A 57,338-nucleotide genomic window follows, 5' to 3' on the forward strand; every position below is an offset into this window, starting at 1 on the left:
GATGAAACCGCCACCGATCACGACGGCGGACGCGGGGGAGCCGGTTGCGGCGAGCGTGCCCGTGATGTGGTCGACGTCGTCGATGGTGCGCAGCGTGTGGGTTGGGATGGAGGACGACGCCCGCTCGTGGGATGTCGTGGCCCCACCCGCGAGGATGAGGCGGTCGTAGCGTTCGACCGTGAGCGCGCCGGTGCGGACGTTGCGCACCTCCACCGTGTGTGCCGCCCGATCGATCGACACGACCTCGTGATCGACGCGCACGTCGAGTCGGAATCGGCTCGCGAGCGATTCGGGAGTCTGCAGCAGCAGCGCCGCGCGGTCGGTGATGACGCCGCCCACGTAGTAGGGGAGCCCGCAATTGGCGAAGGAGACGTAGTGGCCGCGCTCGAAGACGACGATGTCCGCTGTTTCGTCCAGCCGTCGCAGCCTCGTCGCCGCCGACATTCCGCCGGCGACCCCACCCACAATGACGATCCTGCGTGCAATTTCCATGGGACCATGATATCCCCGGGGGTATGAGAGTTTGCCGTGCGTATCAGTGGCCGATCGTGCGCTGTCCGTCCACACTCGAAGAGTCCATACTCGAAGGGGTAGGCGCGCAGATCGCCGGAACGGGAGGGCCCGATGACGAACCGACAGGTGACCGTCACACGAATCTATGATCCGCCGGCGGAGACGGCGGCCGCTCGCGTGCTCGTGGACCGGATCTGGCCCCGGGGGATGAGCAAGCAGCGGGCGGCCCTGACCGAGTGGTGCAAGGCCGTGGCTCCCTCGACCGAGCTTCGGCAGTGGTATTCGCACGATCCCGAGCTGTTCGACGAATTCTCCCGGCGCTACGAGGCCGAGCTTGCCGCACCGGAGCGCGCGGAGGCGCTCGACCACCTGCGGGGGCTGGCAACCGAGGGCAAGCTGGTGCTTCTCACCGCCACTCGGCGGCCCGAGATCAGCGAGGCCGCGGTGCTGGCTCGGCTGCTCAACTCCTGAGACGAGGCGGGGGACCAAAGCCACTACGGCACCGGGCCCGCGCCCCCATACTCGACGGATGAACGCGTCGCCCGAGCCCATCGTGGCGATCCGTGCGCTCACCAAGCGCTACGGGGCGGTCACGGCGGTGGACGGGCTCGACCTCGAGGTGCGACGGGGCGAGGTGTTCGGCCTGCTCGGCCCCAACGGCGCCGGCAAGACCACGACTCTCGAGTGTCTCGAGGGGCTGCGCACCGCGGATTCCGGCACGGTCCTGGTGGCGGGCCTCGACCCGCGACGGGACGAGCGCGAGCTGCGCCGGCACCTCGGTGTTCAGCTGCAGTCGACGTCGCTGCCGGACAGCATCCGGGTGGGGGAGGCGATCAGGCTCGTCTCGGCGTGGCATCGCGTTCCCTACAAGGTCGGACTCGTGGAGCGGTTCACCATCGGCGCCCTGATGCGGCGGGAATACCGGCAGTTGTCCGGCGGACAGAAGAGGCTCGTGCACCTGGTGCTCGCCCTGGTTGGGGACCCGGAGCTCCTCGTGCTCGACGAGCCCACCGCGGGGCTCGACGTTCAGGGCAGGGCCAGGCTGCACGACGAGATCCGCTCGATCAGCGAGCAGGGGGTCACCGTGCTGCTCGCCACCCACGACATGGCGGAGGCGGAGCAGCTCTGCGACCGCATCGCCATCATCGTGCGCGGACGGGTGGTGGTCTGCGGCACCCCGCAGGAGGTCACGGCGGCCGGGCATTCGGAGACGCGCATCCTGCTCCGCACGGCGAACGGCTCGCTTCTTCCCGGCTCGGACGTCGGCGCGGCCCACTTCGTGGGTGCGGAGAACGGCTATCTGGAGTGGACCAGCCGGGAGGTCGCCGAGGCGGTGACGGAGATCCTCGCCAGGGTGCAGCGGGCGGGCGACGTCGTCGACGACCTGCGGGTCGCGCGGCCCTCGCTCGAGCAGCGCTTTCTCGAGGTCGTCACGGAGGCCCAGCAATGACGGCCTTCTGGACCTCGCTGGCTATCCAGCTGAGAGTCGACCTGCGGGACCGGGGCACGCTCCTCGTGTTCTACCTCGTGCCTCTCGTGTTCTTCTTCGTCTTCGGGGGAGTGCTCGCGTCGCTGAACCCGCTGATGAAGGACACCCTCGCGGCCACGATGACGATCTTCGCCGTCACCATGGGCGCACTCCTGGGGGTGCCGGAGCCCATCGTGAAGATGCGCGAGTCAGGAACGCTGCGGGCGTATCGGGCCAACGGCATCCCGGGCTCGGCGGTGATCGGCGTGCAGGCGACGAGCGCCTTCCTTCACCTGCTGCTGGTCTCGGCGATCATCTATCTCGCTGCGCCGATCGTCTTCCAGGCCAGGCTGCCCCAGGTGCCTCTCGCGTACCTGCTCGTGCTCGTCACGTTCATCGTCGCGAGCATCGCCGTGGGGTTGCTGATCGGCGCCGTCGCTCCCAGCCAGTCCTGGGCGACGATGCTGTCGATGTTCGTCTTCCTGCCATCCCTGTTGCTGAGCGGCATCATGTTCCCCGCGACCATGCTGCCCGACGTGTTCCTCTGGATCGGCCGCGTCTTCCCGGCCACCCACGCCCTGCAGGCGTTCTACGGTTTCGCCTACCGCAGCACGACCGAGATCGACAGGACGCTGGCCCTCGGCGTCCTCGCCGGGATCGCGGTAATCGCGTTCGCGGGTGCGGTGTGGCGCTTCGGCGCGATCCGGCGAAACGAGAAGGACTGAGCCGTTCGATTCGGCCTTCAGCGCGCCGGGTCGTGACGGGGCTTGCGAGCCGGCCGATCGTCCCTGTCGTCCTGGCGGGGTGCGCCGCCCCGGTCGGGACGGATCTCGATGAGCTTGCCGCTGATCCGCGTGCCCTTCAGCCTGTCGAGCACGTCGTCCGGCAGGGATGCCGGAAGGTCGACGAGCGAGAACTCGGGGAGGATCTTGATGTGGCCGAAGTCTTCCCGGCTCAGGCCCCCCTCGTTGGCGATCGCGCCGACGATCTGGCGCGGCTCCACCTTGTGGCGCTTGCCGACCTCGATGCGATAGGTCGACATCGGTCCCGCATTGGGGCGCGCGCGGCGCTCGGTGCGGTCCGCCCGCTCCGGTCGGTCTGTGCGCTCCGGCCGGTCGCCCCACTCGGCACGCTCGGTGCGGCGCTGAGGCTTCTCCGGGGCGAGCAGCAGCGGCGTCTCGCCCTGCGCGACGACCGCGAGGGCGGCCGCCACGTCGGACTCCGGCACATCGTGGTGCTCGACGTAGTGGCCGATGATGTCACGGAACGCCGCGATGCGGTCGGCCTGGCCGAGGGCCTCGGTGATCGCATCGTCGAAGCGCGCCAGCCGAGTCACGTTCACGTCGGCGAAGGTCGGCAACTGCATCTCGGTGAGCGGCTGCCTGGTGGCGCGCTCGATGGCGGTGAGCAGCCGTCGCTCGCGCGGCGTCACGAAGCTGATGGCGGCGCCGCTGCGCCCGGCGCGCCCGGTGCGCCCGATGCGGTGCACGTACGACTCCGTGTCGATCGGGATGTCGTAGTTGACCACGTGGCTGATGCGCTCCACGTCGAGGCCGCGGGCCGCGACATCCGTGGCCACCAGGATGTCGAGCTTGCCCGACTTGAGTTGGTTGACGGTGCGCTCGCGCTGGGCCTGGGCCACGTCGCCGCTGATCGCCGCGGCCGAGTAGCCCCGGGCGCGCAGCTTCTCGGCCAGGGTCTCCGTCTCGTTCTTCGTGCGGACGAAGACGATCATCCCCTCGAAGTTCTCCACCTCGAGGATTCGGGTGAGGGCATCCACCTTCTGCGGGTAGGAGACCACCAGGTAGCGCTGGGTCGTGTTCGCGGATGTCGTGGTCTTGTTCTTGACCGTGATCTCTTCCGGGTCGTGCAGGTACTTCTTCGAGATGCGCCGGATCTGCGGCGGCATGGTGGCCGAGAAGAGCGCGACCTGCTTGTCGTCCGGGGTGTCGGCGAGAATCGTCTCGACATCCTCGGCGAAGCCCATCTTGAGCATCTCGTCGGCCTCGTCGAGCACGAGGTACTTGAGCTCGGAGAGGTCGAGGGTGCCCTTCTCGAGGTGATCCATGATGCGGCCGGGCGTGCCGACCACGATGTGCACCCCGCGTCGCAGCGCGGAGAGCTGCACTCCGTAGGCCTGGCCGCCGTACACCGGCAGCACGTGCACGCCGTGCAGGTGGGCGGCGTACTTCTCGAACGCCTCGCAGACCTGAAGGGCCAGTTCGCGGGTCGGGGCGAGCACGAGCGCCTGCGGGTTCTTCTGCGACAGGTCGAGGCGGGAGAGGATCGGCAGCGCGAAGGCGGCCGTCTTACCGGTTCCGGTCTGGGCGAGGCCAACGACGTCGCGTCCGGCGAGCAGCGGCGGGATCGTCGCGGCCTGGATGGCGGACGGGGTCTCGTACCCCACATCCTTGAGCGCCTTGAGCATCGCGTCACCCAGCCCCAGTTCGGCGAAGGTCTTCGCGTCGGGGGCGGTGTCTGCCTCGGTGGGCGTTGGGGTGTCAGCAGGCGTCATGGTTCAACGGTAACGGTTCGGGCGGGTCGGTCCGGCCTTTCCCGCCGGTCGAAGCGTGGTGACAAATTTTCACGACTATTGACAAGCCCGTCGAGGCAAAAGTAGGGTTACTCTCGTTGCGTACATGAAACGATTCAACGAATCGATCTGTAAAACTCCCGAGCAATTCGTCTTACTACCCATTCAAGGATGATTGGAACAGCGATGGCTCGCTCCCTCGGCTCGACGTCTCGAGCGCGGCACCACTTCAAAACCTCGACAGCCGCGATGTCGACGATCGCCCTCACGCTCGGCCTGCTGATGTCCAGCGCGCCGACCACGGCCGCTCACGCGGTCGAGCGGCCGGCAGTGCCCGTCACGCGGGTCGACGGGCTCCGGACCAATGGGCTGCAGGATCCCCTCGGCATCGGCGGTGCCGGCCCGACGTTGAGTTGGCTGAACGAGTCCTCCGGTCGCGGCGTCACCCAGATCGCGTACGAAGTCCGCGTCTCCGGTTCCGAATCCGCCCTCGCGAAGGCGGACGTCTGGTCCTCGGGAAAGGTCGTCTCGGGCGAGCAACTCAACGTCGCGTACGCCGGCCCCGCCCTCGCCTCGCAAACCCGATACTGGTGGCAGGTGCGCATCTGGGACAACAGCGGCAAGGCCACGGGATGGGCGAAACCCGCGTGGTTCGAGACCGGCATCCTCACGCCCACCGAGTGGAGCGGGAAGTGGATCGGCGGAACCGACACCGCCGCGGCGACCCGAGCGAAGTGGCATAACTACACCGTCAGCGTCGACTTCCACATGGACAACCTGGTGCTGGGTGTCTATGCGCGCGCCGCGGACCTCAACAACGCCTACCTGTGGCAGCTCTCCGTGGCTGACGGCACCCCGCGGTTTCGTCCGCACGTGAAGCAGAACGGCGGCTTCACCCTGTTGGACAACAAGGACATCTCGTCGGTGATCTCCAAGGACGCGCTCCTCACCGGGCGGCATACCTTCAGCATTACCTTCGACGGCTCCACCATCATCTCCTCGATCGACGGAACCGAAATCGACCGTCGCACCGACACCACCTTCACTGAGGGCTATGTCGGATTCCGCCAGAGCGCCGCCGCGGAGGGTCCGGAGCAGTCCACCATCTATGCCGTCACTGTTGTTTCTCCGACCAGTGGCACCCTGCTCGACACCACCTTCGCCGACGGCAAGAATCCGTTCAGCGACGGCAAGATCGTCAACGGCGCCTACCAGGCGTTCTCGCCGCTCGAGTCGATCTTCACGGTGGAGGCCAGCCAGCCTCTGCTGCGTAAGGACTTCACCGTGGCGAAGCACGTCACCGCGGCCCGCGTGTACGCCTCCGCCCTCGGTGTCTACGAACTGAGCATCAACGGCGCCAGGGTCGGTGACGAGAGCCTTGCTCCCGGCTGGACCGACTACTCCAAACGGATCGATTACCAGACCTACGACGTGACCGCGCTCGTTCAGAAGGGCGCGAACACCATCGCGGCGATGATCGCCAATGGCTGGTATTCCGGGAACATCGCGAGCTTCGGCCCCCACCACTACGGAACGACGCCCGCCCTGATCGCCCAGCTGCGCATCGACTTCTCCGATGGAACGCACCAGTGGGTCGCCACGGACGACAGTTGGAAGAGCACGAAGGGCCCGCTGGTCTCCTCGGACATCATCGACGGTGAGAACTACGACGCCCGGCAGTTGCCGGTCAATTGGAGCTCGCCGAAGGGATCGACGGCGTCCTGGACCCCCGTCGACGTCGGCAGCGACGCTGCGACGGCGCTCCTCGAGCCGCAGAGCGACGAGCCGGTCCGCGTCACGGCGAAGCGCCCGGCGACCCTGCTGGCGAAGCAGCCCACGAACGGCGCCTGGTTGTACGACATGAAGCAGAACATGGTGGGAGTGATGTCGCTGAAGCTCACCGGCGTCGCCGGGCAGAAGGTGCGCATCCGGTACGGCGAAATGCTGAACCCGGACGGCACGCTGTACACGGCGAACCTGCGTTCCGCGAAGGCCACGGACTACTACACGTTCGCCACCACCGGCACCGAGGACTACGTGCCCAAATTCACCTATCACGGCTTCCGGTTCGTGGAGGTCACCGGGCTGGCGACGGCACCGGCAGCCTCGAACCTCACCGGTCTTGTGCTCGGGACCGACCTGCAAAAGACGGGCACGCTGACCACCTCGAACGCGATGCTCAACCAGCTTCAGAGCAACATCACCTGGGGGCAGCGAGGCAACTTCCTCTCCATCCCCACCGACACGCCCGCCCGCGATGAGCGGCTCGGATGGATGGGTGACATCAACGTCTTCGCCCCGACCGCGAGCTACAACTCGGGCACCCTGTCCTTCCTGTCGAAATGGCTGCAGGACGTGCGTGACTCGCAGCATGCCGACGGGGACTACCCGGGGGTCGCGCCCGACCCCATCGGAATCGGAGGAGGCAGCGGTTGGGCGGATGCCGGAATCACCGTTCCGAACACCCTCTGGACCGCCTACGGCGACACCGGTGTCATCCGGGAAGGCTGGGCCTCCATGAAGAAATTCATGGACTACGTCCAGGGCCAATCGGGCGCGAGCCTGATCCGCACCCAGGGTGGCTATGGCGACTGGCTCAACCTCGATGATCCCACCGACCAGAGCCTCATCGGCACCGCGTACTTCGCCTCCGACGCCCGCATGATGAGCCAGATGGCATCGGCGATCGGTGAGACCGCGGACGCCGCGCGCTACGCGCAGCTGGAGAAGGACGTAACCGCGTCCTTCCTCTCGCACTACCTCTCAGCGGACGGCACGATGGCCGGTAACAGTCAGACCGCCTATGCGCTCTCCATCGGGCTCGGACTCGTTCCGGCCGACCGTCTCGCTCAGGTCGGTGACAGGTTCGTGGCCAGAGTGGCCGCGAAGAACTATCACCTGTCGACCGGTTTCATCGGCACTCCCTGGCTGCTGCCGGCACTCACGGCCACGGGCCACAGCGACGTCGCCTACCGACTTCTTCTCAACAAGGACTACCCGTCCTGGGGCTACGAGGTCGCCTCCGGCGCAACGACGATGTGGGAGCGGTGGGATTCGCTCAAACCGGACGGGACATTCGGCGACGTCGGGATGAACTCGTTCAACCACTACGCCTATGGTGCCGTCGGAAACTGGATGTACCAGAACATCGGCGGGATCTCGTCGGCCAGCGCCGGATACAAGACCAGCGTGATCGCTCCGAACGTCGGCGGTGGGCTCACCACGGGTGCGGGAAGCTTCGACTCCGTCTACGGCACAGTCGCCTCGAACTGGGCGGTGACCTCCGAGGGTATGACCCTCGACGCGACGGTTCCGATGAACACCACCTCCACCATCCGGATCCCCGCCATCAGCCGGTGGGCGGTAACCGAAGGAGGTCGCCCGCTTGATTCCGTCGCGGGAGTGACGAAGGTCAGCGAGGCGAATGGAATCGTCGAAATCAGCGTGGGGTCGGGGGAGTATCACTTCACGTCGTCACCGGCCAACGTCGGTCTGACCGTGCAGGTGACCGGGGTGAAGTCGGCTCTTCCCGGATCGACCGTGGCCGGCGTCGTGCAGCTGACCAACACGGGTCGGTCGATCGTCGCGCCGGCACGGGTCGACCTCGCGTTGAACGCGGGCCTGACGGCCGCGCCGGCGGTGTTCGACGTCGCATCGCTGCGGCCGGGCGAGAGCCGAAGCATCCCGTTCACTGTGAAGATCCCGCTCACTGTGGCGGCGGGTCCCCTCACTGCGACCGCCACGGTGACGTTCACGCCGTCGAGGGGTGAGCCGCGCTCGTTCACCGTGTCGAGTACCCTGGCCACCATCGAGCCGGCGATCACGGTGACGTCTGCCACCCGCGCCACCGGCGCCGGGGACCCCGCAGCGAGCGCGGTCGTCACCACCGCGATCGCCAACACCGCGGCGGCGCCGATTACCGGACGACTCGTCGTGGAGTCACCGACCGACTGGCAACAGCCGGCCACCGGACCCGATATTACGATCGCGCCCGGGGCCACCGCCACGGTGCTGACGACCGTGCCGATTCCTCTCAGCATCACGGCCGGTGATTTCACGTTGGCGGTGCGGTTCGTGTCGGAGGGTTCTGTGCTGGCCACCACATCGGCGCCACTGACGGTCTCGCTCGCGACTCCGCCTGCGACGTTCACCGATCACGTCGACTTCGGTGAGGCGTCTTCGGAGGCTGTTCACGCGGTCACGGGCTCGCCCTCCAGCGGCACGTCGGTCGAGGCGGGGCTCACTCGCCGGTACTCGGGGGTGACCAGTCCCGGTTCCTACTTCGAGTTCACCGGCGCCGTCATTCCCGGTAAGCCCTTCATCCTCCGTGCGATCGAGACCTACGACCGAGCGCAGACCAAGGACTACGAGATCAGCGTCAATGGCACGAGAGTGGCGACCCGGGTCTACGAACGCACGGCGGGGGGACCGGGCACGGAGACGTACCAGATCCTGATCCCCGACGACGGTACTCTCACGAGCACCGGCGCGGTCACGATCCGGCTGACGTACACGGGTGTCGCGGGACACTATGACCCATCCATCGCCGACGCCTGGCTCATCCAGGCGCCGTAGGCGGCACCCCAGAGTCCCGTGGCCCGGGTGTTTCACGCACCGACCCGGCGCCGCGGTTCGCGGGCGCCTCCGCGCAGTCGGGGAACACCCGGGGCAGCCGCACGAGGGACCTACGGGGATATGACATCCAGAGTGAGCGTCACCTCGACCCGATCGCCCACGTCGAGACCCTCCGCCTCCTGCACGACCTTCTTCACCGGCACGATGTATCCGCCGTCCTTCGGCCACACGTGGTCGTCTCGGTGCTGCCGATGCGCACGGTGACGGGAATCATGCCCCAGCCGTAGGTCACGAGCGGCGCGACCTCGGCGATCGCGGCGCTCGCGTCGACCGGCACGGTGACGAAGTGGAACGGCGCGGGTCCACGCCAATACCAGAGTTCGCCGCTGAAGTGCAGGTCCACGCGCTCAGGATAGTGGGGCGCCGTCGGCCGTCATCCGCCGACCTGGCGCACCTCGATCGGCGCGAATCGGCTCTCGTAGAGCCGTGCTGCGATCGCGCAGGCCCGATCGATGTCTGCACAGTCGAGGAGGTAATACCCGGAGGCGAAGTCGTCACCGTCGTGGAGCGGCCCGTCCACGGCCGAGGGGATGCCGCGGTCGGTGCGGACGATGCGGGCGCCCTGCGGGGTCACGTTGAGCTCGTCGCACTCGAGGAATTCGCCGGTCTTCCTCAGCTCGGCGATGAGCTCTCCATGGGTCCTCTCGTTGTCGGACCAGTCCTCCGGCGTGAGTGCGGCCCACGCGTCGCGGTTACCACCGATGAGCAACAGGAACTTCATACCGGAATCTCCTCATTCGTGCGTGGTGCCCAGTCTGGTCGCCGCGGAGGGCTACGGCTATGGGGGTCTCGACTCAGTTCTCGGCTTTGCTGGATGTGCGGCCCACTGTGCGTCGGACTCTGAGTCGGGGCGCGGTCGGTGCTACACCAGCTTTCGACCCAGTTTTCGGCGCTGCTTTCACCCCGGCTTTCACCCCGGTTTGCACCCCGGTTTGCACCCCGCTTTGCACCCGTCTTTGCACCCGGCTTTCACCCGTCGAAGCGGGCTCGGAATGTCGGTGGCATGGTGTTGAGTGGGGTCATGGAAACCACCGCGACGGCAGCCTCCGGGCTCGATCACGGGCCACGGGCCAGCGTTCTCACTCCGTCGCTCGCCGCGAGTTTTCTCGACACCATGGGCGAGCTTATCGACGACGTCGTCGAGGCCGATCGCGCAGCCGCGCGGGCCGCCGCCAACCGGGCCGCCCTCATCGACCAGGCACGAAGCTGGAGCGAGGCCACTGCCTCCCTGATGCCGTCCGACACGTCCCAGGTGCGCCCCTGGAGCGACGCCCACGTCGCCCGGCGCTCCCTCGTGAGCGAGCTGGCGGCCGCCCTGCGCCTGCCGGAGCGCACTATCGAGACTCTCATCGAAGAGAGCCGCTCCCTTCTCCGTGAGCTGCCTGCCACGATGGCCGCTCTCTCGGACGGTGACATCAGCTACCGCCACGCCCAGGTGATGATCGAGCACGCGACCTCCCTGCCGGCGGACGCGCGCCGCGCATTCGAGAAGGCCGCGCTGCCGTTCGCCCTCACCCTCACCGCGAGCCGCTTCGACCACCGGGCCCGGGTGTTGCGCGAGCGGGAACATCCGGAATCCGTCGAGGTGCGCCACGACAGCTGCCGCGACAAGCGCGAGATCTCGCTCGATCCGGCCCGGGATGGCATGGCCTGGCTCACCGCGTACCTCCCGGCGGCAAGCGCTGAGGCCATCTACCACCGGGTGACGGATGTCGCGGCCGCCCTTCAGTCTCCCGACGAGCCGCGAACCCTCACCCAGTTGAGGGCGGATGTCTTCTGCGACCTGCTCATCGACGGCCAGACCGACGCCGGGCACCCGACCCAGCCGAACCTCGGCTCCGGCATCCGCGCTCGAGTGCTCGTCACGGTGCCGGTGCTCACCCTCCTCGGCCGCGGCACCGAGCCGGCCGTGCTCGAGGGCTACGGTCCGATCGACATCGACGCCGCCCGCGAGCTCGCCGCAGGCGCCCCCGGTTTCGTCCGAATCCTCACCCACCCCGAGACCGGCGCGGTGCTCTCGCTCGGTCGCGATCGCTACGCGATTCCCCCGGACCTTCGCGCCTGGCTTCGCATGCGGGATGAAACCTGCCGTGCTCCAGGATGCGGCGCCGCCGCCCGACGTTGCGATCTCGACCATACGAAGGACCGGCAATTCGCCGGTCCGACGAACCACGACAATCTCGCGCACCTCTGCCCGAAGCATCACGACCAGAAGCATCACACCGCGTGGACTGTCGAGCACATCGGCGATGGCGACCTCGAGTGGACCTCGCCCACCGGGCACCACTACGTGACGGAGCCGGCAACCCGCGTGGCGGCGCGCTGACCGAACGGCGTCGCCGGGTGGACTCCGACTAGTGGTCTCCGACTAGTGGACGAAGCCAAGTCTCCAACTGCCAAGTCTCCAACTGCCAACTCTCCAACTGCCAACTCTCCAACTGGTTTAGGGGCGGCGGGCTACTTGTACCAGACCGCTACGCCGCCGTGATGCGAACAGGCGCCCTGATGGTGTGCGGCGAAGGAGAGGCTTCCGTCATTGCAGAGGGCGGTCGCGCCACCTCCCGGCACAACGGGTGCTGGGGCCGGCACGGCAGGTGCAGGAGCTGGGGCCGGTGCAGCAGGTGCTGGAGCGGGGGCCGCCGCTACTGGTGCCGGCGGCGGCGCGGGCTGGGCGACAGTCAGAGTCACGGTGGATCCGACATCGGTAGTTGCACCTGCGGCCACCGACTGGCTCGTCACTGTCCAGCCGGTGGAGTCCGAAACGGCCGTGCCTGCTGCGTCCTGTGTGACGACTACGAATCCGGCCGCGGCGAGCGTGGAGGCAGCGACCTCGCCCGCCTGGTTCAAGACACTCGGGACGGTGGCAGTTGGCACAGCTGGGACTGGCGACGTTGGCGCTGAAGCCACCGAATCTGAGCGGCTGGACGACGAATCCGACCCTGTGTGGTGCGTCGGTTGGGCCGAGCATCCGCTGAGCCCGGTGAACAGGACGGCGGCGAAGATAATGGCAACGGCGCGCTTCATTGCGGTTCCTCGGGTTGTCCGGTTGCCGGGATGCATTCACCGGCGATTCGAAGCCTGCCGGGCGCGAGCAGGGTCCACAACCCCGCGTTGGGGTTACATGATTTATCGTCGGCATCCGCCCTGAGGCGGTGCTGGTCGAGAGCCTGTTACGTGGAGGGGATGACGGGAATCGAACCCGCGCCATCAGTTTGGAAAACTGAGGCTCTACCATTGAGCTACATCCCCGTGGCAGCCGGCCGTGGGCCGATCGCGCGGTAGCCAGCCTAATACATGGCGCGGGCGCCTCGCGCAATCGAGCGCACGGCGCACGCGGCAGACAGTGCGCTAGGCTTGCCGAGGCTTATTTTCGGAAAACGTCTCGCGACATCCGCCGATCTGTCCTCGGGGTGAACGTACCTCACAACACTGAAGTCCGGGGCGTAGCTCAGCTTGGTAGAGCGCTCGGTTTGGGACCGAGAGGCCGCAGGTTCGAATCCTGTCGCCCCGACAACACCCACGTACACCACGAAGCACAGAAATTCAGGAGATCCCATCGTGAAGACCACGGTTGACAAGCTGAGCCCCACGCGCGTGAAGCTGAGCATTTCGGTTACCCCCGACGAGCTGAAGCCCAGCATCGATCACGCGTACAGCCACATCGCGGAGTCCGTCAACATCCCGGGCTTCCGCAAGGGCAAGGTTCCGCCGCCCATCATCGACCAGCGCGTCGGCCGCGACGAGGTGCTCAACCACGCCGTGAGCGACGGGCTCGACAAGTTCTACCGCCAGGCGATCGAAGAGCAGAAGATCCGCCCGCTCGGCCGTCCGGAGGCCGACATCACCGAGCTCCCCGACGTGAAGGACTTCAGCGGAGAGCTCAAGGTCGTCGTCGAGGTTGACGTGCGTCCGGACTTCGACCTGCCGAACCTCGAGGGCCTCGTGCTCACCGTCGACCCGATCGAGGTGACGGATGAGGAGGTCGAGACCGAACTGCAGAGCCTTCTCGCCCGCTTCGGCACGCTCATCACCGTGGACCGCCCGGCGGCCACCGGGGACTTCGCCCAGATCGACCTCGTCGCCACCATCGGCGGCAACGAGGTGGACACGGCCAACGCGATCTCCTACGAGGTCGGCTCCGGCGACCTCATCGACGGCATCGACGAGGCTCTCGACGGCCTGAGCGCCGGCGAGACCACGGTCTTCGAGTCCAAGCTTCTCGGCGGCGACAACGAGGGGGAGTCGGCCGAGATCACGGTCAAGCTCCTCGCCGTGAAGGAGCGCGAGCTTCCCACCGCCGACGATGACTTCGCCCAGATCGCCAGCCAGTTCGACACCATCGACGAGCTCAAGGCGGACATCCGCGAGCAGGTCAAGAAGTCGAAGGTGTTCGGGCAGGGCACGCAGGCCCGCGATCAGGTCGTGGACACGCTGCTCGAGTCCCTCGAGATCCCGGTTCCGCCGCAGCTCGTGCTCGACGAGGTGCACCGCCACCTCGAGAACGAGAGCCGCCTCGAAGACGACGTGCACCGCGCCGAGGTCACCGAGTCGAGCGAGAAGACGTTCCGCACCCAGATTCTGCTCGACTCCATCGCCGAGGCCGAAGGGGTGAAGGTGAGCCAGGACGAGCTCACCCAGTACCTCGTGCAGGGCGCAGCCCAGTACAACATGGAGCCCGGCGAGTTCATCAAGGTGCTCGACTCGAACGGCCAGATCCCCGGCATGATCGGCGAGGTCGCCCGGGGCAAGGCGCTCGCCATCGTGCTCTCCAAGGCGAAGGTCGTCGACTCGAACGGCGCCGAGGTCGACATGTCCGGCTTCACCGCCGCGGTTCTCGACGACTCGGATGATGAGGACTTCGTCGAGGCGAGCGCCGGCACGGACGCCGGCCACGAGGGTCACGACCACGGCGGCGCCAAGGACAGCCACGGCCGTTCCGCCAACAACGAGCACTACGGGCACGACCACAAGTAGCTGGCAGCACGCACGCACCATCCAGGCGTTCGACGGCGATCGCATCTATCGCCGTCGAACTCCCGGAGGTTATCCATGCTCGATCTCGGTCTGCTCTTCGACGTGGACGGCCCGCTCGCGAGCCCGGTGAGCCGCAGCATCCGCATCCCGAGCATCCTCGACGACCTCGTCGCGCTCACTGCGGCCGGCGTGCCGATCGCCTTCATCACCGGCAGGTCGGACAGCTTCATCCGGGACAGCGTGATCGCGCCCCTGATGGATGTCGGCCTCGCCGCCGCGCTGGACACCCCGGGCGCGCGGATGTTCGGAGTGTTCGAGAAGGGCGGCTCCTGGGCGCCCATCACGACCGCGGGCCTGGGCGAGGTCACAGTGGACGAGAGCGTCGCGCTGCCGGCATCCATCGTCGACGGCGTGCGCGCCCTGGTGGCCGACGGTTTCGCCGACACGATGTTCTTCGACGAGTCGAAGCTCGCGATGATCTCGGTTGAGCAGCGAACCGACGTGTCGACCGAGGCCTACCTGCGCGCCCAGTCGGCGTTCAACGACTCCGCCTTCGACCTCGTGGCTGCGGCGGGACTCGGGGTGAGGCTCGGTGAGCGGTCCGCTCCGGATGCCGCGGGCAATGTCCCCTTCCGCCTCGACTCCACGATCATCTCCACCGACATCGAGTCGGTGCTGCTCGACAAGGATCGCGGCGCCTCCCGGGCCCTCGACTACTTCGCGGGGCTCGGCGCCCTGCCCACCGTCTGGCGGTCGATCGGGGACTCCCGCAGCGACTACCTCATGGCCGACCATCTGCACGGGGCGGGCTTCGACGTGGCGCACGTGGACGTGCGCCCGGCCGACGGAATCCTCGAGCGTCCGTACCGCGTGATCGTGGAGGGTGACTTAATCCACGACGAGGCGGGCGCGGCATTCCTCGGCTATTGGGTGCGCAGGCTCGACGCGAGCGGCGACCGCGGCGCCAGGGTCGACGTCGCGGCGTTGTAGCGCAGTCGCGGTTGCTGCTCGGCGAGGGCACGCAGGAACGAGTCGGGCGCCGCGGACAGCGGGAAGGCCGTGACCGCGCGCATCCGTCCGCCCTCCGCGATTCCGTAGAGCAGCGCGGCGGCGTGAGCGCCGCCCACGACGACGGTACGCACCGTGGCCCGCCCGTCCATGCTCTGCTGGTCGAGCACGGCCAGGGCGTCGACCGGCGGCTCGGCGAGGCGGGGGAGCACCGCGGCGGTCACCCGGGAGAGCAGGGTGCCGATGCCTGGACCGTCCGGCAGGAACGCGTCGGCCGGGAGCCCGAGCGTGCGGGCGAGAGTTCCGTCGAGCCAGCGCGCGCCCTTGGAACCGTACGGCGTGTCCACTGTCGACAGCAGGTAGCCGTAGACGTGCAGCAGGCCCGCGTTGCCGATCGGCCAGGCGGCGTCCAAGCCGGCCAGGTCGTGCAGGCGCTCGAACTGGTCCCGGGGGATCACCGGGGCGTCGAGATTCTCGTCGATCACCGTCGACAGGCCCCAGTCGTCGAAGGCCCCGGCCGCGGCATCCGTCCTCACCTGCTGGTCCATCGTCCGCTGCGGCATCCGTCCATCGTAGGGACGAGCCGCCCCCCGTGCGCGGCCCAACGGACGCGCGGTCCCACTCCGCGCTCTGCCCACGGCGAACAGAGCGATTCTGGCGCGTTGGCTCCGATAGATTCGTCAACAAGCGATAACTGAAACGGAGCGCAACAATGGCCCAACCGGCATTGGTCTCGAGCATTTTCGACCAACTCCTCAAGGACCGCATCATCTGGCTTGGCTCAGAGGTGCGTGACGACAACGCCAACGAGATCTGCGCGAAGATCCTCCTGCTCGCCGCAGAGGACCCGAAGCGTGACATCTTCCTGTACATCAACTCCCCGGGTGGCTCGATCACCGCGGGAATGGCCATCTACGACACGATGAAGTTCGTGCCGAACGACATCGTCACCGTCGGCATCGGCATGGCGGCATCGATGGGGCAGTTCCTGCTCTCGTCCGGCACGAAGGGCAAGCGCTACATCACCCCGAACGCCCGCGTCCTTCTCCACCAGCCGTCCGGCGGATTCGGTGGAACGGCGGCCGACATCCAGACGCAGGCCAACCTCATCCTCGACATGAAGAAGCGGATGGCGGAGCTCACGGCGGAGCAGACCGGCAAGACGGTCGAGCAGGTAATCATCGACGGCGACCGTGACAACTGGTTCACGGCGAAGCAGGCACTCGAGTACGGGTTCGTGGATCACCTCCGGGAGTTCGCTTCCGAGGTCATCGGCGGCGGCGGCACCGACGACTCCGTGACAACGAAGTAGGGATGGACAGAACAGACATGGAATTCACCAACTTTGGTCAACAGGCCGGCGGCATCGCGCCGACGGCGGAGGCTCGCTACATCCTCCCGACCTTCGAGGAGCGCACGGCCTACGGCTACAAGCGCCAGGACCCGTACGCGAAGCTGTTCGAGGACCGCATCATCTTCCTCGGCGTGCAGATCGACGACGCCTCGGCGGATGACGTGATGGCCCAGCTGCTCGTGCTCGAGAGCCAGGACCCGGACCGCGACATCGTGATGTACATCAACTCGCCCGGTGGCTCGTTCACCGCGATGACGGCGATCTACGACACGATGCAGTACGTGCGCCCGCAGATCCAGACCGTGGTGCTCGGCCAGGCGGCCTCCGCCGCCGCGGTGATCCTCGCGGCCGGCACGCCCGGCAAGCGGCTCGCCCTGCCGAACGCCCGCATCCTGATCCACCAGCCGTCCACGGGCGACTCGGGCCGCGGACAGGCGTCGGACATCGAGATCCAGGCCCGCGAGATCCAGCGCATGCGCGAATGGCTCGAGGAGACGCTCTCGCGCCACTCCAACCGCACGATGGAGCAGGTGAACAAGGACATCGACCGCGACAACATCCTGAGCGGCGAGGAGGCCCTCGCCTACGGTCTCGTCGACCAGGTGCTCACCTCGCGCAAGAACATCCCGGCGATCACCAAGTAGTTCGCTTCACGAAGGGCCCCCGGTTCGCGCCGGGGGCCCTTTTTGTGTGCGCGCCGAGGGTGGCGAGCCCGCGCAAGGTCCCTTCCTGCGCCGAGCTTTTCGCGGCGGGGGAAATTCGGTCCTTTCAGCGTTCGCCGGCGCGGAGACGGTGCGCCCTGGATCTCGCGGCGGGGGAAACAGCGTGGCGGCAGGGGAAACGGGCGGGCGGATTCTGCCGCGGCGGGGAAAAGTCCTCGTGGCGGGGGTTGCGCCTCCCTCCGCGAGGTCGTTTCCCCGCCGCGAGGCGGCGCAACTCCCGCCGCGACGCAGAGCCGCGACGCAGAGCCGCGAGGCGGCGCAACTCCCGCCGCGACGCAGAGCCGCGACGCAGAGTCGCGAGGCGGCGCAACTCCCGCCGCGACGCAGAGCCGCGACGCAGAGTCGCCCGGCCGCGCGCCCGACCCGCCACGCCGAGCCGCGCAGCTCGAGCCGCCCGCCGTTGGACGCTCAGGCCTTGGGCCCCGGCTTCCGGCGACTCGTGGCCAGCACGGTCACGATCACCGCCGCGCCCACCGCGAGCACGGCCCCACCGATCCAGAGCACCGCCTGGAGGGTGCCCTCGTCGACCGAGGCCGCCCGGCTGGCGCCGATCGGAGCACCCGTGCCATTGGGCTTGAGCTTTCCGTGGCAGTCCGGCACCTTCGCGCTGCCCGGGCTCGGGGTGAATCCGGCCGGCGGCTGCCAGGTGAACTCGAACGAGTCGGACACCGTGTGCGCGTCGGTGGAGATGGCCTGCCAGGTGATCGTGTACCTGCCGGCCGCCCCGAGCGCGGCATCGGTGGCGAGCGTTGGCCCGTCCACCGAGACGCAACCGTCGCCGTAGTAGCGGCCGGCGGAATCCCGAACCTGCAGCGCGAACCCGGCATCGTTGCCCTCGATGTCGAGCAGCGTGCCGTTCGTCGTCACCGAGAACTTCGGCGGCAGTTCGGTGAGCGTCTCATTCGCCGTGGGCGTCGTCGCGATCGGGTAGTTGTGCGCCTGAGCGGGAGCGGCGATGCCGAGAACCGCGCCAACGGCGACGAGCGTTCCGAACCCGGCCATCGCAATCCGCAAGATCGGGGCGCGCACGCTCAGTTCGCCGCCCTGCGTCGAGAGAACACCACGGCGAGCACGATGCCGACCGCCCCGACGACCAGGCCGGAGACGCCCAGACCGCGCGCGATCGGGTCACTCGCGGCCGCCGTGGTTCCGGCGCCGCCGTGCTCCGCCGTGGTGGCCGCCGTCACCTCGGCGTCCGCGTCGTGGCTCGCGACCGGTGTGTCCGTCACATAGAGCACCGGGGCCGGCTTCTCCGCATCCGCGCCCTTCTCGCTCCATTTCACGACCGTGCCGTCGCTGTAGGTCTGGGTCGCGGGCAGCAGGATCCGGCCGGTGTCGGGCACCGGGCCCACGGAGAGCGAGAGCAACTGCAGCTGGCCGTCCTCGATGGCGTTCCCGGCCTGCGCGGTCCAGACCACCTTCGTCACCGCCTTGGTCACCTCGCCGCCGTCCACCTTCACGGGCTTCGGCAGCGTCTCGGTGACGAGCTCGACATCCCAGCCGGCCACCGGCACGTAGCTCACGCTCGCGAACGGCGTCGCCGTGGGGAGGTCGACCTCCACCGTGTCGGTGCTGGCCGTGGCGGACTCGTTGGGGATCTTGAAGGTGATGAGGGCGTAGCTGCCGGGCTCGGCGGTGTACGGAGTGACGCTCACGTGGGCGTTCGCCGCGAGGGGGGCGGCGATGGCGAAAATGGCGCCGGCGCCGACGGCGACGGCGCTGGTGAGAACGGATCTAGACAGGATGGTGCGCTTCTTCATTTTCTTCCTCAGCAATGAATGAGATCGGCGGAACGATGGTCGCCCAGCGGCGTCGTCATCGGATGTTCGGAGCCGATCTCGAGAATGATTGTTACGGGGATGTTCAGATCGCCGCGAGCGCGGGCGGTCCCCGATGCGAGAGTGAGGAGAAGACGAGGTCGACCGGTCTCGGAACGATGGCTCGCTCGGTGGCGACCGTGCTGGCGAGGGGATCCGGCGAACGCACGGCGACGGGGCGGGCGACGAGGCTCCAGACGGCGCTCACGCACAGCCGCGCGAGGTCGAAGAGTCCCCAGAAGGCGCGCTCGCCCCGGCGGATGGCCACGATCGTCAGCACGGCGGCGATGGCGTGTCCGAGCCACATCGTGGCATCCGGGCCGACGACCGCCTGGCCGGCGGGCAGGTCGGCGATTTGGGCGGCCATCTGTGCGGCCGAGTGCTGCATTCCGGCCGATCCGACGCCGGGCGGGAGGGTCGCCTCACCCAGCAGGCTGAAGGCGCCGTGGAAGGCGAACTGGCTCACCGCGACGGCGGCCGTGAGCCTCACGCGGGAGAGTGTCTTGCCGGCGAGCGCGACGCAGACGAGACCCGAGAAGGCGAGGGAGAGGGCGATCGCCACGGCGCTCGGCATGCCGCCTCCCGCGATCGCGTGGGAGCAGAGGGCGGTGAAGGTGGCCACGAGCGCGGCCAGCCAGCCTCGGGCGAACCGTGCCCATCTGGTGGTCATCGTCTCTCCCGTTCTGGTCTGTGCGCCGCGGGAAAAGTCTAGGGCGGATGCCTCCCGGTTTCCGCCGCGGGCGAACGGGGGGCAGGTTTGCCGTGTCGTATTCGCACATGATGCGGTGAGTGTCGCTGAGTCGGGTTAGGCTCGGTGTCAGGACCCCGGTAGCACCATACGAACGATCCGTAGAAGAAGACGGCCGCCGCTTCCGCAAGAGCAGCGGCACTGGGGCCGAGAATCTGGAGGAGGCCGAGCATGGCACGAATAGGCGAGAGCGCCGATCTGCTCAAGTGTTCCTTCTGTGGCAAGAGCCAGAAGCAAGTGCAGCAGCTCATTGCCGGCCCCGGCGTGTACATCTGCGACGAGTGCGTCGAGCTGTGCAACGAGATCATCGAGGAACGCCTGGCCGAGGCCGGCGAGGAGACCGCGAGCGAGTTCGAACTTCCCAAGCCGCGCGAGATCTACAGCTTCCTCGAGGAGTACGTGATCGGCCAGGAGGCCGCCAAGAAGGCCCTCTCCGTCGCCGTCTACAACCACTACAAGCGCATCCGTTCGCGCAGCACCCTCACCTCGGCCGACGCTCTCATCGACGACGTCGAGATCGCCAAGTCCAACATCCTGCTCATCGGCCCCACCGGGTGCGGCAAGACCTACCTCGCGCAGACCCTCGCCAAACGCCTCAACGTGCCGTTCGCTGTCGCGGATGCCACGGCCCTCACCGAGGCCGGATACGTGGGGGAGGATGTGGAGAACATCCTGCTCAAGCTCATCCAGGCCGCCGACTACGACGTGAAGCGCGCCGAGACCGGCATCATCTACATCGATGAGATCGACAAGATCGCCCGCAAAGCCGAGAACCCGTCGATCACCCGCGACGTGTCTGGCGAGGGCGTGCAGCAGGCGCTGCTCAAGATTCTCGAGGGCACGATCGCCTCCGTTCCCCCGCAGGGCGGCCGCAAGCATCCGCACCAGGAGTTCATCCAGGTCGACACGACCAACGTGCTCTTCATCGTGGCCGGCGCCTTCGCCGGTCTCGAGGAGATCATCTCCCAGCGCGCGGGCAAGAAGGGCATCGGCTTCGGCGCCCCGCTGCATAGCAAGGGCGACGACGTGAACCTCTTCGGCGAGGTGCTTCCGGAGGACCTGCACAAGTTCGGACTCATCCCCGAGTTCATCGGCCGCCTGCCCGTCGTCACCACGGTGACGCCGCTCGACCAGGTCGCACTCATGGAGATTCTCACCAAACCGAAGAACGCCCTCGTGCGCCAGTACCAGCGCATGTTCGAGCTGGATGGCGTGGTGCTCGACTTCGAACAGGACGCCCTCGAGGCCATCGCCGACCTGGCCGTGCTGCGCCAGACCGGAGCCCGAGGCCTGCGGTCGATCATGGAGGAAGTGCTCGGCCCGATCATGTTCGACGTGCCGTCGAGTGACGACATCGCCCAGGTGATCGTGACCCGCGCCGCCGTGCTGGAGAACGCCGCCCCGACGATCGTGCCGCACAAGGCGATCCGCCAGGAGAAGTCGGCGTAGCTCCCGCAGTTTCGCCGGCACGCGTCGGGTCCACCGCCTGCGGATTGGACCGCGTCGCAGCGGCGAGGGCGGCCCTAGGCTGAGGGAATCCCCGGCAGCCTCGAGAAAGACCGATAGCCATCATCCAGCCGATCACCGCGGGAATCGTCGCGGCCATCACCGGTTTCTCCAGCTCGTTCGCGATCGTTCTCGCCGGCCTGGCCGCCGTGGGCGCCACCCGATCGCAGTCCGCCTCCGGCCTGCTCGTGATCTGCGTGGCGCAGGGAGTGCTCTCCGTCGTGCTCAGCGCGGCCTATCGGGTGCCGCTCAAGTTCGCCTGGAGTACACCGGGGGCTGCCCTCCTCGTGGCCACGGCCGGGGTGACCGGGCGCTTCGCCGAGGCGGTCGCCGCGTTCATCGTCGCGGGCGCCCTCATCGTGCTCGTCGGCCTGTGGCCGGCGCTCGAGAGGCTCATCGGCCGCATCCCGCGCCCGATCTCGAATGCGATGCTCGCGGGCATCCTGTTCCCGCTCTGCCTCGCCCCGGTGAAGGCCGCCGTGCAGGTCCCGCTGCTGGCGATACCGGTGATCCTCGTCTGGCTGCTGCTGTACCGACTCGCGCCGCGCTGGGCGGTGCCGGCCGCGATCGTGCTCGCCGGCATCCTGCTGGCCGTCACCGTGGACTCCGGCTGGCTGCGCGGTGCCTCGCTGCTGCCGAGGCTCGACTTCGTGGCGCCCGTCTTCGACCCGCTCGTGGTGCTGAGCCTCGCGATTCCGCTCTTCATCGTGACCATGGCCGGCCAGAACATCCCGGGCGCCGCCATCCTGCACAACTTCGGCTACCGTCCGCCGGTGCGAGCCGCTCTCATCGGCTCCGGGCTGCTCTCCGGTGCCGGGGCGCTCTTCGGCGGCATCCCGATCAACCTCGCCGCCCTCACCCAGGCCCTCACCGCCGGGCCGGAGGCGGCCGTCGACCGGGACAGGCGCTGGATCGCGCCGGTGTCGGCCGGCGCGACCTACATCGTGCTGGGGCTGCTCGCGGGTGTCGCCACCGCGTTCGTCGCCGCGTCGCCGCCCGTGCTGATCCAGGCGGTGGCCGGACTGGCCCTGCTCGGTGCGCTCGTGGGCGCCGTGACGGCCGCGGTGGAGGATGCGGCGAGCCGGCTGGCGGCGATCGTCGCGTTTCTCGTGACGGCCTCCGGAATCACGGTGGCGGGAATCGGCTCCGCTTTCTGGGGCCTCATCGTGGGGGCGGTCGTCATGCTGTGGCTGGGTTGGCGGCGGCGCACATCGCGCCCCGTCGATACCGCGCCAGGCCGCTGAGCGGGTCCGGCCGCTGGGGATGCGGGACTAGCCGGCGAGACCCCGGCGCTTGAGCAGCGGCTCGATCACGGCATCGCGTCCCCGGAACTCCCGGTACGCCTCCAGCGGGTCCTTCGACCCGCCCACCCCGAGCAGCAGCGACCGGAAGCGGTCCCCGTTCGCGCGGGTGAGCCCGCCATTCTCGGTGAACCAGTCGACGGTATCCGCGTCGAGCACCTCGCTCCAGATGTACGAGTAGTACCCGGCGTCGTACCCGCCGGAGAAGGTGTGCGCAAAGTACGTGCTCGAGTACCGGGTCGGCACGGCCGGGTTATCGAGGCCCACCGCCGCGAGGGCCTCCGCCTCGAACTCGGCGACGTCGGCCACGGTGTCGTCCGCCGTGATGCGGTGCCAGGCCTGGTCGAGCAGCGCTGCCGCGAGGTATTCGCTCGTCTTGAAACCCTCATTGAACGCCGAGGATGCCCGAATCTTGTCCACGAACGCCTGCGGCATGGGCTCGCCGGTCTCGAAATGCACGGCGTAGTTTGCCAGGATCTCGGGCCACAGCATCCACATCTCGTTCACCTGGCTCGGGAACTCGACAAAGTCGCGGTACACGTTCGTGCCGGCGAACTTGGGGTAGGTGACGCGCGCGAACAGCCCGTGCAGGGCGTGCCCGAACTCGTGGAAGAACGTGTTGACCTCGTCGTAGCTGAGCAGGGTGGGCATTCCCGACGCGGGCTTCGGCACGTTGAGATTGTTCGTGACGACGACCGGATGATCCAGCAGGGAGTTCTGCGAGACGAGGGAGTTCATCCACGCGCCCCCGCGCTTGGAGTCCCTGGTGTAGAGGTCGAGCACGTAGAGACCGACGGGGGAGCCGTCGTCGTTCTTCACCTCGAACACGCGGGCGTCCGGGTGGTAGGCGACGAGGTCCGCACGTTCGGTGAAGGTCACCCCGTAGACGCGCGTGGCGGCGAAGAACACCCCGTCGCGCATCACCCGCTCGGCCTCGAAGTACGGACGCATCGCGGCGGTGTCGACGTCGTACTTCGCCTGGCGCACCTTCTCGGTGTAGTACGCCCAGTCCCAGGATTGGAGGGCGAATTCGTCGCCGATCTGGGCCTGCAGGTCGGCCTGTTCCGCGCGGGCGTTGCGCGCCGCGATGGGGGCCAGGCGACCGAGCATCGAGGCCACGGCCGCCGGCGTCTTGGCCGTCTCATCCGCCGTGACATACGCGGCGTGGTTCTCGAATCCGAGCAGCCGTGCCCGCTCCGCGCGCAGGCGGGTGATCTCCAGCACGAGTTCGCGATTGTCGTTCTCGCCGCCGCGGCCGCCGCGCGAGCGGGACGCGTCCATGATGCGCTTCCGCACGTCGCGATTGGTGAGTGAGTCGAGGTAGGGATGCCCGGTGGGCAGCACCAGCGTCACGAGGTATTTGCCGTCCAGGCCTCGCTCCCGGGCGGCCTCGGCCGCGGCCGAGATCTCTCCGGCGCCGAGCCCGTCGAGTTCGGCGACGTCGTCGATCACCACGGCGAGGTCGTTGGTGTCGGCGAGCAGGTTCTTCTCGAACCGCGTGGTGAGAGTGGAGAGCGTCTGGTTGTACTCGCGAAGCGCGGCCTTCTGGTCATCGTCCAACGCGGCACCGGCCAGGGTGAATTCGGTGTAGTAGCGCTCGACGAGATAGCGGGATTCGGCGTCCAGATCCAGCTGATCGAGCTGGTCGTGCAGGGTCTTGATGCGCCAGTACAGGGCGGAGTCGAGCCGGATGGCGTCGGAGTGCGCGGCGAGGAGGGGCGCCATCTCCTCCTCGAGCTCGTTCGTGAAGTCCGAGATGTCGGCCGAACTCTTGTTGAAGAACACGGTGGCGACGCGCTCGAGCGTCTGCCCGGACTTCTCCAGGGGGATCATCGTGTTCTCGAAGCTGGGCGCGTCCCCGCGGCGGGTGATGTTCGAGATCTCGGCGAGGTGCTCCTCGATGCCCCTCTCGAACGCCGGCCGGTAGTGCTCGTCCCGGATGTCGGCGAAGGGCGGCAGCCCGTAGGGCAGGGTGCTCGGCGCCAGGAAGGGATTCTGCTCGAGATTCTGTTCAACCATGCGGGCTAGCCTAGGCCGAACGCCGACGCCGAGACGACAGGGCACCGGTGCTGCAAAGGATTCTCTGCAAAGAGTACGTTGCAAAGAGTGTGTTGCAAAGAAGGCATTGCAAAGAATGCTTTGCATTGTTATTCTGGCACCATGGCTGAGAACCCGACCACCGAGTCCGAAGAAGAAGACGCCCACAAGGCGTTCGCGGGGCGCATCCTCGACCTCGAATCCCTCAAGGCGCTCGCGCATCCACTGCGGGTGCACATCGTCGACATGCTCTCGACCTACGGCTCGTTCACCGCGAGCGGGCTGGCCGATCGGTTGGGCGAGTCCAGCGGCGCCACCAGCTACCATCTGCGGCAGCTGGAGAAGCACGGATTCGTGCGTGAGGTGCAGGGCAAGGGCACGGGTCGTGAACGCTGGTGGGAACGAACCCCCGTTGGGATCAACCTGTCGTCGAGGGAGATGAAGGAGACGACCGCGACCCCGGTGGGGCGTGCCGCGAGCGACCTCGTCATCCAGGAATGGAAGCGCAGCCGCGCGCGGGTTCTCGACGACTTCCTCGAGCGTGGCCCTGACCTTCTTCCGGACGCGTGGCTCGACGTGAGCACCGTGAGCACCATGAACACCAGGCTGACGAGGGAGCAGATGAACGAGCTCCTCGAGGCCTGGATCGCGCTCTACGGCGAGTACATCGAGAAGTACAAGGGCCAGGAGGTGCCCGGCGCGAGGCCGGTGCAGATCCACTTCGATGCCTTTCCCGTCGTGGATGGGGAAGAGACGCCGGATGACGCGGAGTCGGCTCGGAATCCTCGCGAAGATCCGTGATCGTCCGGCCTCGCGCCGTTCATCATCCGGCCACCGGAATGACAGTGGCCGACCCTAAATTGAGACCCAGGAAGAGGTGAAAAGACAATGACAGCAACCCTCGCTCTTCGCGCCAGTGCTGATCTGGTGAGTGCCGATCTGGTGAGTGCCGACCTGGCGAGTGCCGACCTGCTGAGCACCGACCTGCTGAGTGCCGATCTGGTGAGTGCCGACCTGCTGAGCACCGCCGCCTTCACCGTGCACAGTCCGCGTCCCCGCGGCCTCGAACGCGCGGCGATCACGCTCGGTGTCGCCATGCTGAGGTGGGCTCGCGCCCGCGCCGAGCGCGGCATGATGACACGTGAGGAACACTCTCGGACTTTTGCGACGGTTTGTGACGTCGAACTTCGACAGCACAGGACGCTTTCCCTGGCGATGCGGGTATCCTGAGCTGAATTCTTCGCCGGCCGTACCATCCGAATCGGCTCGTACCCTATCCGCTGACGCACTCGCCACGAGCGGTCGTCAATCGGAACCCGTCCCCTCGTGTCGAGGGACCTCTCGTGTCGGCGCCGCCGGCATCCTGCCCCAGTCCACCCCGATGAGCTCCACGGACCTGCACTCGGCGTCCTAGCGCCTCCTCCTGTGCACGATCCCCCCAGGACATCCGTCCGGCTCATCGGGGTTCTGGGCGGCCCGCCGTGGCCGAAGGACTCTCCGGGCCGGACAAATCGCGCCGGGCTGATCGCCTCGGCTTGCGTCGGGTCAGCTGGCGTCCGTGCCGTCCTCCGACGGATCGGTGACGACGACCGTGCCGTCAGCGGTGACGCGCACGATCGTGCCGTCGTCGAGTTCGGCCACCGGACGGCCCTCCAGCCAGGTGAGGGTCCAGCGCCAACCGCTCGTGTCGATGCCGGCCAGGTCGGCCTCGACGGAGCGGATCGCCGCGACGACCGGTTCGGGGAGGCGCGGCGGCGCGTCGGTGCCGACCGCCCATCGTGTGCCTAGCTGCATCGTTGGGCCTCCGGTCTGTCTGCGGTGGTGGGGTGTGGTCAGGCCGGCTGCTCGGCGAGCAGCACGTCGGTAACGGCGATCTCTTCGCTGATCGCGAAGGTGAGGCTGGCGATGCGTCCGACGGCGGCCAGGTCGTCGACCGCCTGCTGCAGCAGCACCGGACCGGTGATCGTCGCCGAGGTCACCTCGGTGCGCTGCGACGCCTTCGCGTCGGTCTTGGCCCGGCGGATGCCGATCAGCGCCTGCCCCACGGCGCCCAGGAGCCCGGTGGGGTGAGCCTGGGTGGGTGCGGTGGGCCAGGATGCGCGGTGCACGGAGTCGTCGTGGGTCCAGGACCAGACCTCCTCCGTGGCGAAGGGGATGAACGGCGCGAGCAGCCGCAGGAGCACATCGACGCCCGTTCGCAGCGTCGCCACCGCGGAGGCCTGCTCGGGCGCCGTGGCCGATCCGTATGCCCGTTCCTTCACGAGTTCGAGGTAGTCGTCGCAGAAGGTCCAGAAGAACCGCTCGGTCACCTCGAGCGCCCTGGCGTGGTCGAAGTCCTCGAGGCAGTTCGTCGCGGCCTCCACGACGATGGCGAGTTCGGCCAGCACGTCGATGTCCAGGGGATTGGTGATCAGGCTCGCCGCGACCGCCTCGTCCGCCCCGCCCGAGGCGACGAGCGCCTCCGGCACGGGGAACGAGTACACGAACTTGGCGGCGTTGAGCACCTTGATGGCCAGTCGCCGGCCGATCTTGATCTGCTTGGGGTTCTGCGGATCGAAGGCCGCGTCGGTGCCCAGCCTGCTGGAGGCCGCCCAATAGCGCACGGCATCCGAACCGTGCTCGTCGAGCATGGCCGCCGGGGTCACCACGTTGCCCTTCGACTTGGACATCTTCTTGCGGTCGGGGTCGACGATGAAGCCGGAGATTCCGGCGTTCTTCCAGGGCAGCGAACCGTTCTCGAGCTCCGCCCGCAAGATCGTGGAGAACAGCCAGGTGCGGATGATGTCCTGGCCCTGCGAGCGCAGCGAGTACGGGAAGACGAGGTCGAAGAGCTCAGGATCCCGCTCCCAGCCGCCGGCGATCTGCGGGGTGAGGGACGACGTGGCCCAGGTGTCCATGATGTCGACCTCGCCGACGAAGCCGCCGGGCACGCCGCGCTGGGTCTCGTCGTAGCCGGGAGCCGGGGCGGATGCCGGGTCCACCGGCAGCGCGCTCTCGCTCGGCACGATGACCGCGCCCTTCTCGCCGTCGGCGTCGAGCTCATACCAGACCGGGATCGGCACGCCGAAGAAGCGCTGGCGCGAGATGAGCCAGTCGCCGGTGAGACCGTTTACCCAGTTCTCGTAGCGCACGCGCATGAAGTCCGGGGCGAAGTTGATCTCGCGGCCGCGCTCGAGCAGCTTCGCCCGGAGCGCCTCGTCGCGAGCGCCGTTGCGGATGTACCACTGGCGCGTGGAGACGATCTCGAGGGGCTTGTCGCCCTTCTCGAAGAACTTCACCGAGTGAACGATCCGCTTGGGCTCGCCGATGAGCTCCCCGCTGGCGGTGAGCAGTTCGACCACCCGGGCCTTGGCGCTGAACACGGTCTTGCCGGCCAGTTCGGCGTAGGCCGCCTTCGCGTCCTCGCCCACGATCACGTCGGGGGCGTCCGCGATGATCCGCCCGTCGCGCCCGATGATCGTGCGGTTGGGCAGGTCGAGTTCGCGCCACCAGACGACGTCGGTGACATCGCCGAAGGTGCAGATCATGGCGATGCCCGATCCCTTGTCCTTCTGGGCGAGGTGGTGGGCCAGCACCGGCACCTCGACGCCGAAGAGCGGAGTGGTCACCGTGGTGCCGAAGAGGTGCTGGTAGCGCTCGTCGTCCGGGTGGGCGACGAGGGCCACGCACGCCGGCAGCAGTTCCGGTCGCGTGGTCTCGATGTGCACGTCGCCGTCGGGCCCGTGGAAGGCCAGGCGGTGGTAAGCCGCCGGCTGTTCCTTATCCTCGAGTTCGGCCTGGGCCACCGCCGTGCGGAAGGTGACGTCCCAGAGGGTGGGCGCATCCGCCTGGTACGCCTCGCCGCGGGCGAGGTTGCGGAGGAAGGCGCGCTGGGCGGCGGTCTGGGCCTCGTCGCCGATGGTGCGGTAGCTCTGCGTCCAGTCGACGCTGAGGCCCATCGTGCGCCAGACATCCTCGAACTGCTTCTCGTCTTCGGCGGTGAGCCGTTCGCACAGCTCGATGAAGTTGCGGCGGGAGAGCGGCAGCTGGTCGGCGGCCTTGGACGACGAATTGTCGCCCCCCTCGAGTGGGGGCACGAAGTCGGGGTCGTAGGGCAGCGACGGGTCGCAGCGCACGCCGTAGTAGTTCTGCACCCGGCGCTCGGTGGGCAGACCGTTGTCGTCCCAGCCCATCGGGTAGAAGACGCTCTTGCCGCGCATCCGCTCGAACCGCGCGATCAGGTCCATGTGGGTGTAGCTGAAGACATGCCCGATGTGCAGGCTGCCCGAGGCGGTCGGCGGGGGAGTGTCGATGCTGAAGACGGTTCCGCGGGTGGCCGTCTCCCGGTCGAAGCGGTAGGTCTGCTCCTGCTGCCAGCGCTGATCCCATTTCGCCTCGAGCCCCTCGAGGGCGGGCTTCTCGGGAATGGGCGAGGCAGAGATGTCGGCCACGGGGCGCTCCGGTTCTGTATGGGCGGCACCGAGTCAGTGAAGAGGTGCCTGAATGGGGGGATCGTGTCCGATTCTACAACCGGCGGCCGAGACGCCTCCGGCGGTCGGTCCTCGCCCGGCGCGATCCTCAGCCGAGGCGGGGAGCCGAGTCGATCAGAGCGCGCGTGTAGTCGTGCCGCGGTCGGGAGAAGACCGACTCGGTGGGACCTGCCTCCAGCACCCGGCCGTGCCGCATCACCAGCAGGTCGTCGCTCATGTGGCGCACCACGCCGAGGTCATGGGTGATGAAGAGATAGCTCAGGCCGAGCGAGCGCTGGAGATCGTCGAGCAGGTCGAGAACCTGGGCCTGCACCGACACGTCGAGGCTCGACACCGGTTCGTCGCAGACGAGGATGTGCGGCCTCGGCGCGATCGCCCGCGCGATCGCCACCCGCTGCTGCTGGCCGCCCGAGAGGAGCCGCGGACGGCGGGAGGCGAGCGACGCCTGCAGGCCCACCGACTCCATCAGCGCCACGACCTCCGGGCTTGCGCGTCGCGACCGCCCGCCGCTCAGCGCGTCCGCGAGAATCTGGCCGACGGTGAGCCGCGGGTCGAACGAGCTGAGGGCGTCCTGGTAGATCGCGCCGATCCCCGGTCGACGCTCGCGCCGCTGCGGCTCGGTGAGCGTGCTCCACGGCCGACCGAGCAGCCGCACCTCCCCGGCATCCGGCCGCTCGAGGGCGAGCACGAGGCGGGCGACCGTGGTCTTGCCCGATCCGGACTCGCCGACGATCCCGAGGGTCTTGCCTCGCCCGAGGGCGAACCCCACCCCGTCGACCGCCACTCGCGAGCCGAATTCTCGCCGGAGTCCGGTGGCGGAGAGCACCACGTCGCGGGAGGCCTGCGGCCGATCGGCCGCAGGCGCGGCCGCGGGCCGGTCAGTGAGCCGCTCGAAGCGGGGGCGGTCCGTCGGAACCGCAGCGATCAGCCGGCGGGTGTACGGATGCCGCGGCTCGGCGAGAACCCGCTCGGCCGGTCCGCTCTCCACCACCCGCCCCTCGGACATGACGACGAGGTGCGAGGCGAGCCGGCTCACGACGGCGAGGTCGTGGCTGATCAGCAGGATCGCCGTCCCGGCGTCGCGGAGGCTCTCGAGCAGGTCGAGGATGCCGGCCTGCACCGTCGTGTCGAGCGCCGTGGTCGGCTCGTCCGCGATGAGCAGGCGCGGCCGGAGCGCGATCGCCGAGGCGATCAGCGCTCGCTGGCGAAGCCCGCCGGAGAGCTCGTCCGGTCGCTGGGCCGCACGCTCCGCCGCCTGCGGAACGCCCGCCTCGGCGAGCAGTTCGATGGCGCGCGCACGGCGCTGGGCGGCGCCGAGCCGGGTGTGGATGCGCAGCGAGTCCTCGATCTCCCGCCCGACCGGCCGCAGCGGGTCGAGAGCCACGAGGGCGCCCTGCGACACGAATCCGATCTCCCGCCCGCGCAACCGACGGAGCCTCGAGGGCGAGGCCGAGCGGAGGTCCGTGTCGTGGAAGCGCAACTCCGCCGCGTTCACGGATCCTCCGGTGAGGCCCAGCAGCGCGCGCGCGGTCACGCTCTTGCCCGATCCGGACTCACCGACGAGGGCGACGCACTGCCCGGCCTCGATGTCGAAGTCCACCCCGGAGACGACGGTCGTGCCGCCGAACGACACGGCGAGATCACGCACGGAGACGAGGGTCATCTGAGCCGCGTCCCCTGCTGGATTCCGCGCCCGAGCAGGGTGGTACCGACCGCTGCCAGCACGATGAAGAGGCCGGGGAAGAAGGTCATCCACCAGAAGGAGCCGAGGTAGGTGCGGCCGGCGGACAGCATGGCGCCCCACTCGGCGGCGGGCGGCACGGCGCCGAGGCCGAGGTAGCTGAGCGACGACGCCCAGACTATCGACTGCCCGATGCCGAGCGTCACGAGCACGAAGAGGGATCCGACCACGTTCGGCAGGAGGTGGCGCACGAGGCGGTGGGCGGGGCTCCGGCCGAGCACGAGGGCCGCCTCGAGGTAGGGGGCCCGCCGCACGACCCGAACCTGGCTACGGATGATGCGCGCATACCCCGGCGCGGTCGCGAGTCCGACGGCGATCGTGGAGGTGACCACACCAGGGCCGTAGATCACGATGAAGAGCAGCGCGAGCAGAAGGCCGGGAAACGCGAACAGCACCTCGAGAAACCGGGTGGTACCGAAGTCGAGCCAGCGCGGCCCGAGCCCGGAGAGCAGCCCGAGGATGAGGGCGAGTCCCACGCCGATCGCGGTCGCCGACAGACCGATCGTGAGCGACGCGCCCGTGCCGTGGATGATGCGCGTGAAGATGTCCCGGCCGGATTCGTCGGTTCCGAACGGGTGGGCGAACGAGGGCGCCCGGAAGCTGTCGAGGGGGTGGATGGCGAGGGGATCGCCGGGCGCGATGACGCCGGGAAACAGCGCGGCGAAGACCAGGAAGGCGAGAACGGCGGCGGCGACGATGACGGCGGGCCTGCTCATGAGCGCCCCCGATGCGCGGTCGTCGGGGCGGGACGCGGGTCGATGAGCCTGTCCGCGAGATCCGTGAGGGTCGTGACGAGCATGTAGCCGAGCGCCACGACGAGCACCACGCCGATCACCAGCGGCACGTCGCGCAACTGGACGGCCGAGAGCAGGCTCCGCCCGATCCCGGGGCGCGCGAAGATCGTCTCGACGACGACCGCGCCGCTGATCAGGGCGCCGAACGCCCAGCCGGCGAGTCCGATGGCGGGGATCGCCGCGTGCCGGAGCGCGTGTCGCCAGAACACGCCGGCCTCGCTCTCGCCCCGAGCACGGGCCGCGAGCACGAACGGCGAGCCGAGCGCGTCGAGGAGGGACTCGCGCATCACCTGGCCGAGGAATCCGGCCAGGGGGATGGCGAGGGTGAGCACGGGAAGCACGAGGCCCGCGGGGCCAGGGACGCTCACCGGGGGCAGCCAGCCGAGGGTCGTGGAGAAGAGCAGGATGAGTGAGATCGCGAGCCAGAAGTGCGGCAGCGCCGCCGACACGACCTCGAGTACCCACGTCACCGCCGAGGCCCAGCGACCGCCCCTGGTCGACCAGGCCGCGAGGGCGAGGGCGATGACGGCCGCGGTGAGCAGGGAGAGCAGGGCGAGCAGCAGCGTCCCGCCGAGGTTCTGCCCGATCACCGCGCCGACCGGCTCGCGCAAGGAGTACGACCGGCCGAGGTCCCCGGCGGCGAGTCGACCGAGATAGTGCAGGTACTGCAGGGGGAGGGGCAGGTCGAGCCCGTAGTCGGCGCGCACCTGGGCGAGGGCGGCGGCGCTGGCCTGCGAGCCCGGGCCGCCGAGCACCGCCTCGGCCGGGTCACCGGGGATCAGTCGGATGGCGAAGAAGGTGACCGTGGCGACGGCCCAGAGCACGAAGACCACGCCCCCGAGCCGCAGGAGCAGCCAGGGCAGGGGGCCGCGCCGAACCGGGGGTGCTGCGGCTACCGGGAGAGCCACGCGTCGTACATCGTGGGCGTGGACACCGTCGGCATCGCCCGCAGCCCGCTCACCACGGAACGCCGCAGGAAGTGGTTCTGCTGGTCGTAGAGCGGAAGGATGTAGAAGCCGCCAAGCACGATCTCCTGTGCCTTCTTGTAGAGGCTCGCGCGCTCGGTCTGGTCCGAGGTCTGCGCCGCCTTCTCGAGCAGCGCGTCGAGGGCGGGATCCTTCACCTGGGAGTGGTTGGCGAAGTAGCCGCTGGGCGCCGGCTTGGTGCCCGCACTGTCGAAGAGGATGCGCAGCACATCCGGTCCGACCTTCGTGTACGGGGCGCTCACCAGGTTGTACTGGTTCTTGCCCAGAGCGCCGTACCAGCTGGAGAGGTCGAGCGGGTGGAGGTTCACCTTGAAGCCGGCCTGCTTGCTGGTGGCCTGCAGCTGTTCGAAGAGCGACTGCTCGGCGGGGATCGACTGGTTGGTGCTCACCGGGAAGTCCAGTTCGAGCACCGTGCCGTTCTTCGTGCGATAGCCGTCAGCGTTCTTCGTGCCCCAGCCGGCCGCGTCGAGGAGTGTCGCCGCCGCCTTCTGGTCGTAGCCGAACAGCTTCGGCTCCGAGACGCCGAGCTTCTCGACGCTCGAGAGCGCGGAATACGAGCGCGTGGCGGTGCCGAAGAACAGGCTCGTGACGGCGTCGTTCACGTTCGCCGAGCGGATGAACGCCTCCCGCACCCTCGCGTCGTCGAACGGCGCGATGCTCGAGTTGAGTTCGATGCGATTGGAGGCGCCGGGGCGCGGCGCGTCGAGGGCGACGAGGTCCTTGCTCTTCTTCGCGGCCACGAGGGTGTCCGGCTGCACGTTGTCGATCACGTCGACGGTGCCGGCCGTCAGGGCCGCATAGCGCGACACCGAGTCGGGCAGGAAGCGCCAGTCGATCGCCTTGAGGTACGCCGCGCCGGTGTGCGCGGCGTCGGCGGGCGGAGAGGTGTAGCCCTCGTTGCGCACGAGGGAGATCGACTGCTGGTGGGTCCACTTCGTCACGACGAACGGCCCGGTTCCCACCGGGGACTCGCAGTTGACCGCCTGGCTGCGCTTGAGCGCGGTGGGGGACTCGATCGCGAGCCAGGGCTGGGAGAGGGAGTCGAGCAGCGCGCTGTCCGGGCTGCTCAGGGTGATGCGGGCGGTGTGCCTGTCGACGGCGGTGACGCCCGTCACCTTCTGCAGCGCGAGGTACCCGGTGGACGACGCGGTCGCCGGGTCCTGGAGGTGGGCGACGTTCGCGGCCACGGCATCCGCCTCGAATGGCGTGCCGTCGGTGAACTTCACGCCGGTGCGCAGCGTGAAGTCCCAGCTCAGGCCATCCGCGGACTCGCTCCACTTGGTGGCGAGCCACGGGATGATGTCCCCGGCCTTGTTCTTGGAGACGAGGGACTCGAGGTACTGGGTGGCCACGAGCGCCTGCGGGTAGTTGCCGCCCACGTGCGGGTCGAGGCAGGTGGGCTCGGCGTCCCCGGTCGCGTAGACGAGGGTGCCGCCGGCGACCGGCTTGCCGTCGGACGAGCCGGTGGAGGTGGTGCTGCAGCCGGCCACGAGGAGAGCGACGGAGGCGATGGCGATGAGGGGGGCGACGAAGCGTTTCACTGACGGGCTCTCTGCTGAACGGCTATTATTGGACTCAGTACAGTATTACACCGCCCGGAGGTGGGCATGGATTCTCGCAACTCGGTCGGCCGCCCGCGCACGACGTCGCGCGTGATGCTCGAGGACGCCGCGGCCGAGCTGTTTCTGGAGAACACCTACGCCCTGACCACGATCGAGCAGATCGCCCAGCGCGCCGGCGTCAGCCGCAATACCTTCTTCAACTACTTCGGCGCGAAGAGCGACCTGCTCTGGGTGGAGCTCGACGCGGGGATCGACCGCCTCGCCGAGGAGCTGAGCACCGTGCCACCCGGCGTTCCGGCGCTCGCCGCGGTGCGGGATGCCGCGCTCCGGGTGGCCGCCGACATCGGGGTCGACCGCGTGCCGCTGGCTCTCACCCAGGACGACGTGATGGGGACCAGGGAGGAGACCCGGTCATCCGGCCTCGTGCGACTCGCGCGGCGCTCGGACGTGATCGCCTCGTTCCTGGCACGCCAGCTCTCTCGGCCGTCCGACGATCTTCTCGTGCTCAGCGCGGCGAACGCGATCTCCGGGGCCCTCTCGGCGGCCTGGACCGCGTGGGCGCGGGACGGCATCGGTCGCGGCCATCTGGTCGACTACGTCTCCTCGGCCCTCGAGATCGTCTCCACCGGGCTCGAGGTCGCGCTGCCCGATCCGACCCGACCGGCGCCGTCCGGGGGCTGAGCCAGTGGCTCGAGCTCGAGCTGGAAGTGTCGCAACCAGGATTCCGTCAGGGCCACGTGGGCCGCAGCGGCAGTGGATGCGGCGGTTGGATCATGAACGATGATGGCGCTCGCGATCGCCCGGTGCCCCCGGTCGCTGATGTCCTTGAGTTCGGGGCCCTCCGGGAGGTTGAACACCTGGTAGGCGCGTGACCGGGACCGGAAGACATCGAGGAGGGCCACGAGGGTCGGGTTGCCCGCGGTCTGCGCGATGGTCTGGTGGAACTCGGCGTCGAGGGCGGATGCCGTTGCCGGGTCATCGGTGGCCTCCATCTCGTCGATGAGCCGCTGCAGCTCGAGCGCCGTCTCCGGCGTGATGCGGGCTGCCGCCTGGACCGCGGCGTGAGTCTCGAGCACTCGGCGCAGCTCATACATGTCGAGGAGGCCCGACAGCGGGAGCAGGTCGACGGTGAGCGCGAGAACCCCGACGAGGTCGGCGGCCCTCAGGGCGGAGACATAGGTGCCTGACCCGTGGCGCGACTCGATCACTCCGAGGGCGGCGAGCATCCGAACCGCCTCACGCAGCGAGCCGCGGGAGACCCCGAGCTCCTCGCAGAGCTCGGCCTCGGCCGGAAACTTCTGCCCGGCGGCGAGGCGCCCGGAGGCGATCATCTGGCGCAGCCCATGGAACGCGTCGTCGACTGCCGACATGACTGGCCTCTCTCTCGCCTAGGCCCAGATTAGCGGCCCGAGCGACCTCGCGCTTTCGCTCAAGATGTTTGATCACTTGCGCCGATTTGCTCGATTTTACACGACCGTAACAGTAGATTCGCGAAAGTCATATGATGACTTACTAGGGTGAGTGCAACGACGCACCACGACAGGACGGAACACCACCGGGATGACCGAAACGATGATGGCGATCGCGCCCTCCCCGCTGCGACTCGGCGACGGCAGCCTTGCCCGCACCGCCTGGACGCTCTCGCCCGACGTCCTGCACGTGAACCACGGGTCGTTCGGTGCGGTGCCTCTCGTGGCGCAACAGGAGCAGAGCCGGCTGAGGTCCGAGATGGAGGCCGCTCCGGTCATCTGGTTTCCGGAACTTCCCGCGAGGGTCGCGTCGACCCGCGAGGCCATCGCCGCGTTTCTCCGTGCGGATGCCGGCGACCTCGCCCTGGTGCCCAACGCGAGCGCGGGCGCCAGCGTCGTCTACTCGAGCCTGCCGGTGACGCCCGGGCTGGAGATCGTCGTCACCGACCACGGGTACGGCGCCGTGACCATGGGGGCCGAGCGGCTCGCCCGCCGCTGGGGCGGCACGGTGAGAACGGCTCGGGTGCCTCTCGGCGCTACGCCAGAGGAGGCGCACGACGCGATCGTCGCCGAGCTCGGTGACAAGACGGGCCTCATCGTCGTGGATCAGATCACGTCGGCCACGGCTCGTTTCCTGCCGGTGGACACGGTGGCCGCGGTCGCCCGGGAGCGGGGCATCGCCATGCTGGTGGATGCCGCGCACGTTCCCGGGCTCGTCGCCGATCCTCTCGCCGGCCTCGACTGCGACTTCTGGGTCGGCAATCTCCACAAGTTCGGGTGTGCGCCCCGCGGCACCGCGGCGCTCATCGCTCGTGGGCCGCTGCGCGACGAGCTGTATCCGCTGATCGACTCGTGGGGTGCCCCTCAGCACTTCCCTGAGCGTTTCGACACCCAGGGCACTGTCGACGCGACCGCCTATCTCTCCGCTCCGACGGCGCTCGACTTCATCGGATCGTCCTGGGGGTGGGATGCCGCGCGCCGCTACCTGACGGCCCTGGCCGACTATGCGGAGGCCACCATCGCCGCCGCGTTCACGAACCTCACGGGAGAGGACCACCGCGCGGATGTCGGGTCACCGGTGAACGCCCTGCGACTCGTGCGGCTGCCGACCGGGCTGGGGACGTCGCACGCGGAGGCGGACGCCCTCCGCGATCGGGTCGCGGCAGAACTCGGCATCGAGGCCGCGTTCACGAGCTTCGCCGGGGTCGGATACTTCCGCCTCTCCACCCACGTCTACAACACGGCGGCCGACTTCGAAGAGTTCGCCGACCGCTGCGTGCCCGCCCTCGTCGCCCTGGCGGCGTCCGCGCGGGGCGAATGACCGTGACCGCCGCTCACCGCTCAGCGAAATGTCCTGCTCGAGAAACCCTGCTCAAGGAATGAGGAAACAGTGAAGAAGAGACAAGTTCTGTCGCTCGTAGGGATCGGCCTCGCGGCCGCCCTCGCGCTCTCCGGATGCTCCGCGCCGGCCGAAAGTGGGGGGAAGGTGACCCTGCAGATGGTGGAGAGCCTCACCAACCCGGTGAGAACGAAGGTGCTCAAGGGACTCCTCGCCGACTTCGAGAAGGCGAACCCGAACATCGCCGTCGATCTCATCTCCCCGCCCACCGACCAGGCGGACCAGAAGATCCAGCAGATGCTCCAGTCGGGGAGCGGGGTGGATGTGCTGGAGGTTCGCGACATCACCGTCGGCCCGTTCTCGACCAACGGCTGGCTCTCCGACATGAGCGGCCAGCTCAAGGGCTGGAAAGGCTGGGGCGACCTCACCGACAACGCCGTCAAGTACGCGAAGAACGCGAAGGGCAAGACCTACTACGTGCCGTACGGCTTCTACGGTCTCAGCCTCTTCTACCGCACGGACCTCGTGAAGGCGGCGGGCTTCGACGGCCCTCCCGCCTCCTGGAGCGACCTGCTTCACCAGGCCACCGCTCTGCAGAACCCGGCCAAGAACCAGTTCGGCTACGCCTTCCGCGGCGGCACCAACGCCAACTCCAACGTCGTGGTGGCGATCGAAGCCTATGTCGCCAAAAAGCTGGATCACGACAACGCCTTCAAGCTCACCAACGGCAAGACGATCTTCTCGGCTCCGGAGGCAGCAGACGCGTTGAAGACATACTTCACGCTGTTCAGCAAGGCTTCGCCGCCGTCATCGGTGGCCTGGGGCTACCCCGAGATGGTGCAGGGCTTCTCGAGCGGTTCGACGGCGTTCCTGCTGCAGGACCCCGAGGTGATCGCCACCGTCGGCGAGTCCGACGCCATCACACCGGCCCAGTGGAGCACCGCACCGTTGCTCGCCGGCCCGTCCGGCATCGCCGTGCAGCCGATGGCGACTGCCGGCTGGGGCACGGCGGCCAAGAGCACCCACAAGGCCGAGGCGGCGAAGCTCATCGAGTTCCTCTCCGAGGGCAAGGCGTCCACCACCTTCAGCCAGAAGAACAGCCTGGTCCCCATCCTGAAGAGCGCCGCAGACAGCCCGTTCTACAAGACCGGCGCCTGGGCGAGCTATCTCACGATGACCGAGCACCCGGACAAGTACGTCTCGGTGGTTCAGCCGCGTGACTCCGCCTGGTGGACCGAGTGGATTCAGAAGTCGGACTCCGAGGTGCAGAAGGTGCTCATCGGGCAGATGACCCAGAAGGAACTGCTCGCGAGCTGGGATGCCTACTGGACGGACAAGTGGAAGCAGAAATGAGCCCGTTGCTGAAGCGAAACGGTCGTCGACCGTGACGAAGCTCGACAACGTGACGAAGGGGCATCCGTCGACCGCGACGGGTGCCCCCGGCCCGGCCGTGGCGGTCGGTTCCGCCGAGCCGCGGTCGATCCGTCGACGGCGTGCGTTCACGGTGCGCCGCGGTGCGACCATGGTGGCCTTCATGGCCCCGGCCGTCCTGTTCGTGGCCGTCTTCATCTACTACCCGATGGTGTCTGGCAGCCAGATGGCCTTCCGCAACTGGAACCTCAACAACCTCACCGACACCGCGTTCGTGGGATTCAAGAACTTCCAGACGATCTTCGCCGACGCCACCTTCTACACCGTGCTCGGCAACACGGTGGTGTGGGTCGTCGCCTCGATAGTTCCGCAGTTCGTCATCGGTTTCGCGATCGCACTGTTCCTGCGGCGCACGTTCCCGTTCCGCGGGCTGTACCAGGCACTGATCTTCTTTCCGTGGGCGATTTCGGGATTCCTCATCGGAATCCTCTTCCGCTGGATGTTCAACAGCGAGTTCGGAGTGATCAACGACCTGCTGAGCAAGGCCGGCATCATCCACAGCCCCATTCCGTGGCTCGCCGACCCGAAGACGGCGATGGTTGCGGTGATCATCGCCAACGTCTGGTACGGCGTGACCTTCTTCGCGATCATCATCCTCGCGGCGTTGCAGTCGGTTCCCGACGAGATGCTGGAGGCGGCCGCCCTGGACGGCGCGGGCAAGGCGCGCACCCTGTTCCAGGTGATCGTGCCGTACATCCGCATCACCCTCTCGCTCACCGTGCTGCTGCGGGTGATCTGGATCTTCAACTTCCCCGACATCATCTACGGCATGACCGGCGGGGGACCGGCCAACCAGACCCACATCGTCACCACCTGGATGATCGCCACGACGCAGCGAGGGGACTATGGTCAGGCCTCCGCGCTCGGCCTCATCGTCGTCGGGCTGCTCGTGCTGTTTTCGATCTTCTTCCTCACCGCCAGCCGCGAAAAGAAGGGCGACCTCTCATGATCACCAGGGAGACCCCTCTCGCCAGGACCGTCAGGATCGCGTTCCTCGCGCTGTGGCTGGTCATCACCCTCTTTCCGCTGTATTGGATCGCGGTCACCTCGTTCAAGTCGCCAGGCTCGGTCTTCAGCTACCCCCTCACCTACTGGCCGAAGGTCTTTTCGCTCGAGAACTACGCCGGTCTGTTCGCCAAGTCGCAGTTCGGCGTCTACGTGGCCAACAGCCTCGTGGTCTCGATCACGGCCGCGCTCGTCGCGACCCTCATCTCGTTGATGTCCGCCTACGTGCTCGCGCGCTTCGAGTTCCGCAGCAAGGGCGCCCTGCTCATGGGGTTCCTGGTGACGCAGATGATTCCGTCCTTCATCGCTCTCGGACCTCTCTACCTCATGTTCACGAGTCTCGGGCTGGTGGACAACAGGTTCGGCCTGACCCTGATCTACATCGCGGTGTGCATCCCTTTCTGCACCGTGATGCTGCGGGGATTCTTCGCGAACGTGCCGGATGCCCTCGAGGAGGCCGCGATGATCGATGGCTGCTCCCGGGTCGGCGCCCTCTTCCGAGTCCTGGTGCCCGTGATGAAACCGGGAATCGTCGCGGCGTTCATCTTCAACTTCGTGAACTGCTGGAACGAACTGTTCCTGTCCGTGACCCTCATCAACAGCGACGGCAAGAAGACCATCCCCACCGCGCTCAACGATTTCATCAGCAGCTACAACATCGACTGGGGGTCGATGTCGGCCGCGGCCGTCCTCACCATCGTGCCGACAATGGTGCTGTTCGCCTTCGCCAGCCGATACATCGTGCAGGGTCTGACCGCCGGGGCGGTGAAGGGCTGAGCCGAGCCCGCCCCTAGGGGTGATCGGGGTCCAGGGATGCCTCATCCGGCGTCGAGAGCGAAAGCAGGGCCTCCTGGATGTGCTCGTTCGTGGTGAGCCTCCGCTCGATCCGGCGAAGCGAGTACGCGACGTGGGTCTCCGTGTCGTCTCCCACGATGTCCACCGAGGCGACGAGGAACACCTTTCCCGGACCCACGAACTCCAGGTGCAGGTAGGTGACCCGGTCGACTTCCGGCTGGTCGAGAAGGCGGCGCAGCACCTCGTTGCGCAGCCGGGCATCCGGCATCTCGCCGATGAGAAACCGGCGGTTGCGGTCGATGAGCACGATGGCCACTCCGCCGAGAAGCACGCCGACCAGGATCGACCCGATCGAGTCGAACACCGCGAGGGCGGTCAGCTGGTGCAGCAGGATGCCGACGAAGGCGATCGCGAGGCCGACGAGCGCCGCGGCATCCTCGGCGAACACCGCGCGCAGCGTGGCATTCGAACTGGTGAGGGCGTAGAACCCGGTGCTGGTGCCGCGGTCGATGCCACCCCGCCTGGCCTGGCGGAAGGCCTGCGCGAACGAGAAGCCCTCGAGCAGGAACGAGACGGCGAGCACGAGATAGGCGACGCCGAAGTTGGTGGCATTCTCCGGCTGGATCAACTGCTGGATGCCGTGGCTGATCGAGACGATGGCGCCCGCGCTGAAGATGCCGAAGGCCGCGATCATCGACCAGACGTAGGCCTCCCGGCCGTAGCCGAGCGGATGCGAGGAGTCGCGCGTCTTCGTCGAGCGACGGTCGGCCACGAGGAGGAAGATCTCGTTGCCGAAGTCCGCCCAGGAGTGGGCCGTCTCGGCGACCATGGAGGCGGATCCGGTTATCACGGACGCCACGGTCTTCGCGATCGCCACCAGGAGGTTCGAACCGAGGGCGATCAGCACGGTGAGGGATCCGCCGGCGACGGTTGGTGCGGCCTCGGTCATCGCCTCAGTCTGGCAGGTCGACCCGGCCGGATCGCGTCGGTCTTTTCCCCCACCGCTGCCGGCGTCCCGCTAACCGCTAGGATTGAGGCACAGACTGCGATCCGGCCATCACCGGGGAGTCCTCGGAAGAACGGCGAACACCCCTCACGGGGCGGGCGGCAAGTAGAGCCGAGCGGGCGAGCCCGTCACAGCCGTAACGAGCGGTCGGAGCAATCCGGCAAGCGAGGTGGTACCGCGTCAGTCGCACCCGAGAGTGCGCCCGGCGTCCTCGTCCAGACAGCAATGACCTGGAGAGACATGACCTACCCCAAGAGCTCGCCCGACGCCGAACCCGCCGAACCGCTGCGCCCGAGCCCCAACTTTCCGGCCATCGAGCTCGAGGTGCTTGAGTTCTGGAAGCGCGACGACACGTTCCGGGCCTCCATCGAGGCGCGCGAGGGCGCCGAGGAGTGGGTGTTCTACGACGGGCCGCCCTTCGCGAACGGACTGCCGCACTACGGCCACCTGCTCACCGGGTACGCGAAGGACCTGTTCCCGCGCTACCAGACCATGCGCGGCAAGCAGGTGCACCGCCGGTTCGGCTGGGACACCCACGGGCTGCCGGCGGAGCTCGAGGCGATGCGCCAGCTCGGCATCACCGAGAAGCACCAGATCGAGGAGATGGGAATCGCCACCTTCAACGCGAAGGCACGCGAGTCCGTGCTCGAGTACACCCGCGAGTGGGAGGAGTACGTCACCCGCCAGGCGCGCTGGGTCGACTTCGAGAACGACTACAAGACGCTCGATGTGACCTTCATGGAGTCGGTGATCTGGGCCTTCAAACGGCTCTACGACAAGGGCCTCGCCTACGAGGGATTCCGCGTGCTGCCGTACTGCTGGCACGACCAGACGCCGCTCTCCAACCACGAACTCCGCATGGACGACGACGTCTATCGGATGCGGCAGGACCAGTCGGTGACCGTCACGTTCCCGCTCGACGGCGCGAAGGCCGAGAGCCTGCGCCTCACCGGGGTGAAGGCCCTGGCCTGGACGACGACGCCGTGGACCCTGCCCACCAACCTCGCCCTCGCCGTCGGCCCCGACATCCGCTACGCCGTCGTGTCCAGCGGTCCGCTTGGCGCCTCGGACGGGTCGGCCGAGGGCGTGTCCGAGTTCCTCCTGGCCGCCGACACCGTGGCCACCTACGCGAAGGATCTCGGCTACGGCTCGCCCGAGGCCGCCGTCACCGCGATCGACCGCACGATCCTCGGTTCCGAGCTCGCCGGCGTCCGCTATGACCGGCTGTGGGACTACTACGCCGACGAGGAGGCCTGGGGCACCGGCAACGCCTGGCAGATCCTCGTGGCCGACTACGTCGCCACCGGCGAGGGCACCGGAATCGTGCACCAGGCGCCCGCCTACGGTGAAGACGACCAGGTCACCTGCGCCGCTGCCGGCATCCCGGTGATCATCTCCGTCGACGACGGAGGCAAGTTCCTGTCGATCGTCACGGATGTCGCCGGCCTGCACGTCTTCGATGCGAACAAGCCGCTCGTGCAGAAGCTGCGCGCCGACGGGCGCCTGCTCCGCGTGGCGAGCTACGAGCACAGCTACCCGCACTGCTGGCGCTGCAAGAACCCGCTCATCTACAAGGCCGTCTCGAGCTGGTTCATCCGCGTCACCGAGATCCGCGACCGCATGGTCGAGCTCAACCAGGAGATCAACTGGGTGCCGGACAACGTGAAGGACGGCCAGTTCGGCAAGTGGATCGCCAACGCCCGAGACTGGTCCATCTCGCGCAACCGGTACTGGGGATCGCCGATCCCGATCTGGAAGAGCGACGACCCGGAGTACCCGCGCATCGACGTCTACGGCTCGCTCGACGAGCTCGAGGCCGACTTCGGCGTGCGACCGGACGACCTGCACCGCCCGTACATCGACGCACTCACCCGGCCCAACCCCGACGACCCAACCGGCAGGTCCACGATGCGCCGCATCGAAGACGTGCTCGACGTGTGGTTCGACTCCGGCTCGATGCCCTTCGCCCAGGTGCACTACCCGTTCGAGAACGGGGAGTTCTTCGAGGAGCACAATCCGGCCGACTTCATCGTCGAGTACATCGGCCAGACCCGCGGCTGGTTCTACATGCTGCACGTGCTGTCGACGGCGCTCTTCGACCGACCGGCCTTCAAGAACGTCATCGTGCATGGAATCGTGCTCGGCAGCGACGGCCAGAAGATGTCCAAGTCTCTGCGCAATTATCCGGATGTCTCCGAGGTCTTCGACCGGGACGGCGCGGATGCGATGCGCTGGTTCCTCATGGCGTCGTCGGTGATCCGCGGCGGCAACCTCATCGTCACGGAGGAGGGCATCCGCGAGGGCGTTCGCCAGCTCATGCTTCCCCTGTGGAACAGCTACTACTTCTTCAGCCTCTACGCCAACGCGGCCGACTACACCGCCGAGTGGCGCACCGACTCCGCCGACGTGCTCGACCGCTACCTGCTCGCCAAGACGCGCGAGCTCGTGGTCGATGTGACCACCCACCTCGACAACCTCGACAGCCCGCTCGCCGCGCTCGCCCTGCGCGACTTCGGCGACGTGCTCACGAACTGGTACGTGCGCCGCAGCCGTGACCGCTTCTGGTCGGGGGACACCGCCACCGCCGAGGGGCGTGACGCGTTCGACACGCTCTACACGGTGCTCGAGACGCTCACCCGCCTCGCCGCGCCCCTTCTGCCGCTCGTCAGCGAGCGTGTCTGGAAGGGTCTCACCGGCGAACGCAGCGTGCACCTGACCGACTGGCCGAACGTCGAGCGCTTCCCGCTCGACCACGAACTGGTCGCGGCGATGGACCGGGTGCGCGAGATCGCGTCCTCCGGCCTCGGCCTGCGCAAGGCGACGGGGCTCCGGGTGCGCCTGCCGCTCGCCGAGCTGACCGTGGTGGCCGACAACGTGCACTCCCTCGCCGGGTTCTCCGACATCCTGCGCGACGAACTCAACGTCAAGGCCGTGGTGTTGCGCGAGCTCGAGGAGGGCAGCCTCGCCGACTTCGGCATCACCCGCAAGCTCACGGTGAACGCCCGGGCCGCCGGTCCGCGCATCGGCAAGGCGGTGCAGGCCGTGATCCAGGCCGCCCGGGCCGGCGACTGGTCGCCGAGCGGCGACGGTGTGCTGGTGGGCGGCATCGAGCTGGTCGCCGGCGAGTTCGAGCTCGAGCTGCAGGCGGCGCACGAGGCCCAGGCCATCACCTTCCTGCCCGGCGGCGGCTTCGTCCTGCTCGACACCGAGACCACCTGGGAGCTCGAGGCGGAGGGCCTCGCGCGGGACATCATCCGCGCGGTGCAGGACACCCGCAAGGCCGCCGGGCTCGCCGTGAGCGACCGGATCGACCTCGCGCTCTACCTCGCCTCCGGCTCCGAGCGGTTGGGAGTGGAGCCCTTCGAAGACACGATCGCCCGGGAGACTCTCGCCCTGGCGATTGAGGTCAGTTCGACGGACGGCGAGAATGTTGAGACGTATGCCGCGCAACACGGCACACCCGGCGCCTTCCGGGCGCTCGTGCCGGCGGGCCAGTACGCGAACAGCGGCGACATCCTCGTCCAAGTCACCATCCACGGAGCAGGTACAGATGTCTAAGAACCACGACGCGCACGACCCGGAACTCAGCGACGACGCGCTCTACCAGAACGACGCTGACGAGGTCTACCGCGAACTCCTCGACCGCGTCGGCGAGGCGAACCCGCAGCCGCGCCTCGGGCCCACCAGGCGGGTCGTCGAACTGCTCGGCGACCCCCAGCGGGCGTACCCGATCATCCACATCACCGGCACGAACGGCAAGACCTCCACGAGCCGCCTCACCGAGAGCATCCTGCGGGCGTACGGGCTCCGAACGGGCCTCCTCACGAGTCCGCACCTCGTGCGGGTGAACGAGCGCATCGTGGTGGACGGCGACCCCATCTCCAACGAGGCGTTCGTCGCCAACTACCACGACATCCGGCCGTACCTGCTCATGGTGGACGCGGAACTCGAGGCGGCGGGGGAGCTGCCGCTCACCTTCTTCGAGGCCTTCACCGCCCTGGCCTATGCGAGCTTCGCCGACGCCCCGGTGGATGTCGCGGTGATCGAGGTCGGACTCGGCGGCGAGTGGGACTCCACCAACGTCGGCGACGGCGTGGTCGCGGTGTTCACCCCGATCTCCCTCGACCACACCGCCCGGCTCGGCAACACCGTGGCGCAGATCGCCGCCACCAAGTCGGGCATAATCAAGCCCGCGGCCGCCGTCGTGACCTCCACCCAGCAGCCGACAGCTCTCGCCGAGCTCGAACGCGCCGCCGAGCTCAGCGAGTCGAGCCTCGCCGTGCAGGGCAAGGCCTTCGAGTTGCTCGGCACGACCGTGGCGGTCGGCGGGCAGGTGCTCTCGGTGCGCGGACTCGCCGGCACCTACAACGACCTCTTCCTGCCGCTGTTCGGAGACCACCAGGCCCAGAACGCCGCGGTCGCGATCGCGGCCGTCGAGTCGTTCCTCGGCGGCGGCGAGCAGGCGCTCGTCGGCGATGTTCTCGCCGAGGGCCTCGCCACGGCGGCCTCCCCTGGGCGCCTCCAGGTGATCGGCGTCGAGCCGACCGTGATCATCGACGCCGCCCACAATCCGGATGGCGCCGAGTCGCTCACCAAGGCGATCTCCAGCTACTTCACCTTCGACGAGGTGGGTATCGTGCTCGGCGTGCTCGCCGACAAGGATGCGCGGGGCATCGTCTCCGCACTGGTCCCGATCACCACGCGGTTCTTCGTCACCGCATCGGGCTCCGACCGCGCGGTGTCGGTGGACGACCTCACGCCGATCGTGGTCGACCTCGCCGGCGAGGCAGCCACCGAGTCGTTCGACTCCGCCCAGGACGCGATCGACGCGGCGCGCGAGTGGGCCGCGCAGGAGCCGAGGCGCGGAGTCGTGATCACCGGATCCATCACCCTGATCGGAGAGGCGATCACCCTCGCCGAACAGGACGGCTGGAAGCGGTGACTGCGCAGCCGGCGGCCGGCCGAACGCGCCGGGCGCGCTCGGCCACCGAGTCGCTGCTCTCGATCGTGCTGCTGCTCGAGGCGGTGCTGGTGTTCTTCATCGCGCTCACCGCGTTCGGCCTGCGCGTGCTGCCGGCCGCCGCCGCCTTCGGCGGGGGAGCGGCGCTGCTCGTGGCCCTGCTGGTGGTGGGTCGGCTGGTTCGCTACCGCTGGGGGGTCTGGCTCGGCTGGCTGGCCCAGGCCGTGCTGCTCGCCACCGGACTGCTGCTTCCGCTCATGTGGTTCATCGGGGCGGTCTTCGCCGCCCTCTGGACCTACTGCGCCATCACCGGCCGTCGCCTCGATCGACGCAATGCCCTCCGCCGCACCGTCCAGAACCCCACCGAAAGAACCGAAACCACCACAACGCCGGACCTGCCCGGCACTGAGGAGTCACCATGACCACCGTCGAAGAAACTCTCGTCCTCGTCAAGCCGGACGGGGTCTCCCGCAACCTCACCGGCGAGATCCTGCGCCGCATCGAGGCCAAGGGCTACCAGCTCGTCGACGTGAAGCTCGTCGAGGCGGACCGCGAACTGCTCGCCAAGCACTATGAGGAGCACGTCGGCAAGCCGTTCTACGAGCCCCTCGTCGAGTTCATGGAGAGCGGGCCCGTCGTGGCCCTGCGCATCGCCGGCGACCGCGTGATCGAGGGCTTCCGGTCCCTGGCCGGCACGACAGACCCCACCACGGCGGCGCCCGGCACCATCCGTGGCGACCTGGGTCGAGACTGGGGCCTCAAGGTGCAGCAGAACCTCGTGCACGGCTCGGACTCGCCGGAGTCGGCCGCTCGCGAGCTCGACCTCTGGTTCGACTGACCCCTTCCGCATCCGCGCGTAGCCCCGCTCCCGCGGCGCGACCGCGCCCGGCCCTTACCTGACACACAGGCGAACATTCGTCCGTCAGTAACTGCTTGCTGGGGTGGCCCAGCCAGCAGTTACTGACGGTTGAGTTGGGGTGGGCGCCGTGGCGGGCCGTGCCTGGTAGTTCGTCCGTCAGTAACTGCTTGCTGGGGTGGCTCAGCCAGCAGTTACTGACGGTTGAGTTGCGGTGGGCCGACGGTGCCATGCCCGCCGAGCAACGTCAGCGGTGATCGGAACTAGCCGGCAGAGGCCGCCTTCTCCACGAATGCCGCGAACACCGCGGGATCCGTGATGGACCCGGTGAAGCGCTCGCCGTTCACGAAGACCGTCGGGGTGCCGGCGAACTTCTGGGGCGTGTTCGCGACGCCCTTGAACGTGACCGTCTGGCCGGACGGGTCGATGCGGGCGGTGGCGGCGGTCACCCACGGCACGAAGGCCTGTGAGGTGATGCACGAGCTGATCTTGCTGCTGCTGCTGCCCGCGTCCTTGAGCACGGCGATCAGCTCCTTGTCCGTCTTACCCGAGGTGTTCTCGGCCGGCTGGTTGGCGAAGAGAGCCGTGTTCACCGCGTAGAACTTGTTCGGGTCGTAGTTGGCGACACAGGCCGCGGCGTTGGCGGCGCGGCTCGAGTACTTGTTGCCCAGGGAGTTCGCGTCGAGGAACGCGATCGGGTGGATCTCGAGGGTCGCCGCCCCCGAGGTGACCATGGACGCGATCTGCTGGGCGTTTGCCGCCTCGAACTGCTGGCAGAAGGGGCACTGGTAGTCGATGTAGGTCACGATGCGCACGCCCTTCAGCGTGGACGTGTCGGTGGGCACCGGCTTGCCGCCGGCCTTGATGGCGGGGGTCGGCACGGCGGCCATCGTGCTGCCGGAGAGCAGGATGCCGTCGCTCGCCATGTTCTTCGGCCCGTCGCCGGTGGGTTTGTTGGCGTTCACGTTGAGGATCACGAGGGCGACCACCGCGATGATCGCGATGACGCCGACCAGGATGCCGCCCTGCAGGAACACCCGGTTGCGACGCTGCCGCTTCTTCTCGGCCTCGCGCTCGATCCTCGCCGTCTCGCGGGCGGCCTCTCGCCGATCCTTCTTTCCCGGCTGCGGGGAGGTGCGGTTGGCGGGAGGAGCGACCATGTGAAGAGACCCAACGTTGTCGAATGAACAGAACCGGTACTAACAATACGAAACGGTGCTCGGCGCATCCGTCACCCAGGCTGGGGTTTTGCCTAGAGGCGGTTGAGAACGTCCAGCCGGAGCTGGGCGATGACCGCCACGACGACGTAGCTGAGCAGGGTGATGAGGGGCACGTAGCCGTAGGCGGCGGCGAACAGTCGGCGCGCCCGCTGTGGCACCCGGAGGTGGCCGGCCTTGAGGTTGTAGAGGGTGATCAGCCAGAACGCGGGGATCGTGACCGACCAGGTCGCCATGCACCACGGGCAGAGGGTTCCGAGGTCGAAGATGCTCTCGGTGATGAGCCAGATGACGAGGGCCAGGGCAGCGGTGATGCCCACGTTGAGCGCGATCCAGAACCAGCGGGCGAAGGACACCCCGCTGATGATGAGCGCCGCTATCACGAAGAGCGCCATCCATCCGCCGATGCCGAGCAGGGGATTCGGAAAGCCGAAAAGCGAACCCTGCCACGAGGCGAGATTCTTGCCGCACTGCACGAGGACGCTGACGTTGCAGGTGGGAGCGACGTCTGGCGTGGTAAACGTGCCCACCTTGTCGACGGTGAGACGGAACGCCGCGAAGAAGCCCACGACCGAGGCCACGGCCAGGACCATCCCGAGCTCGAGCGGGCGCCCGTCCCGGCGCAACCGGGGCACCGTGACGGCGAACACCAGCGCCGCGAGCACGAGTTGCGCGGCGAGCAGCCAGCTGAACGCGAGGGAGGCGGCCCAGGCCTCGAAGACCACGCCGACCGCGAAGACGGTTCCGAGGGCGCGCCACCATCCGGGGGAGACGGATGCCCCGGCGAGCCGGGCGGCACCGACGGTGAGCGCGATCACGAAGATGGCCATCGAGAAGGCGGAGGACGGATAGCCGAGCTCGTTGTCGGCTCCGATGAGCTTCGGCGTGCCGCTCGCCGACTCGAGGCCGACGAACGCGATGACGGTGCCGACGAACGAAACGAGCACCCCGACGGCGCCGAGGGAGGTCAGAAGGAAGCCGGACCGCACCGGGCGGATTTCCGGTGAGTTCGGAGTCACCCTCGGATTATTGCATGCGCCAAATGCCGCATTGCCGGCAATGCGTGCGATAATTTGGTTTAGTCACCCGAGCCGCGCTCGACGTGACGCCAAAGAATGCTTACCGGGCATCAAACCGGGCCACGAAGAATCGGTACGTCGAAAGACAGTGCCGCTCACCAGACCGTGTCGGATAGCAAGTTCCGAGCAGTGAGAACGAAACTAAGACGAGCGAGACCAGAGCCAGCTCCAACCGGAGCACCGTCCACAAGTGCCGTGCCAGGAGGCAGGGCATCACCAGGCATAGGCCGGTCTCGGAACGTGAGAATTAGCGGGATGTTCGCCGAGGCGCCAGATTCGCCGGAGCGTACGGCCGCACGAGAGAGTACCCGGTAGGCGGCGCGGTCGCCTGCAGCGGGCTAGGAGTGCACCAGCGATGGTGGAGACAACTGACAACAACGACGGCGCAACACCGAACGAGGGCAAGAGGCGCAGCCGCCTCTTCGGCGGCCGCAGGGCCAAGGCGGCCGCAGCGCCGCCCGTGAGTGCGCCGCAGACCGTGGCTCCGCCCGCACAGCAGGCGCCCGTACAGCGCGAGCAGCCGGTGCAACAGCCGACGGCGCCGGATGCCCCGCGCGAACAGCCCGCGGACGTCACCGCCCCGGCCACCGCACCTCGCCGTCGCAGCGCCCCGCGCACGACGGACTCGACCACGGCCGTCGAGCTGCCCATCGCCGAGCAGGCGGCGGATCAGTCCGCCCCCGTGAAGAGGGCTCCGGCCAGGCGCTCGTCGGCGCCGAAGGCGGCACCCGCGCCGGAGTCCGGCACGAACGAGCCTGGCGGCAACGAGCCCGGCGCCGGCACGCAGCAGGCGGAGCCCAAGAAGGCCCCGGCCCGCAGCCGGTCCCGCAAGCCGGCCGACACTACGGCCGACACCGCGCCCGAGACGGCGTCGCGGCCGCGCCAGGCCGAACAGCCGCAGCAGGCCGAACAGCCGAAGCAGCCGGCCCGCCCCACGACATCCCTGCTCTTCCAGGCCCCCGACCTTCCGGTGCTGCCACCCCGCCCGGCCGGGCGTTCCGGCGGACAGGGCCCGCAGGAGCCGCGCGACGACTTCGAAGAGACCCCGACCGTGCGTCGTCGGTCCCGCAGGCGCTCCGGCGAAGAGGACCGCGAGGCCGGAACCGGCAACGGCAACGGCAACCCGGCCAACACCGTCGTCAAGGTGCGCACCCCGCGCCCGGCACCGGAGCTGAGCAACGAGCCGACGAAGGTCCGCGGCTCCACCCGCCTCGAGGCGAAGAAGCAGCGTCGTCGCGACGGCCGGGATGCCGGACGCCGCCGCCCCGTCATCACCGAGGCCGAGTTCCTCGCCCGCCGCGAGAGCGTCGACCGCACGATGGTGGTGCGCTCGAAGTTCGACCGCATCCAGATCGGCGTGCTCGAAGACGGCGTGCTCGTCGAGCACTACGTGGCGAAGGCCGCCGACGCGAGCCTGATCGGCAATGTCTACCTCGGCCGGGTGCAGAACGTGCTGCCGAGCATGGAGGCCGCCTTCGTCGACATCGGACGCGGCCGCAACGCCGTGCTGTACTCCGGTGAGGTGGACTGGGAGGCCGCCGCCGAGAACTCGAGCGACGGCAAGAGCCAGGCCCGACGCATCGAGCTCGCCCTCAAGCCGGGCGACAAGGTGCTCGTGCAGGTGACGAAGGACCCGGTCGGCCACAAGGGCGCGCGCCTCACGAGCCAGGTGAGCCTGCCCGGCCGCTACCTCGTCTACGTGCCCAACGGATCCATGAACGGCATCTCCCGCAAGCTTCCCGACACCGAGCGTGCGCGTCTCAAGAAGATCCTCAAGGAGGTTCTGCCCGACAACGTGGGCGTCATCGTGCGCACCGCGGCCGAGGGCGCGACCGAGGAGCAGCTCACCCTCGACGTGAACCGACTCACCTCCCAGTGGGCGGCCATCAGCGAGACGCTCGAGAACGTTCAGGCGCCGGCGCTGCTGCACAGCGAGCCCGACCTACTCGTCAAGATCGTGCGCGACGTGTTCAACGAGGACTTCCACACGCTCGTGATCGAGGGGGAGGATGCCCTCGGCACGATCTCCACCTACCTCAAGCAGGTCGCGCCGGACCTCATCGACCGGCTCCAGACCTACGAGGGCACCGTCGACTCGTTCGACGAGTACCGCATCACCGAGCAGATCGAGAAGGCCCTGGACCGCAAGGTCTGGCTGCCCTCCGGCGGCTCGCTCGTGATCGACCGCACCGAGGCGATGACCGTGGTCGACGTCAACACGGGCAAGTTCGTCGGCTCCGGCGGAAACCTCGAGGAGACGGTCACCAAGAACAACCTCGAGGCCGCCGAGGAGATCGTGCGCCAGCTTCGCCTGCGCGACATCGGCGGGATCATCGTGGTCGACTTCATCGACATGGTGCTCGAGTCCAATCGCGACCTCGTGCTGCGCCGACTCGTCGAGTGCCTCAGCCGCGACCGCACCAAGCACCAGGTGGCCGAGGTCACCTCGCTCGGTCTGGTGCAGATGACGCGCAAGAAGCTCGGTTTGGGCCTCATCGAGTCGTTCAGCGAGCCGTGCGAGCACTGCGCGGGCCGCGGCATCATCATCCATCACGACCCGGTCACCAAGCACCGCCAGACGGCGCAGCCCGAGATCCGTCGCAGCCGCGGCAAGGGCGGCAACGGCGGCGGCAACGGCAACGGTGGCGGGGGCAACGGGAACGGTGGTGACTCCGGTCGCGGCCAGTCCAACGGATCGAGCCAGAAGCCCTCGGGTGGAACGCACGCCATCACCGACGACGTGAAGAACGCGCTCGCCCAGATCGCGGCGTCCACCATCGCGCACTCGAACGAGCCGGCCCACCACCAGGCGGAACCGGCTGGGGAGCCGGTCGAGCACGCGGTGGAGCAGGCCTCCGTCGCCGCGGCCGAGGCCGCGGTGGAGATTCTCGACATCCCGGTGAAGAAGACCGCTCGCGCCCCGCGCACGATCAGCCCGCGTGACGCCGAGCAGATCCTCGACTCGGTGCTCGACGCCCTGCCCGAGCCGAAGCAGCCCGGCCAGGGCCGCGCGCGCACGAGCCGTCGCGTGTCCAGCGCCGGCCCCGTGCGCACGTCATCCGGCGACGCCGAGTCTTCGCCGAAGGTGTAGTCGACGGGCTCACCGCGCTCCGGGGCCTTCGGGCTTCGGACGCGGTGGGTCAGTCGGGCTCTGGAGCCTCGATGGCTCTGGCCCGCCGTTCGCGCTGGGACACCCGCAGGCCGCTGGCTGCTAGGCGTTCCACCAACTGCCGGATGGTGACCGGTTCTGCGCCGGCCGCCACGAGTTCGTCGAACCGGGCCTCCGGCACGTCGTAGTGGTCGAGGTCGAACCCGCGGCGGGGGATTCCCATCCGGAGGGCGAAGTCGTGCAGTTCCTCGAGCGAGTCGTCGCTGACCAGATGCGACCAGAGCATGTCGTGCGCTGGCCACCTAGGCTGGTCTATCAACACGGTCATTGGCCGATTCTAGACACGGCCCGAGCGCCGCACCCACTCACACAAGGGACCCTTCCGATGACAGCCCTCGCCCACCGAGTCGTGCGTCAGCGCGGCTTCCTCGTGGCCCTGGCCGCGGCATCCCTCGTGCTTGCGGTGCTCGTGGTGCAGAGTCTCCTGACCTTCTTCGTGACGCAACTGGGCTATTCCGGCGGCGGTTCCCCGCGCGACCTCCCGTGGTGGACGGTCTACGGCCGGCAGGTGCTGTCGGTGTCGGTGCCGTTCGGAGTGGGGGTGCTGCTCGGTTTCTGGTTCATCGCGCCCGTCGCCGCCGAGCTGAGGCTCGCCCACGTGATCACCAGGAGCCTGCTCGCGGCCGTCGCGGGGGCGATCCTGGTGTTCCTCACCACGACCGTCCTGGAGGCCGTGCTGGCGATCCAGGCGCTGGTGGACCACGGCGCACTCTCGCGGCTCGGCGCCGAGACCATGCGCGCCCTCGGCGTCGGTCTCGCCTTCGCCGCGCAGGCGTTCGTCTCGGCGACGCCCCTCGTGATCCTCGCGGGCATCCTGCTCTGGAATTGGGTCGAACGCCACCCGTCCAGGCACCCCATCGCGGGAATCGTGGACACGGCCTGACGGCTGCCCGGGGCCCGTTTGACCGACGGGCCAGAAATCGAGTATTGTTGACCCTTGGTGTGCGCTGGGCTAAGCCCGCGAAATGTCAGCACGCCATGACTTCCCTGGATACTTCCAGTCGAATACGGACTTACCAGTCAAATAGTGAGGGTTACCAAGTGGTTTACGCAGTTGTGCGCGCCGGTGGTCGGCAGGAAAAGGTTGAGGTCGGCACTATCGTCGTGCTCGATCGCATCAAGGCCGACAAGAACGGCAACGTCGAGTTGGCACCAGTGCTGCTCGTCGATGGCGACAAGATCACGCACGACGCTGCGGCGCTTGCGAAGGTCACCGTGACCGCCGAGGTAGTCGGCGACTTGCGTGGACCGAAGATCGTCATCCAGAAGTTCAAGAACAAGACCGGGTACAAGAAGCGCCAGGGCCACCGCCAGGAGCTCACCCGCATCAAGATCACCAGCATCAAGTAATCCTCGACAGACACGTACCCAGGGGCTGAATAGTTAAATGGCACACAAAAAGGGCGCAAGCTCCACTCGTAACGGTCGCGACTCCAACGCACAGCGCCTCGGCGTGAAGCGCTTCGGCGGCCAGGTCGTCAACGCGGGCGAGATCATCGTCCGCCAGCGCGGCACTCACTTCCACCCCGGCGTGAACGTCGGACGTGGCGGCGACGACACGCTGTTCGCCCTCGCGGCGGGCTCGGTCGAGTTCGGCGCGAAGGGTGGCCGCAAGGTCATCAACATCGTGGTGGCTGCCCAGTAGTTTTCCGCTCGGTCCCGCATCGGTCGCTCGTCGGCCGCTGCTGACCGGCATGTTGTTCAACGGGTGCGGGCGAGCTTCGGCTCGCTCTCACCTTTTAAGCGGTCGCTCGGTCGACCAAGAAGGGATGCGTTGTGGCTACCTTCGTTGACCAGGTAACGCTTCATCTCAGTGCGGGCAACGGCGGCGACGGTTGCGTCTCCGTGAAGCGCGAGAAGTTCAAGCCCCTCGCGGGCCCCGACGGCGGAAACGGCGGCGACGGCGGCGACATCGTGCTCGTGAGCGACGCGGGCGTCACCACCCTCCTCGGCTTCCACCGCGCACCCCACCGCAAGTCCGACAAGGGCGGGCAGGGCATGGGCGACAACCGCAACGGCTCGGACGGCGCGGAGGTCGAGCTGCTCGTGCCGCTCGGCACCGTCGTCAAGGATGCCGAGGGCAATGAGCTCATCGACTTCACCGAACCCGGCATGCGCTACGTCGCCGCGCAGGGCGGCCAGGGCGGCCTCGGAAATGCGGCCCTCGCCTCCACCAAACGCAAGGCGCCCGGCTTCGCCCTCCTCGGCATCCCCGGCTGGGAGGGTGACGTCTACCTCGAGCTCAAGGTCGTGGCGGATGTCGCGCTCGTCGGCTATCCGTCGGCCGGCAAGTCCTCCCTCGTGGCCGCGATCTCCGCTGCGAAGCCCAAGATCGCGGACTACCCGTTCACGACCCTGCACCCGAACCTCGGCGTCGTGGAGTCCGGCGACTCCCGGTTCACCGTCGCGGACGTGCCGGGACTCATCGAGGGCGCCAGTGAGGGCAAGGGGCTCGGCCTCGAGTTCCTCCGCCACGTCGAGCGCTGCTCGGCCCTGCTGCACGTGCTCGACTGCGCGACCCTCGAGCCGGGGCGCGACCCGCTCACCGACCTCGACGTGATCCTCGGCGAACTCGCCGCCTACCCCGTGCCGGAGGGCCAGGTGCCGCTGCTCGAACGTCCGCAGCTCATCGCTCTCAACAAGGTGGACGTGCCGGAGGGCCGCGAGCTCGCCGAGCTCGTGCGCCCGGAGCTCGAGGCGCGCGGATACCGCGTATTCGAGATCTCCGCGGTGAGCCGGGAGGGCCTTCGCGAACTGTCGTTCGCCCTTGGCGAACTCGTGGAGGCCGACCGCGCCAAGCGCGCTGCCCAGCCGGTGAAGCCGCGCATCGTGCTGCGTCCGCGGGCCGCCGGAGACGCCGGCTTCACCGTCAAGGTGGAGGGCGGATCTGGCGGCAACGTCTACCGCGTCGTCGGCGGCAAGCCGGAGCGCTGGGTGGCCCAGACCGACTTCAACAACGAGGAGGCCATCGGATTCCTCGCCGACCGCCTCGCCAAGTCCGGGGTGGAGAACGAGCTGTTCAAGTCGGGCGCCGTGGCCGGCTCTACCGTGATCATCGGCCCGGTGACCTTCGACTGGGAGCCGACCCTCACCTCGACCGCCGAGTTGCTCACGGCGCCCCGCGGCACCGATCCGCGCCTCGTGCAGAGCGAACGGCCCACGTCGAAGACCCGGCGCCAGGAGTATCTGGACCGCATGGACGGCAAGGCTGAGGCCCGCGCGGAGCTCATCCGCGAGCGCGAGGCCGGCATGTGGAACGACGACGAAGGCTTTGCCGTCGACCGTGACGCGGTCGAGGAGAAGGCCGGCGCAGAGGCGGGAACCCCCTCCTCGGATGACTAGCCTCTCCCGGTCCGAGGTCGTCGGCGCGAAGCGGGTCGTCGTGAAGGTGGGCTCGTCGTCCATCAGCGGCGCGAACGCCGGCCAGATCAGGCCGCTCGTCGACGCCCTCGCGGCGGCGCACGCGCGCGGCTGCGAGGTGATCCTCGTCTCCTCCGGGGCGATCGCCACCGGCATGCCCTACCTCAAGCTCGATGCACGGCCGACCGACCTGGCCACGCAGCAGGCGGCCGCCGCCGTCGGGCAGAACGTGCTCATCTACCGCTACCAGGAGAGCCTCGACCGCTTCGACATCGTCGCCGCCCAGGTATTGCTGACCGCGGGGGACCTCGAGAACCCCACCCACCGCAGCAATGCGCAACGTGCCATGGAGCGCCTGCTCGGCCTGCGCATCCTGCCGATCGTGAACGAGAACGACACCGTGGCGACCCACGAGATCCGATTCGGCGACAACGACCGGCTCGCGGCCCTCGTGTCGCAGCTCGTGCGCGCCGACCTGCTCGTGCTTCTCTCCGACGTGGATGCGCTGTACACGCGACCGCCGCACGAGCCGGGTGCGCGCCGCATCGACACCGTGCCGTTCTCCGACGACCTCGCGGGGGTGGAGTTCGGCGACATCGGCTCCGCCGGCGTCGGCACCGGGGGAGCGGGCACGAAGGTCGCCGCCGCCAAGCTCGCCGCGTCTGCCGGCACCCCGGTGCTGCTCGCCTCGACCCGGGACGTGCGCGCCGCCCTCGACGGAGCGATACTCGGCACCTGGTTCGAGGCCGCGCCCGCCTAGCCCCGCCCGCCTAGCCCCGCCCGCCTCGACACGCGCTTCTCGACACGCGCTTCTCGACACGCGCTTCTCCGGAGGTTTCGAATGGTGCGGGATGCGGTGGCCCGTGTTTGCGGGCACGGCGCGCGGAAAGACGGCCCGAGATTGACAAACCTCCGGAGAAACGCGGGGTGAGAGGCGCGGTCGTGCGGCGCAGTGGCCCCGGCCCGTATCCCCGCCCGCCTCGGTGTGCCGACACCCGCTTCGGTGTGCCGACACGCGCTTCTCCGGAGGTTTCGCATGGTGCGGGATGCGGTGGCCCGTGTTTGCGGGCACTGTGCGCGGAAAAACGGCCCGAGATTGACTAACCTCCGGAGAAACGCGGGGTGAGAGGCGCGGTCGTGCGGCTCAGTGGCCCCGGCCCGCATCTCCGCCCGCATCCCCGCGCGTTGTGCCGACACGCGCTTCTCCGGAGGTTTCGCATGGTGCGGGATGCGGTGGCCCGTGTTTGCGGGTACGGCGCGCGGAAAAACGGCCCGAGATTGACAAACCTCCGGAGAACCGCGGGGTGAGAGGCACAAAGTAAACTTGCGGCATGTCTGAAACCGTTGTCGCCACGCGTACCTTCACCGAGAAGCTGGAGGCGGCCCGGGACGCCTCGATAACCCTCGCCGCCTGCAATGCCGCCCTGAAGAATGCCGCCCTCGAGGCGATCGCGCTCGCGGTCGTGGACAACGCCGACCGCATC

At 68.3% G+C, this 57,338-nt stretch carries 49 protein-coding genes, 2 tRNA genes and 1 pseudogene (2 of these 52 only partly in view); 30 read left to right on the forward strand and 22 right to left on the reverse strand.

All coding sequences use genetic code 11. The features are described 5' to 3' along the window. Positions 1–492: the beginning of an FAD-dependent oxidoreductase gene (locus tag FVP33_RS07485; protein WP_147782976.1), read on the reverse strand. Its footprint begins 1,185 nt before the window's first position; only the first 492 of its 1,677 coding nucleotides appear in the window; it begins with the start codon at positions 490–492; the stop codon falls past the left edge of the window. A 147-nt stretch (positions 493–639) separates the two neighbouring features. Here FVP33_RS07485 and FVP33_RS07490 point away from each other — a divergent pair, with 147 nt between their 5' ends. From FVP33_RS07490 to FVP33_RS07500, 3 genes are read left to right on the forward strand one after another with little or no spacing between them, the layout of a single operon-like run. Beyond that, positions 640–984 carry a DUF488 domain-containing protein gene (locus FVP33_RS07490; RefSeq protein ID WP_246142220.1) on the forward strand — a complete coding sequence of 115 codons (345 nt, stop codon included), beginning with the start codon at positions 640–642 and terminating at the stop codon, positions 982–984. A gap of 58 nt (positions 985–1,042) precedes the next feature. Continuing rightward, complete coding sequence (locus tag FVP33_RS07495) at positions 1,043–1,963, forward strand: ABC transporter ATP-binding protein (protein WP_222706647.1); 921 nt, start codon at positions 1,043–1,045, stop codon at positions 1,961–1,963. Further along, positions 1,960–2,706 carry an ABC transporter permease gene (locus FVP33_RS07500; protein WP_147782978.1) on the forward strand — a complete coding sequence of 249 codons (747 nt, stop codon included), beginning with the start codon at positions 1,960–1,962 and terminating at the stop codon, positions 2,704–2,706. Before FVP33_RS07495 ends, FVP33_RS07500 begins: the two co-directional genes overlap by 4 nt. A gap of 17 nt (positions 2,707–2,723) precedes the next feature. On the opposite strand, the gene FVP33_RS07505 is transcribed toward FVP33_RS07500, so the two are convergent. Continuing rightward, positions 2,724–4,496, reverse strand: coding sequence for a DEAD/DEAH box helicase (locus FVP33_RS07505; protein WP_147782979.1), 1,773 nt, complete (start codon positions 4,494–4,496; stop codon positions 2,724–2,726). 204 nt (positions 4,497–4,700) lie between these two features. Between FVP33_RS07505 and FVP33_RS07510 the strand changes: the two genes are divergently transcribed. Continuing rightward, on the forward strand, positions 4,701–9,089 hold the full coding sequence (locus FVP33_RS07510) for a family 78 glycoside hydrolase catalytic domain (RefSeq protein ID WP_147782980.1): 4,389 nt from the start codon (positions 4,701–4,703) through the stop codon (positions 9,087–9,089). A 110-nt stretch (positions 9,090–9,199) separates the two neighbouring features. On the opposite strand, the pseudogene FVP33_RS07515 reads toward FVP33_RS07510, so the two are convergent. Both FVP33_RS07515 and FVP33_RS07520 read right to left on the reverse strand, forming a co-directional pair. Then, a pseudogene (locus FVP33_RS07515) lies at positions 9,200–9,492 on the reverse strand (DUF1905 domain-containing protein). A 30-nt stretch (positions 9,493–9,522) separates the two neighbouring features. Next, the gene (locus FVP33_RS07520; RefSeq protein ID WP_147782981.1) at positions 9,523–9,870 is read right to left on the reverse strand and encodes a YciI family protein; all 348 of its coding nucleotides are present in this window, start codon (positions 9,868–9,870) and stop codon (positions 9,523–9,525) included. A 300-nt stretch (positions 9,871–10,170) separates the two neighbouring features. Between FVP33_RS07520 and FVP33_RS07525 the strand changes: the two genes are divergently transcribed. Further along, positions 10,171–11,475, forward strand: coding sequence for an HNH endonuclease signature motif containing protein (locus tag FVP33_RS07525; protein ID WP_187270614.1), 1,305 nt, complete (start codon positions 10,171–10,173; stop codon positions 11,473–11,475). Positions 11,476–11,606: 131 nt separating this feature from the next. On the opposite strand, the gene FVP33_RS19965 is transcribed toward FVP33_RS07525, so the two are convergent. After that, positions 11,607–12,209 carry a DUF3761 domain-containing protein gene (locus tag FVP33_RS19965; protein ID WP_342779858.1) on the reverse strand — a complete coding sequence of 201 codons (603 nt, stop codon included), beginning with the start codon at positions 12,207–12,209 and terminating at the stop codon, positions 11,607–11,609. A 115-nt stretch (positions 12,210–12,324) separates the two neighbouring features. Continuing rightward, positions 12,325–12,398, reverse strand: a tRNA-Gly gene (locus FVP33_RS07545). A 188-nt stretch (positions 12,399–12,586) separates the two neighbouring features. Here FVP33_RS07545 and FVP33_RS07550 point away from each other — a divergent pair. The 3 genes from FVP33_RS07550 (at position 12,587) to FVP33_RS07560 (ending at position 15,113) form a co-directional block, all read left to right on the forward strand. Then, a tRNA-Pro gene (locus tag FVP33_RS07550) sits at positions 12,587–12,660 on the forward strand. Positions 12,661–12,707: 47 nt separating this feature from the next. Then, on the forward strand, positions 12,708–14,123 hold the full coding sequence (gene tig, locus FVP33_RS07555) for a trigger factor (protein WP_147782983.1): 1,416 nt from the start codon (positions 12,708–12,710) through the stop codon (positions 14,121–14,123). A gap of 75 nt (positions 14,124–14,198) precedes the next feature. Next, positions 14,199–15,113, forward strand: a complete 915-nt coding sequence (locus FVP33_RS07560) for a hypothetical protein (protein WP_147782984.1) — start codon at positions 14,199–14,201, stop codon at positions 15,111–15,113. Here the strand turns inward: FVP33_RS07560 and FVP33_RS07565 are convergent. Further along, complete coding sequence (locus FVP33_RS07565; RefSeq protein ID WP_147782985.1) at positions 15,047–15,694, reverse strand: amino acid deaminase; 648 nt, start codon at positions 15,692–15,694, stop codon at positions 15,047–15,049. The two genes, FVP33_RS07560 and FVP33_RS07565, sit on opposite strands and share 67 nt — an antisense overlap. 149 nt (positions 15,695–15,843) lie before the next feature. On the opposite strand from FVP33_RS07565, the gene FVP33_RS07570 reads away from it, so the two are divergent. Continuing rightward, entirely contained in the window at positions 15,844–16,443 is a 600-nt protein-coding gene (locus tag FVP33_RS07570; RefSeq protein ID WP_147782986.1) for an ATP-dependent Clp protease proteolytic subunit, read from the forward strand. Between the two features lie 17 nt (positions 16,444–16,460). Further along, positions 16,461–17,129 carry an ATP-dependent Clp protease proteolytic subunit gene (locus FVP33_RS07575; protein ID WP_147783228.1) on the forward strand — a complete coding sequence of 223 codons (669 nt, stop codon included), beginning with the start codon at positions 16,461–16,463 and terminating at the stop codon, positions 17,127–17,129. Positions 17,130–17,615: 486 nt separating this feature from the next. On the opposite strand, the gene FVP33_RS07580 is transcribed toward FVP33_RS07575, so the two are convergent. The 3 genes from FVP33_RS07580 to FVP33_RS07590 form a co-directional block, all read right to left on the reverse strand. Beyond that, positions 17,616–18,209, reverse strand: a complete 594-nt coding sequence (locus FVP33_RS07580; RefSeq protein WP_147782987.1) for a copper resistance CopC family protein — start codon at positions 18,207–18,209, stop codon at positions 17,616–17,618. Positions 18,210–18,238: 29 nt separating this feature from the next. Next, on the reverse strand, positions 18,239–18,967 hold the full coding sequence (locus tag FVP33_RS07585) for a YcnI family copper-binding membrane protein (protein ID WP_147782988.1): 729 nt from the start codon (positions 18,965–18,967) through the stop codon (positions 18,239–18,241). Between the two features lie 103 nt (positions 18,968–19,070). Then, a complete protein-coding gene (locus tag FVP33_RS07590) occupies positions 19,071–19,694 on the reverse strand; it encodes a hypothetical protein (protein ID WP_147782989.1) in 624 nt (207 codons plus the stop codon). A 249-nt stretch (positions 19,695–19,943) separates the two neighbouring features. On the opposite strand from FVP33_RS07590, the gene clpX reads away from it, so the two are divergent. Together clpX and FVP33_RS07600 are read left to right on the forward strand one after the other, a co-directional pair. Continuing rightward, positions 19,944–21,221, forward strand: a complete 1,278-nt coding sequence (gene clpX, locus FVP33_RS07595) for an ATP-dependent Clp protease ATP-binding subunit ClpX (protein WP_147782990.1) — start codon at positions 19,944–19,946, stop codon at positions 21,219–21,221. A 143-nt stretch (positions 21,222–21,364) separates the two neighbouring features. Further along, entirely contained in the window at positions 21,365–22,522 is a 1,158-nt protein-coding gene (locus tag FVP33_RS07600; RefSeq protein ID WP_281289375.1) for a benzoate/H(+) symporter BenE family transporter, read from the forward strand. A 27-nt stretch (positions 22,523–22,549) separates the two neighbouring features. Here FVP33_RS07600 and FVP33_RS07605 read toward each other — a convergent pair whose 3' ends face one another. After that, positions 22,550–24,598 carry a M3 family metallopeptidase gene (locus FVP33_RS07605; protein ID WP_147782992.1) on the reverse strand — a complete coding sequence of 683 codons (2,049 nt, stop codon included), beginning with the start codon at positions 24,596–24,598 and terminating at the stop codon, positions 22,550–22,552. Positions 24,599–24,739: 141 nt separating this feature from the next. Between FVP33_RS07605 and FVP33_RS07610 the strand changes: the two genes are divergently transcribed. Next, on the forward strand, positions 24,740–25,417 hold the full coding sequence (locus FVP33_RS07610) for an ArsR/SmtB family transcription factor (RefSeq protein ID WP_147782993.1): 678 nt from the start codon (positions 24,740–24,742) through the stop codon (positions 25,415–25,417). Positions 25,418–25,504: 87 nt separating this feature from the next. Then, complete coding sequence (locus tag FVP33_RS07615; RefSeq protein ID WP_147782994.1) at positions 25,505–25,846, forward strand: hypothetical protein; 342 nt, start codon at positions 25,505–25,507, stop codon at positions 25,844–25,846. A gap of 315 nt (positions 25,847–26,161) precedes the next feature. Here the strand turns inward: FVP33_RS07615 and FVP33_RS07620 are convergent, their stop codons facing one another. The 6 genes from FVP33_RS07620 to FVP33_RS07645 all read right to left on the reverse strand — a co-directional run bounded on the left by FVP33_RS07620 (position 26,162) and on the right by FVP33_RS07645 (position 34,147). Further along, positions 26,162–26,410: a hypothetical protein gene (locus FVP33_RS07620; RefSeq protein WP_147782995.1), complete on the reverse strand. Its 249-nt coding sequence runs from the start codon at positions 26,408–26,410 to the stop codon at positions 26,162–26,164. A 38-nt stretch (positions 26,411–26,448) separates the two neighbouring features. Then, on the reverse strand, positions 26,449–29,037 hold the full coding sequence (gene valS / locus FVP33_RS07625; RefSeq protein ID WP_246142256.1) for a valine--tRNA ligase: 2,589 nt from the start codon (positions 29,035–29,037) through the stop codon (positions 26,449–26,451). Positions 29,038–29,173: 136 nt separating this feature from the next. After that, positions 29,174–30,748, reverse strand: a complete 1,575-nt coding sequence (locus FVP33_RS07630; protein WP_147782996.1) for a dipeptide ABC transporter ATP-binding protein — start codon at positions 30,746–30,748, stop codon at positions 29,174–29,176. Then, complete coding sequence (locus tag FVP33_RS07635) at positions 30,745–31,542, reverse strand: ABC transporter permease (RefSeq protein ID WP_147782997.1); 798 nt, start codon at positions 31,540–31,542, stop codon at positions 30,745–30,747. The genes FVP33_RS07630 and FVP33_RS07635 overlap by 4 nt, the downstream gene beginning before the upstream one ends. Beyond that, the gene (locus FVP33_RS07640; protein WP_147782998.1) at positions 31,539–32,528 is read right to left on the reverse strand and encodes an ABC transporter permease; all 990 of its coding nucleotides are present in this window, start codon (positions 32,526–32,528) and stop codon (positions 31,539–31,541) included. Before FVP33_RS07640 ends, FVP33_RS07635 begins: the two co-directional genes overlap by 4 nt. Then, complete coding sequence (locus FVP33_RS07645; protein ID WP_147782999.1) at positions 32,513–34,147, reverse strand: ABC transporter substrate-binding protein; 1,635 nt, start codon at positions 34,145–34,147, stop codon at positions 32,513–32,515. The genes FVP33_RS07640 and FVP33_RS07645 overlap by 16 nt, the downstream gene beginning before the upstream one ends. A gap of 66 nt (positions 34,148–34,213) precedes the next feature. On the opposite strand from FVP33_RS07645, the gene FVP33_RS07650 reads away from it, so the two are divergent. Next, positions 34,214–34,849 carry a TetR/AcrR family transcriptional regulator gene (locus FVP33_RS07650; RefSeq protein ID WP_147783000.1) on the forward strand — a complete coding sequence of 212 codons (636 nt, stop codon included), beginning with the start codon at positions 34,214–34,216 and terminating at the stop codon, positions 34,847–34,849. Here FVP33_RS07650 and FVP33_RS07655 read toward each other — a convergent pair. Continuing rightward, positions 34,762–35,538 carry a FadR/GntR family transcriptional regulator gene (locus FVP33_RS07655; protein WP_147783001.1) on the reverse strand — a complete coding sequence of 259 codons (777 nt, stop codon included), beginning with the start codon at positions 35,536–35,538 and terminating at the stop codon, positions 34,762–34,764. The two genes, FVP33_RS07650 and FVP33_RS07655, sit on opposite strands and share 88 nt — an antisense overlap. A 190-nt stretch (positions 35,539–35,728) precedes the next feature. Here FVP33_RS07655 and FVP33_RS07660 point away from each other — a divergent pair, with 190 nt between their 5' ends. The 4 genes from FVP33_RS07660 to FVP33_RS07675 all read left to right on the forward strand — a co-directional run bounded on the left by FVP33_RS07660 (position 35,729) and on the right by FVP33_RS07675 (position 40,189). Further along, positions 35,729–36,958, forward strand: a complete 1,230-nt coding sequence (locus tag FVP33_RS07660) for an aminotransferase class V-fold PLP-dependent enzyme (RefSeq protein ID WP_147783002.1) — start codon at positions 35,729–35,731, stop codon at positions 36,956–36,958. A 69-nt stretch (positions 36,959–37,027) separates the two neighbouring features. Beyond that, positions 37,028–38,329 carry an ABC transporter substrate-binding protein gene (locus FVP33_RS07665; protein WP_187270615.1) on the forward strand — a complete coding sequence of 434 codons (1,302 nt, stop codon included), beginning with the start codon at positions 37,028–37,030 and terminating at the stop codon, positions 38,327–38,329. A gap of 31 nt (positions 38,330–38,360) precedes the next feature. Further along, positions 38,361–39,356: a carbohydrate ABC transporter permease gene (locus FVP33_RS07670; protein ID WP_246142222.1), complete on the forward strand. Its 996-nt coding sequence runs from the start codon at positions 38,361–38,363 to the stop codon at positions 39,354–39,356. Next, positions 39,353–40,189: a carbohydrate ABC transporter permease gene (locus FVP33_RS07675; RefSeq protein WP_147783004.1), complete on the forward strand. Its 837-nt coding sequence runs from the start codon at positions 39,353–39,355 to the stop codon at positions 40,187–40,189. Before FVP33_RS07670 ends, FVP33_RS07675 begins: the two co-directional genes overlap by 4 nt. A gap of 13 nt (positions 40,190–40,202) precedes the next feature. Here the strand turns inward: FVP33_RS07675 and FVP33_RS07680 are convergent, their stop codons facing one another. After that, positions 40,203–41,156, reverse strand: coding sequence for a cation diffusion facilitator family transporter (locus tag FVP33_RS07680; RefSeq protein ID WP_147783005.1), 954 nt, complete (start codon positions 41,154–41,156; stop codon positions 40,203–40,205). A 297-nt stretch (positions 41,157–41,453) separates the two neighbouring features. Here FVP33_RS07680 and ileS point away from each other — a divergent pair, with 297 nt between their 5' ends. From ileS to ndk, 4 genes are read left to right on the forward strand one after another with little or no spacing between them, the layout of a single operon-like run. Further along, complete coding sequence (ileS, locus tag FVP33_RS07685) at positions 41,454–44,771, forward strand: isoleucine--tRNA ligase (protein WP_147783006.1); 3,318 nt, start codon at positions 41,454–41,456, stop codon at positions 44,769–44,771. Continuing rightward, positions 44,764–46,155: a bifunctional folylpolyglutamate synthase/dihydrofolate synthase gene (locus FVP33_RS07690; RefSeq protein WP_147783007.1), complete on the forward strand. Its 1,392-nt coding sequence runs from the start codon at positions 44,764–44,766 to the stop codon at positions 46,153–46,155. The genes ileS and FVP33_RS07690 overlap by 8 nt, the downstream gene beginning before the upstream one ends. Next, on the forward strand, positions 46,152–46,595 hold the full coding sequence (locus tag FVP33_RS07695; protein ID WP_147783008.1) for a DUF4233 domain-containing protein: 444 nt from the start codon (positions 46,152–46,154) through the stop codon (positions 46,593–46,595). Before FVP33_RS07690 ends, FVP33_RS07695 begins: the two co-directional genes overlap by 4 nt. After that, positions 46,592–47,011: a nucleoside-diphosphate kinase gene (gene ndk, locus FVP33_RS07700; RefSeq protein ID WP_147783009.1), complete on the forward strand. Its 420-nt coding sequence runs from the start codon at positions 46,592–46,594 to the stop codon at positions 47,009–47,011. Before FVP33_RS07695 ends, ndk begins: the two co-directional genes overlap by 4 nt. Before the next feature lie 281 nt (positions 47,012–47,292). Here the strand turns inward: ndk and FVP33_RS07705 are convergent, their stop codons facing one another. Beyond that, positions 47,293–48,189 carry a DsbA family protein gene (locus FVP33_RS07705; RefSeq protein WP_147783010.1) on the reverse strand — a complete coding sequence of 299 codons (897 nt, stop codon included), beginning with the start codon at positions 48,187–48,189 and terminating at the stop codon, positions 47,293–47,295. 92 nt (positions 48,190–48,281) lie between these two features. Further along, positions 48,282–49,265, reverse strand: coding sequence for a vitamin K epoxide reductase family protein (locus FVP33_RS19970; protein WP_246142223.1), 984 nt, complete (start codon positions 49,263–49,265; stop codon positions 48,282–48,284). Between the two features lie 415 nt (positions 49,266–49,680). Between FVP33_RS19970 and FVP33_RS07715 the strand changes: the two genes are divergently transcribed. Continuing rightward, positions 49,681–52,416: an Rne/Rng family ribonuclease gene (locus FVP33_RS07715; protein WP_147783011.1), complete on the forward strand. Its 2,736-nt coding sequence runs from the start codon at positions 49,681–49,683 to the stop codon at positions 52,414–52,416. A 49-nt stretch (positions 52,417–52,465) separates the two neighbouring features. On the opposite strand, the gene FVP33_RS07720 is transcribed toward FVP33_RS07715, so the two are convergent. Beyond that, entirely contained in the window at positions 52,466–52,762 is a 297-nt protein-coding gene (locus FVP33_RS07720) for a DUF4031 domain-containing protein (RefSeq protein WP_147783012.1), read from the reverse strand. 57 nt (positions 52,763–52,819) lie between these two features. On the opposite strand from FVP33_RS07720, the gene FVP33_RS07725 reads away from it, so the two are divergent. From FVP33_RS07725 to FVP33_RS07750, 6 genes are all read left to right on the forward strand, one after another. Continuing rightward, on the forward strand, positions 52,820–53,377 hold the full coding sequence (locus tag FVP33_RS07725) for a hypothetical protein (protein ID WP_147783013.1): 558 nt from the start codon (positions 52,820–52,822) through the stop codon (positions 53,375–53,377). A gap of 158 nt (positions 53,378–53,535) precedes the next feature. Further along, positions 53,536–53,844: a 50S ribosomal protein L21 gene (rplU, locus tag FVP33_RS07730; RefSeq protein ID WP_147783014.1), complete on the forward strand. Its 309-nt coding sequence runs from the start codon at positions 53,536–53,538 to the stop codon at positions 53,842–53,844. 37 nt (positions 53,845–53,881) lie between these two features. Beyond that, positions 53,882–54,139, forward strand: a complete 258-nt coding sequence (rpmA, locus tag FVP33_RS07735; RefSeq protein WP_147783015.1) for a 50S ribosomal protein L27 — start codon at positions 53,882–53,884, stop codon at positions 54,137–54,139. Positions 54,140–54,270: 131 nt separating this feature from the next. Beyond that, positions 54,271–55,836 (forward strand): GTPase ObgE, encoded by a 1,566-nt coding sequence (gene obgE / locus FVP33_RS07740; protein ID WP_147783016.1) that lies wholly within the window; start codon positions 54,271–54,273, stop codon positions 55,834–55,836. Beyond that, positions 55,829–56,614, forward strand: a complete 786-nt coding sequence (proB, locus tag FVP33_RS07745) for a glutamate 5-kinase (RefSeq protein ID WP_147783017.1) — start codon at positions 55,829–55,831, stop codon at positions 56,612–56,614. Before obgE ends, proB begins: the two co-directional genes overlap by 8 nt. Positions 56,615–57,185: 571 nt before the next feature. Then, on the forward strand, positions 57,186–57,338 hold the start of the coding sequence (locus FVP33_RS07750; protein ID WP_147783018.1) for a glutamate-5-semialdehyde dehydrogenase. 1,116 nt of this gene lie beyond the right edge of the window; the window shows 153 of its 1,269 coding nt (coding positions 1–153); its start codon is at positions 57,186–57,188; its stop codon lies beyond the right edge, outside the window.

Origin of the sequence: Lacisediminihabitans profunda (genome assembly GCF_008040105.1) — a bacterium.
In the GTDB taxonomy this organism is placed as follows: domain Bacteria; phylum Actinomycetota; class Actinomycetes; order Actinomycetales; family Microbacteriaceae; genus Lacisediminihabitans; species Lacisediminihabitans profunda.

Coding starts and splice junctions, on each gene's coding strand:
- FVP33_RS19965 (WP_342779858.1), bottom strand. CDS start 12,209: ATGCATCCCGGCAACCGGACAACCCGAGGAACCGCAATGAAGCGCGCC.
- ileS (WP_147783006.1), top strand. CDS start 41,454: ATGACCTACCCCAAGAGCTCGCCCGACGCCGAACCCGCCGAACCGCTG.
- clpX (WP_147782990.1), top strand. CDS start 19,944: ATGGCACGAATAGGCGAGAGCGCCGATCTGCTCAAGTGTTCCTTCTGT.
- FVP33_RS07525 (WP_187270614.1), top strand. CDS start 10,171: ATGGAAACCACCGCGACGGCAGCCTCCGGGCTCGATCACGGGCCACGG.
- FVP33_RS07500 (WP_147782978.1), top strand. CDS start 1,960: ATGACGGCCTTCTGGACCTCGCTGGCTATCCAGCTGAGAGTCGACCTG.
- FVP33_RS07635 (WP_147782997.1), bottom strand. CDS start 31,542: ATGAGCAGGCCCGCCGTCATCGTCGCCGCCGCCGTTCTCGCCTTCCTG.
- FVP33_RS07690 (WP_147783007.1), top strand. CDS start 44,764: ATGTCTAAGAACCACGACGCGCACGACCCGGAACTCAGCGACGACGCG.
- FVP33_RS07560 (WP_147782984.1), top strand. CDS start 14,199: ATGCTCGATCTCGGTCTGCTCTTCGACGTGGACGGCCCGCTCGCGAGC.
- proB (WP_147783017.1), top strand. CDS start 55,829: ATGACTAGCCTCTCCCGGTCCGAGGTCGTCGGCGCGAAGCGGGTCGTC.
- FVP33_RS07705 (WP_147783010.1), bottom strand. CDS start 48,189: ATGGTCGCTCCTCCCGCCAACCGCACCTCCCCGCAGCCGGGAAAGAAG.
- FVP33_RS07590 (WP_147782989.1), bottom strand. CDS start 19,694: ATGACCACCAGATGGGCACGGTTCGCCCGAGGCTGGCTGGCCGCGCTC.
- FVP33_RS07680 (WP_147783005.1), bottom strand. CDS start 41,156: ATGACCGAGGCCGCACCAACCGTCGCCGGCGGATCCCTCACCGTGCTG.
- FVP33_RS07505 (WP_147782979.1), bottom strand. CDS start 4,496: ATGACGCCTGCTGACACCCCAACGCCCACCGAGGCAGACACCGCCCCC.
- FVP33_RS07720 (WP_147783012.1), bottom strand. CDS start 52,762: ATGACCGTGTTGATAGACCAGCCTAGGTGGCCAGCGCACGACATGCTC.
- FVP33_RS07575 (WP_147783228.1), top strand. CDS start 16,461: ATGGAATTCACCAACTTTGGTCAACAGGCCGGCGGCATCGCGCCGACG.
- FVP33_RS07580 (WP_147782987.1), bottom strand. CDS start 18,209: ATGGCCGGGTTCGGAACGCTCGTCGCCGTTGGCGCGGTTCTCGGCATC.
- FVP33_RS07565 (WP_147782985.1), bottom strand. CDS start 15,694: ATGCCGCAGCGGACGATGGACCAGCAGGTGAGGACGGATGCCGCGGCC.
- FVP33_RS07520 (WP_147782981.1), bottom strand. CDS start 9,870: ATGAAGTTCCTGTTGCTCATCGGTGGTAACCGCGACGCGTGGGCCGCA.
- FVP33_RS07605 (WP_147782992.1), bottom strand. CDS start 24,598: ATGGTTGAACAGAATCTCGAGCAGAATCCCTTCCTGGCGCCGAGCACC.
- FVP33_RS07650 (WP_147783000.1), top strand. CDS start 34,214: ATGGATTCTCGCAACTCGGTCGGCCGCCCGCGCACGACGTCGCGCGTG.
- FVP33_RS07655 (WP_147783001.1), bottom strand. CDS start 35,538: ATGTCGGCAGTCGACGACGCGTTCCATGGGCTGCGCCAGATGATCGCC.
- FVP33_RS07660 (WP_147783002.1), top strand. CDS start 35,729: ATGACCGAAACGATGATGGCGATCGCGCCCTCCCCGCTGCGACTCGGC.
- FVP33_RS07715 (WP_147783011.1), top strand. CDS start 49,681: ATGGTGGAGACAACTGACAACAACGACGGCGCAACACCGAACGAGGGC.
- FVP33_RS07675 (WP_147783004.1), top strand. CDS start 39,353: ATGATCACCAGGGAGACCCCTCTCGCCAGGACCGTCAGGATCGCGTTC.
- FVP33_RS07615 (WP_147782994.1), top strand. CDS start 25,505: ATGACAGCAACCCTCGCTCTTCGCGCCAGTGCTGATCTGGTGAGTGCC.
- FVP33_RS07630 (WP_147782996.1), bottom strand. CDS start 30,748: ATGACCCTCGTCTCCGTGCGTGATCTCGCCGTGTCGTTCGGCGGCACG.
- FVP33_RS07510 (WP_147782980.1), top strand. CDS start 4,701: ATGGCTCGCTCCCTCGGCTCGACGTCTCGAGCGCGGCACCACTTCAAA.
- FVP33_RS07610 (WP_147782993.1), top strand. CDS start 24,740: ATGGCTGAGAACCCGACCACCGAGTCCGAAGAAGAAGACGCCCACAAG.
- ndk (WP_147783009.1), top strand. CDS start 46,592: ATGACCACCGTCGAAGAAACTCTCGTCCTCGTCAAGCCGGACGGGGTC.
- rpmA (WP_147783015.1), top strand. CDS start 53,882: ATGGCACACAAAAAGGGCGCAAGCTCCACTCGTAACGGTCGCGACTCC.
- FVP33_RS07725 (WP_147783013.1), top strand. CDS start 52,820: ATGACAGCCCTCGCCCACCGAGTCGTGCGTCAGCGCGGCTTCCTCGTG.
- FVP33_RS07620 (WP_147782995.1), bottom strand. CDS start 26,410: ATGCAGCTAGGCACACGATGGGCGGTCGGCACCGACGCGCCGCCGCGC.
- FVP33_RS07570 (WP_147782986.1), top strand. CDS start 15,844: ATGGCCCAACCGGCATTGGTCTCGAGCATTTTCGACCAACTCCTCAAG.
- FVP33_RS07495 (WP_222706647.1), top strand. CDS start 1,043: ATGAACGCGTCGCCCGAGCCCATCGTGGCGATCCGTGCGCTCACCAAG.
- FVP33_RS07585 (WP_147782988.1), bottom strand. CDS start 18,967: ATGAAGAAGCGCACCATCCTGTCTAGATCCGTTCTCACCAGCGCCGTC.